Here is a 57,671-nt window from a genome sequence, read left to right as displayed (position 1 = left end):
GACACTTTCAAGATTCTTCATCAAGTATGTGTATATCCCGCTTGGTGGAAGCAGAAAAGGAAAAGTAAGAACAGTAGTAAACGTTTTGATAGTATTCGTGCTCAGCGGACTCTGGCATGGAGCCGGTTGGACCTATATCTGCTGGGGACTTATGCAGGGACTTTTAGTTGTTTGGGATGACCTTGGAATTATGAGCGTAGCTCCGGAAAAAGGGAAAGAATCAAAAGCAAGATACCTGTTTTTTGAGAAGCCTCTTTTAGTTATTCCAAGAGCTCTTGGAAATGTACTTACTTTTTTGATGTTTGTTATATCCCTTGTATTTTTCAGATCAGAGGATATGGCCCATGCCATAGGAATGTTTAAGAGACTGTTTTTCTGGACATATCCGGGATTCTTATACAGAACAGCATCAAAACTCGAGATTGCAGAAAATTATATACCAAGACAGCTCTTTTCCCAGCTTGGTATGAACGCTGACAATACCGTATACGTAGTGACTCTTGTAATATATATCGCTATTTCAGCCTATATTATGACAAGGAAAAACACACAGGAAATTGTTGAAAAAGCAAATTATAGTAAAAAGATGATTTTAGGACTGGCACTTCTATTTGTATGGTCATTTATATCACTGTCAAATGTCAGCACCTTCATATACTTCCAGTTCTAAGGAGTTTAATGGATAATACAAAAATGTCATCAAAAAAGTTTATAAAAAGACTGATAATCACAGTTCTTATCCTCATATTTGCAGTCGGGGCAGTAGTCTATGTTTTTGACCCCTTTTACCACTACCACAAGCCCTGGCTTGGACTTAAAGAAGTCCTTAACGATAAAGAATACCAGTGTATAGGTACGCTAAGGCACTTTGATTACGACACACTTTTAGTTGGTTCCTCTGTTATGGAGAACAATGACAATGCCTGGTACGATGAGGCCTATGGAGTAAAATCAATCAAGGCGATCCGCTCATATGGCGCCACCGCAGACCTATGTTACCTTATGGATGAAGCCTATGAAAGTCATGACATAAAGTATGTTTTTTACAACATTGACCCTTCATCACTTTCGGCAGATGCGGAAACTACTTATGAGTCTACAGGCTGCCCAATGTACCTGTACGATCACAATCCTTTTAATGATGTGCAATATCTTTTTAATAAGGATGTGCTCTTTGAAAAGATTCCATATATGATAGCCAATTCCTATCTTGGAGATTACGATGAGGGACTTTCATATAACTGGGCCAAGTGGAAAACTTTTGATATTCAGATGGCTCTGGGGCTTTACTACAGACCTATCGATGTAGTAGAAATGCAGGATGAGACCATATATAATGATAAGCTCAATGCTAACATAGCTCTTTTGACAAAAGAGGTAGCTGATCACCCCGAGACACAGTTTATGTTTTTTTATCCGGCTTATTCAATGCTCTGGTGGGACGGTGTTTACAGAACGGGAGAAAGAGATGCATATATCTATTGCGAAAAAGAAATGACGAAAGCTCTTTTGCAATATGATAATGTCAGGATCTTTTGCTTCCAGAACGAACCGGATGTAATAACAAATCTGTACAACTACATGGATTCAATCCATTTCTCGCCTGAGATCAATAAGCTTATGCTTGATCAGATGGTAAATGGCGAGTATGAGATGACTCTTGATAACTATGAGGAAATTCTGGATGGGGTAAAAGAGTTCTCAGACAAGATCGTAAATGAGCTTATTGTGCCATATGAAGAACAGGATATGCTCACCTACGAAATCAGGTAAATTATGGTATAATGTTGTGCAGAATAATTTTAGAATTGGAAGAAGGAATAAAAAGTGAGCGATAAACCGATCAAAAAAATAGTGCTTACAGGTGGCGGAAGTGCCGGTCATGTAACACCTAATATCGCATTGATCCCAGCACTGAAGAAAGCTGGATATGAAATCTATTATATTGGTTCATATAACGGAATTGAGAAAAAGCTTATTGAGGACTACAACATTCCTTATTTTGGAATAGCTACAGGTAAGCTTCGCAGATATTTTGATCCAAAGAATTTTACAGATCCTTTCAGAGTTTTAAAGGGATTCACAGAGGCAGTTAAACTTCTTAAAAGAATTAAACCTGACGTTGTATTTTCTAAAGGCGGATTTGTAAGCGTTCCTGTTGTGAGAGCTGCAGGAGCACTAAAGATTCCATACCTTGTTCACGAATCAGATATGACACCCGGACTTGCCAATAAACTTAGCATGTCGGGAGCCAAAAAAATTTGTTGTAACTTCCCGGAGACAATGCGTCTTTTGCCTGCTGATAAGGCTGTTCTTACAGGAACTCCAATTAGAGAAGAGCTTGGACTTGGCGATAAAGAAGTTGGAAAAGAGCTTTGCGGATTCGAGGATGATAAGCCTGTACTTATGGTAATCGGCGGAAGCCTTGGCGCACAGTCAGTTAATGAGACTGTAAGATACGCCCTTCCAAGACTCCTTCCATATTTCAACGTTGTCCACATTTGCGGAAAAGAAAAGATGGACAATTTGAAACTTACTGTACCGGGCTACAAGCAGTTTGAATACGTTAAAAATGAGTTAAAAGACATTTTTGCTATGGCTGATATAGTAGTTTCAAGAGCAGGAGCTAACTCAATCTGCGAACTACTTGCACTTAAAAAGCCGAACATTCTGATCCCACTTTCAACTAAGTCAAGCAGAGGAGACCAGATGCTTAATGCAAGGTCTTTCGAGCAGCAGGGATTTTCACTTGTAATTGATAATGATGATCTTGATGAGGATATCCTCGTGGAAACAATCGATGATCTTTACAAAAACCGCGAGAAATTCATTGAGAACATGAATAAGAGTAATCTCCACAGTGCAACAAATACAATTGTCAAACTTATTGACGAACAGATCCAGTAATAGAGAGCTTCTCCATAAAGATGGAGGGGCTTTTTCATTTATCAGAGAATTGGTGTATTATTGAATTAGCGTATATTTATATGAGGGAGAAATGTTATGAAGAAAAGATATGTGGCTTTAGTTATGGCACTGACAATGGTTCTATCTGCCTGTGCTTCAACCCCAGTTGAAAGCCCTGACGCGCAGTCAGCGCAGGAAACAACAGAAGTTTCTGAAGGAAACGAGCAGAATGCGGCCATTGGAGAAAGCAGTGAGCCTGCAAATCTTATTCCTTCAATTGCACCTTACAGCGTAAATGAAGATTTTTCTAATGTAGTATATGCATCTGATTTTGCTTATCTTTTTAGTGATGAATATGAAAGCGAATATAATCATCCTTCAATTCTCAGAAATGCACTTATAAAAAACAATTTTGCCGTTACAGAAGGCACTAGCAGAGAGTTTTTTGACATTTATGAGGACAACAGATATGTTATGTTCCCTAATTTTATAACAGTGGATTCACTGATGCATACATATCATCTGTATTTTGCCCACCTTATGAAAAAGTGCGAGCAGCAGTATCTGTCTGATGAATTAAAAACAGTAAGCGCAAATATGCTTGCAGAATCTGCAAAACAGTATGAGGAGCTGAAGGGAACAGACTGGGAAAACGCAGCTCTTAGAAACCTTGCCTTTTTCTATGTAGGAAGTTTATTACAGGACGAGAGCGCTACAGCGCCTGTAAGTGATCCTGAGTTAGACGCGATCGTTAAGGACGAATATGACAAGGTTATGGCTGCAGAAGGAATTGAGGTATGCGCTCTGACAGATTTGAATGAGGATTATACCCAGTACAAACCAAGAGGCTACTACGACGGAGATGATCAGCTAGAGCACTACTTCCGTGCTATGATGTGGTACGGACGAATTGCATTTGAGCTTGATAACGAGGAGATGGCAAAGAGCGCGATCCTTCAGACAATTGCGCTTTCAGCAGATAATAAAGAGTGGGGTAACATCTACGAAGTCACAAGCTTTTTTGCAGGAAAGTCTGATGATGCAGGCTTTAAGGAAATCTATGATGCTCTGGAAGAGAGCTGTGCAGAGGTGCCGTCACTTCAGGCAGTAACAAATGAAAAGACATTTAAAGATAGCATTTTGCCTGCTTTAAAGAAGATCGATCCACCTGCAGTCAATTCAATTCCTGTCTACGATGGAGAAGACCCAATAATTCCATCCTACAGATTCATGGGACAGAGATTTACTATTGACGCTGCAATAATGCAGAGACTCATATACAGCTCAGTAAAAGAAAATCCGGAGGGCGAGAGAAGATGCCTGCCTGACACCCTTGATACAGCAGCAGTTCTCGGTTCAGAAAAAGCTTACGAGATCCTTGATGAGCAGGGCGATACAAAATATGAGAATTACAACGAGAATATTCAGGCTCTTAAGGCAGTATTTAATAACGATGAGCAGGATTTGTGGAACGCAAGCCTCTATTCAGGATGGCTATATACCTTAAGACCTCTTTTTGAAGAAAAGAGAGATGGCTATCCTTCATATATGCAGAGCGAAGAATGGGATAAAAAGAATCTTGAGACCTTTGCGGGCTCCTATGCTGAGCTTAAACATGACACAATCCTTTATACCAAACAGCCTATGGCTGAGATGGGTGGACCTGATTTTGAGCCACTTGATGACAGAGGATATGTTGATACACAGCCTGTAGTATACAGCAGATTCAAGGCTCTTTCTGAGAAGACAAAAGAAATGCTTAGTAGCTGCAATATGCTGTCAGATGGAGCAAGTGATGACCTTGATAAACTGTCAGAGATAGCAGGAACACTTATTACGATTTCTGAAAAAGAGCTGACAAACGACACGATTACAGAAGATGAGTATGAGTTTATCAGATGTTATGGTGGATATATTGAGCACTTCTGGGAAGAAGTTACTAAAGACTCCTTAGGAGAGGATGCGATTGACAGCACACAGGCTCCTTGCCCTGTTATTGCTGATATTGCAACAGATCCAAACGGAAGTGTCCTTGAAGTTGGTTCAGGTTACGCTGCAACAATTTATGTGGTCTTCCCAATAGATGGAGAGCTTCACGTTGGAAGAGGTAGTGCATATAGTTTTTATCAGTTTACAACTTCGATTACAGACAGAATGACAGACGAAGAATGGAAAAATGCTCTGTCCGGTGGATATTTGGACGATGAATGGAACTGGGTTGAAGTTGAGAGAGCACCTGAGCAGCCTTCATGGACTCAGAGCTACAGGATAAAAAATAATTGATGCAGGATACAAATAATAGGAAAACCAAATTAAGAATATCTATAGGACTGCTGCTGCTCTTTGGAGTGGCAGTAGTTCTTTGTATACTCTTTTTCCTGATAAGGGATAATTACATTCCACGCTGGGTTACATGGAATGAAAAGGCCATGAACGAAGGTCGTTTAGTGCTTAAAGAAAAAATGCTCACTTTATATGATGAGCAGGGAAATAAAATCTTTTCAACAGAGAAAACTGTTAAGGTTCAGGATTTTCTTTTGACTGATATTGATGGAAATGGGCATGAGGATATGATAGCCCTTGTGTGGAAAAGAGGAAAATACGGAAAGTACAGACCTTTCTGGATTGATAAAGATGAAAGATACTATTCCCAGCATATCTTCATATATGAGATCGAGGATGAAAACAAGGTAAGGCCAAAGTGGTTTGCCTCTGAAACAGGGCACCTTATCAGGCGGATGAAGCTTGAGGATGAAAGCGGAAAAATAATCCTCGTAGAAGATGTAGATAAAACCAATTCCCTGTGGAGATGGGATGGATTTGGACTTAAGAATGTGGATAACTCGGTAAGGTTCATAGCGTTTGGCGATAATATCATCCACGAAGAGATTTATAAACACGCCTATGCCAATGAAAATGGAAGCTTTGATTTTTTATATGAACCTTTCAAAAAAGAAATTGAGAATGCTGATATAGCGGTATTTCAAGCTGAGACAGTACTTGTGAATAAAAAATCCATGGTAAGCGGTTATCCCACATTTGGTTCACCCAAAGAAGTGGGACAAGCTCTGGCTGATGCAGGGTTTGATATAGCAGTGTGCGCAAATAACCATACTCTGGATAAAGGCATAGGTGCTGTTGATTTTACAAAGGATTTCTACGAGGATTGTGGATTAAAAACTGTTGGAATTCAGAAAAGTACTGACAAAACTTACAGGCCCTATGTATTGATATCAAGAAATGGCATAAAATTCGCGCTTTTTTCATATACCTACGATACAAATGTGGAAAAAGCTACTGAGAAATATCCAAATCTTATCCATTACCTGCCGCAGGATGAGGATGGTGAAAAAGAGTTTGTAAAAAATCTGACAGAAAGCCGAAAAGAAGCTGATATTGTTGTTGTATTTGTGCATTGGGGAAATGAGTACGAGACAAAAGTAAGCAGTGAGCAGGAGCATTTTGCAGAAGTCTTTTCCAAAGGAAATGCAGATGTGGTTATAGGTACTCACCCTCATGTGATTCAGGAGACAAAAGAAATCACAAGACCTGATGGTAATAAAACAGTAGTCTTTTTCTCTCTTGGTAATTTCAGGGCAGATCAGGGCTTTTCAGAAGAAACCAGGAAAGGTGAAGAAGCTCTTTTTACTGCTGAGCATACCTATGACGGAATCAGGATAACGGGCTTTGAAACCAAAGAAATAAATGCATATTGGAAAGATGATATGAAATAAAAAGGCTTCGCTGATCACCTCAGAGAAGCCTTTTGCATACTATTCAATTATTTGAAATATCTATCAAGAAGTCCCTGGAAGCCTTTTCCATGTCTAGCTTCATCGCGGCCAATCTCATGAACTGCATCATGGATTGCATCAAGATTGAGCTCTTTTGCCTTCTTAGCAAGATCTGCACGGCCCTGAGTAGCGCCATATTCTGCTTCTGCACGAAGTTCAAGATTCTTCTTTGTAGAATCAGTTAATACTTCACCAAGCATTTCTGCAAACTTAGCAGCGTGTTCAGCCTCTTCCCAGGCAGCCTTCTCATAGAAAGCACCGATTTCAGGGTAGCCCTCTCTGATGGCAACTCTTGACATAGCAAGATACATACCAACTTCTGAGCACTCACCGTTGAACATCTCACGGAGACCATTCTTGATCTCTTCCGGAGCTTCACTAGCTACACCAACAACATGCTCACATGCCCAAACCTTCTCACCTTCCTGTTTCTGGAACTTGGAAGCCGGAGCATTACATACAGGACACTTCTCTGGTGGCTGATCACCTTCATGAATGTATCCACAAACCTGACATACCCATTTCATAAACTAAAATCTCCTTTCGTGTGAAACAAAAAAACTAGCTACCCACAATTAAATTGCCTACATCGAGCATATCATAATAGTCAGAAAATTAAATGGTTTTCACAAATATTTTATAATTACTTATGAAATTTTATTTCAAAATGGTTTACAATTAGAAATATAGTATTGAAATGGTTTGGAGGCCAATTTTTATGAATGTTGTAAGTGAAAGAATTAAAAGTTGCTATAACTCTCTCCCTGCTTCAGAAAAACTGGTTGCTGATTATGTTTTGCAGAATAAGGACGATCTGTTTCTTTTCCCTATAAAAGAGCTTGCTCAAAAATCAGGCACAACACAGGCGTCATGGACCCGCTTTGCCCAGGCAATAGGATATGATGGTCTTAAGGACCTGAAAAACGCTTATTATGCTGAGGCTAATACATCATTAAAACAGGCAGACAAAGGACCAAAGATTGCATTTAAGGATGTAAATGAATACACATCACTGCAGTCAATTGCTGATAATATCTGTGCAACAAGTGTACAGGCTGTTCAGACAACCTATAGACTTTTCGATGTGGGAACCTTTAATGATGTGGTAACCAAGATTGTTGGGGCGAAACAGATACAGCTCTTTGGAATAGGAACAGCAAGCGTCGCAGCATATGACCTTTATTGCAAACTTCTCAGAATCCATTATAATGTTGTTTTTAATCAGGACTTCCACATGAGCATGATGACGGTGTCTCAGGCGGGACCTGAAGACGTATGTCTTTTCTTTAGCGACAATGCCAAGAATAAAGAAATCATGCAGCTTTATGGTATTGCCAAGAACAAAGGTGCTACAACGATCGCAATCACAAAGCTTGGAAATAATACCTTAACAACCGGCTGTGACCATGTCCTTTTTGCAACTTCTCCTGAAATTGACAAAAAGAGTGGTATCACAAGCTCACGTTTTGCACAACTTTTCCTGGTTGATACACTTTATACTGCCATTGCCAATAGAGATTATGATAATATTAGAGAGTATCTCAGAGATTCTTATGAGGTATTCAATGATGTGCCAAAGGATTGAAAAAATGGAAAAAATAGCAAGTTTTACAGTTAATCACCTGGATCTTGAACCGGGAATCTATGTTTCAAGAAAAGATAAAGTAGGACAGGAGACAATCACCACATTTGACCTTAGAATGACTGCCCCAAACAAAGAGCCTGTAATGAACACTGCAGAAGTGCATACTATGGAGCATCTTGGAGCAACGTTCTTAAGAAATGATCCGGAATATAAAGACAAAACTATATATTTTGGACCTATGGGATGCAGAACTGGATTCTATGTGGTACTTGCCGGAGATCTCAGCTCAAAGGATATAGTTTCTCTTATCACCAGAATGTATGAGTTTATAAGAGATTTTGAAGGTGAAGTCCCGGGAGCAAGCCCAAGAGATTGTGGGAATTATCTTGATATGAACCTTGGAATGGCCAAATATCTTGCCAAAAAATATCTTGATAACACTCTTTACGGTATTGATGAAAAGCACCTTGTATACCCTGAATAATGTAATTGATTGGAGAGAGTCTAATGAAAATAGGAATAATTGGAGCTATGGAAGTCGAAGTTGAGACACTCAAAGGCGCCATGAACGTTAAAAACGTGGTAAAAAAAGCTTCCATGGAATTTTATGAAGGAACAATTGAAAATACTGAGGTTGTTGTAGTAAGAAGCGGCATCGGTAAAGTAAATGCCGGAATCTGCGCCCAGATCCTTGCAGATATCTTTGGAGTTGAAAGAATCATCAACACAGGAATAGCAGGTTCACTTAACAACGATATAAACATTGGTGACGTAGTTCTTTCCACAGATGCTATCTACCACGATATGGACGTAAGGGTATTTGGCTATAAGATGGGCGTAGTTCCTCAGCTTGGAGTAGAGTCATTTGTAGCTGATGCTGACATGAGAGAAAAAGCAAAAGCAGCTATAAAGAAGGTTGCTCCTGATATCGGAGTTTTTGAAGGCAGAGTTGCCAGCGGCGATCAATTCATCAGTGGAAAAGAAACAAAAGAAAGAATAATCGCTGATGTTGGCGGCATGTGCGCAGAGATGGAAGGTGCAGCTATAGCTCAGGCCTGCTATCTTAACAATATTCCATACCTTATCATCAGAGCAATTTCTGATAAGGCCGATGGAACTGCAGATGTAGACTATCCTACATTCGAAGCAAAAGCAGCAAAGGATTGCGCTGCCCTCACAATGGAACTTATAAAGAATCTTTGAAAAAAGTCAAAGACTTCTCTGAGATGATCAGGGAAGTCTTTTTTATATAATGATTTAACCTATTTTTTATAGTTATGCGCTTGATATGCAAAAAGTTCTTTGATACACTTTTAGCTGATGGCGGAATACGTTTTCCGAGCATCACTATAGGAGGATTTTATAATGGCCAATTGGAAAAATCTTGACACACTTAAATCTTTTGAAGATTTAAAAACTGTAAAACATGTAGATCTTGTATCAGCTATGTCTGGTGAAAGCGGAGCAAACAGAGTAAAGAACTATTCTGTAAAGATGGCTGCCGGTCTTTCATACAACTATGCTGCAAAAGAAGTTGATGATGATGTATTAAAGGCTCTTGAAGCTCTTGCAAAAGAAGCTGAGCTCTCAGAGAAATTTGAAGCACTCTACAACGGAGAAGTAATAAATACAGGTGAAAAGAGAATGGTCCTTCACCAGTTAACAAGAGGTCAGCTTGGTGAGAACGTTATGGCTGACGGAGTTAACAAGCGCGATTTCTATTTAAATGAACAGAAGAGAATCGCAGAGTTTGCAAACAAAGTTCACTCAGGTGAGATTGCAAACGCTAAGGGCGAGAAGTTTACAACAGTAGTACAGATTGGTATCGGCGGTTCAGACCTTGGCCCAAGAGCTATGTATCTTGCTCTTGAGAACTGGGCTCGCAGAACAGGCAACTTCAAGATGGAAGCTAAGTTCATCAGCAACGTAGATCCTGATGATGCATCAGCTGTCCTTAACGGAATTGATGTTGCTCATTCAATCTTTATCCTTGTGTCTAAGTCAGGTACAACACTTGAGACACTTACAAACGAGTCATTTGTTATCGATGCTCTTAAGAAGGCAGGTCTTGATTCTTCAAAGCACATGATCGCCGTAACTTCAGAGACATCACCACTTGCTAAGAGTGACAATTATCTTGAAGCTTTCTTCATGGATGATTACATCGGTGGAAGATATTCTTCAACATCAGGCGTAGGCGGTGCAGTTCTTTCTCTCGCATTCGGACCTGACGTATTTGCTCAGTTCCTTGATGGAGCTGCAGAAGAGGATAAGCTTGCAGCAAACAAGAACATCTTCGAAAACCCTGCTATGCTCGATGCTATGATCGGTGTTTATGAGAGAAATATCCTTGGATATGGCAGCACAGCTGTACTTCCATACTCACAGGGACTTAGCCGTTTCCCTGCACACCTTCAGCAGCTTGACATGGAGTCTAATGGTAAGAGCGTTAACCGTTTCGGCGAGCCTATAAACTATGTAACAGGACCTATCATCTTTGGCGAGCCTGGTACAAATGGACAGCATTCATTCTACCAGCTTCTTCACCAGGGAACTGATATCATTCCTCTTCAGTTCATTGGCTTCAAGAACAGCCAGCTTCAGAATGATGTTAACATTCAGGACAGCACAAGCCAGCAGAAACTCTGCGCTAACGTCGCTGCTCAGATCGTTGCTTTTGCATGTGGTAAAAAAGATGAGAATCTTAACAAGAACTTCAAGGGTGGCCGTCCATCAAGCATCATCATCGGTGAAGAGCTTAACCCTAAGTCACTTGGAGCTCTTTTATCACACTTCGAAAATAAGGTTATGTTCCAGGGCTTTGTATGGAATATCAACAGCTTTGACCAGGAAGGCGTTCAGCTTGGTAAGGTTCTAGCCAAGAAAGTTCTCGCACACGAGACAGATGGCGCACTTGCTGAGTACAGCAAACTTTTAAATATCTGATAAAGAAATATATACTATAAAGGCTTCTCCGTTGAAGGAGAAGTCTTTATTATTGTATAATTATGAAATACATTATGATCAGGCTTGGGAGGGTTACATGAGCGCATATTTATTTGCACACTTTAAAGAAAAAGTTACACCGGATGGGGAACAGGTTTATTTCGGTATTTCTAAAGATGGCTTTAACTGGGAACAGGTAAATAACGGGAAACCTGTTCTGGAGAGCACTTTAGGTGAGAAGGGAGTAAGAGATTTTACCATCACCAGAAAAAAGGACAACACCTTTGTTATTCTGGCTACAGATCTTTCTCTTGCTTACAATTTCAAAGAAAAATATGAAAGCAATTGGAATAAAGTAAACAGAGAGGGCAGTAAATACCTCTCAAAATGGGAATCTGGCGACCTTGTTCACTGGTCAGAGCAGGAGCTTATAAAAATTGTTGATGACAATTATGGATGTGCATGGGCTCCAGATATCATCTATGATGAGGAAAATCAGGACTACATGGTTCACTGGTCATCAAGATATCCTGCAGATTCTACTAACGAAATGGCTATTTATTATGCCAAGACTAAAGATTTTAAGACCTATACTCAGCCAAAAGAGCTTTGTCATAAGTCAGATACAGGAATAATCGACTCCAACATCGTATATGAAAATGGTTATTACTACAGATTTACAAAGAGTGATTTCAATCCTGCTCACATCATTTTGGAGAGAGGAACTTCTCTTACAGGTGAATATGAGAGAATGCCTCTTTTTGATGAAGAGATGAACAAACTTGAGGATGGTCAGTACGAAGCTCCTACATGTTATAAACTTCCTGATGGAAGCTGGTGTCTGATGCTCGATTTTTACGGATGTGAAAAAGAAAAACAGGGTTATGTTCCATTCGTAGCAAAGGACATTTCTACAGGAAAATTCGTACGTTCAGACAAAGTATTCAGTTTTCCGTATGGATTCAAACATGGAACAGTTATGGAAATTACTGATGAAGAGTATAAAAGGTTAAAAGAGAACTATCCAAACAATTAACAAAATATGGTATACTAAAAGAGCATAGGAGGAATTATGCGATTCCGTACAAAACTCTTAATTACCTCACTGGCGATAGTAATCATACCGATAATACTTGCAATGGCGACATATTTTGCTGTTGGAAGGTATCTGATATATGATCAGCAGATTGATCAGTATTCCAAAGTGGTAGATTATGGAATGATCTCAGACCCCGGAGGAACTTTCTCCGAGATGACAGAACAGCTGGTAAAAGAAATTCTGGTTACTATGCTGGCAGATCCATTCATTTTGGAGAATGAGAGCTATCTACAGCAATTGGATGAAGAAGTTGCGCCAAGCTACTCATTTATAATTGTAAAAAAAGGCTTTACGGTCTACTACGTAGCAGATAAGAACAAGGCAAAAGAAGTTATTTATGAACTTCCGGGATTTGGAACGGATATTAAGGGTATTTATTATACCACCTCGAAGCATCTTGTAAGACAGCTTGATTTCTACTTCTCAGATGGTGATGAGGGTAGTCTTTATATCGTATCCGGCATCAGAACTGGCCTTACTACGTCACTTGTAGTTTATATGACCATTGCGATAGTTCTTATTCTGCTGGTTACGAGTGTTCTTTTAACTACCTGGATCGGAAGAAGTATTTTTAAACCAATCAGCGAACTTAATGTGGCGATGCAGCACATCAAAGATGGAAACTTTGATTACATGCTTCCTACCGACGTTATGGAAAAAGGGGAGCTTGGAGCCATGTATCGCAACTACGAAGACATGAGACTTCGGTTAAAAGAATCTGCTGATGAAAAGATTGAGAGAGAAAAGCAAAACAAAGAGCTTATCAGTAATATATCTCACGATTTAAAGACTCCTATTACTGCTATCAAAGGATATTCACAGGGCCTTTTGGAAGGCGTTGCGGACAACCCTGAGAAGCAGATGAAGTACATAAGGATCATTAATAGTAAGGCTAACGATATGAACAACCTTATTAATGAACTTACCTTGTACTCAAGTATTGATAACAACAGAATTCCTTATAATTTTGTTAAACTTAATGTGGCAGAGTATTTTGGAGACTGTATTGAGGAGATTGGAGCTGATCTTGAGAGTAAGCAGATCAAACTAAATTACTCAAATCTCACAGGCCCTGATACACAGATAGTTGCAGATCCTGAGCAGATCAAGCGTGTAGTTAATAACATTGTCAGCAATAGCGTCAAGTACATGCAGAGAAGTGACGGAAAAGAGCAGATTGATATAAGGATTTTGGATGAGGTTGATTCCATAAGGATAGAGCTTGAAGATAATGGTAAAGGAATAGCACAAAAAGATATTCCAAATATTTTTGACAGGTTCTACAGAACAGATGCTTCCCGTAATTCCAAGCAGGGCGGAAGCGGAATCGGCTTATCTATAGTTAAAAAGATAATAGAAGATCATGGCGGTTACATATGGGCAACCAGTCATGAGGGAGAAGGAACCTGTATGCACTTTGTACTTAGAAAGTACATAGAGTTTGCAAATGGTTCGGAAGCAGTTACAGTCGATAACGAAACATAAAAATCCAAAGAAAGGCGAGATGCGTGTATGAGTAGAATTCTTATTGTTGAGGATGAAGAGGCCATTGCCGACCTTGAGAAAGACTATCTGGAACTTAGTGATTTTGAGGTAGCAATCGAGAACACAGGAGATGCAGGTCTTCAGACTGCCCTTGCGGAGGATTTTGATCTTATTATATTGGATCTGATGCTTCCGGGCATGGACGGATTCGAGGTTTGCAAACATATCAGAGAAAAGAAAGATGTGCCGATCCTTATGGTATCAGCTAAAAAAGATGATATCGATAAGATCCGAGGTCTTGGTCTTGGTGCTGATGACTATATTACAAAGCCATTTAGCCCATCTGAGCTGGTAGCCCGCGTTAAGGCACATATGGCAAGATACTCAAGGCTTGTTGGATCAGGTCATGAGTCCAATGACTATGTAGAGATCCGAGGTCTTAGAATTGATAAGACAGCCAGAAGAGTATATGTTGATGGTGAAGAGAAGAGCTTTACAACCAAGGAGTTTGATCTTCTTACTTTCCTTGCAGAAAACCCTAATCACGTGTTTACTAAGGAAGAACTTTTCCGTAAGATCTGGAACATGGATTCAATCGGAGATATTGCGACTGTAACTGTTCACATCAAAAAAATCCGTGAGAAAATCGAATATGATACCTCAAACCCTCAGTATATTGAGACAATTTGGGGCGTCGGTTACAGATTTAAAGTTTGATAACCATTGATTTTGTGGCGGCAGGTAAAACTGCCGCTATTTTCATATAATAGAAAAATTGTTAAAAATGAAAAAAATAGAGTATATATACGAAGACGAAGATATAATTGTATGCCATAAACCTGCTGGGATTGCCACAGAAGGAGCGGGGCCCGGGAAAATGGACCTTGTTAGCCAGGTAAGAAACTACCTCACAAGAAAAAGCAGACAGGAAGGCAAAAAAGGCCCTGCTTATGTGGGGACTGTATATAGACTTGATCAGCCTGTTGAGGGTGTGGTTGTAATGGGCAAAAATAAAAAAGCAACATCAAGTCTTGCAGAGCAGATTAAAAAGCACACTACAGATAAGTACTACTACGCTCTTTGCTATGGGGATGTGGAGCCAAAGGAAGGACATGTGGAAAACTATCTTGGGAGAAGAGAAGATAGTGGATTGGCAATTATTGTATCTGAAGAGGAAAAAGTAAGGCTCATAGGTGGCGATGTCAAAAAAGCCGAGCTCGATTATGAAGTTGTATCTTCAGAGGAAAAGACATCTCTTATGAGAATAAAACTCCTGACCGGAAGATTCCATCAGATAAGGGTTCAGATGGCAGGACTTGGCTATCCGATCATTGGTGATACCAAATATGGGACCAAAGAGTCGCTGCAATATTCAGAGGAAAAAGGCATAAAGACAGTATGTCTTGCCTGCTATAAATTTGGCTTTAAGCATCCGACAACAGGGAAAAGAGTCTTTTTTGAAATTAAACCGGAATTCATAGACCATGAGAACTAAGATTCTAAAAATATTTTCAACTATACATGTGATAATGCTGTGCTCCATTCTGCCTTTGTATATGGAGCAGGGCTATTATGAACTTGGTGAGGCAAAAGGGATAATGTACATGCTGATCGGCGGAGCATTTATCCTTGCCTCTTCTTTTCTTGTGGGACTAAATAAAAAAAGCGAAGGTGTTCATGACATTCTTTTAAGAGCTCTTCTGTTAACAAATCTTGTAACCCTGCTTTTTTCCTGCGATATCAAAACTTCTTTTCTTGGACTTGAAGGGTGGAGAGTAGGTTTTTTGACCACTGCCATAATGATCCTTGATTGCTACTTTCTTGCAAAAGGCCTGTATGTTGATGAGTATGTTCTTGCGGCAGTATTCATAACTCCATTTCTTATATTTGTCATTGGGGTTCTTGGAAGATTCGGGATTTATCCAATCGAAATTTATGGGAGCGATACTTCTTTTCTTGCAACTATAGGAAATATCAACTGGTATGTGGGATTTTTATCTATATTTGTCCCTGCCGGTGTGGGCTTAACTTACCTTCAAAAGCCGGGAAGCAAAAGCTTTTTTGCGTGCAGCGCCTATACAGTAGTTGGGCTCATGGCTCTTTTACTACAGGGAGCTGACAGCGGCTTGCTGGTGCTACTTGGAACCTATGGCCTTCTTCTTTATCTGTCATTTTCTGACAGGAATTATTTTCACAGATTTTTGGTGCAGCTTTCTGTTTTGGGGCTGGCAATAGAAATAGTGAACCTTATTATGCTCTTTTGTCCAGCTGCATATAATTATGAAAAGAACTATCTCATTACTCTGTGCAGCAATCACACAGGTCTTGTATTTATCGCGTTTTCATTTTTTATATACAGACTATCAGCTTTTTTGGATGAGATCAGTATTTTGTGGAACAGGGATCTGTATAAAAAGATATATTGTGGATTGATCCTGGCCTTAGTGGCAATAATCCCTGTGATTATCGCTGTCGTAAAAATTCCCTACAACTTTGGAAACGGCAGACTTTTTATCTGGCAGATTTCTTTAGACATGTTCCGTAATCTGTCATCCTGGCAAAAGATATTTGGAGTAGGTCAGGATTGCTACTTTTCATATGCCTATCACAATCCGATGTGGGCAGATTCCCTCTTAAATGTCCTTGAGGGCAACAGGCTTACAAACGCTCATTGCGAATTTTTGACAATTTTGATAGAAAGAGGAATCGTGGGCGCTATTCTCTACTATGGATTTATCGTATACTCACTAAAAAGAATAATAAAAAAGGAGCCAGCAGCTATTATCTGCTCGCTCCCTATAATCGCATATTTATTTAACAGCGTTGTGTCTTTTTCCACAACCGTATCAACAACATTTCTTTTTATGGCTATCGGAATTGGCCTTTCTCTTAAGTCAGCTCAGGAATAGGAATGGAATCATCAAGCTCATGGAAAAAGGTCCTGGTTTCAATTATTCCAAAAAGAGCTTCATTATATTCAAAAAGAAATCTCTCATTGATATTTTCTTTTCCGTACATCATAACTCTGCCCATATAGGCATTCAGGATTGAAACGTAGCGTTTATCCTGATCAAACATCTTAATGATCTCGTCTTTTCTTCTGCGAGGATGCTTGGAAGCAAATTTGCGGATATCAAGCTGAAGATCAACAGGCATTTCTTTTTCTCTTTCGTGTACGGAGTGAAGGATCTCATCATAAGTGTCTTCATCGATCTTCTCAAATCGATCTGTAAACTCAAGACAGCATGCATTGTCAGGCAGATGAAGTCTTACTCTGTCTTCTCCGTAAACATCTTCAATTTCTGCAACAACCTTTGGAATTGCGGGTTTTCCATTGTAATCGAGAATGATTACCTTGTCTCCCTTTTTGTACATAGACACCTCCCCCTTTAGTGAATAGATAACAATTGATGTAATTAGGTGTTACTTAATGTCATTATATCATACATGTCGTACCCGAAAAAGCTCGAAAATATGGGCTTTTGTCAATAATTTATTAATAAATTATAAACTCTGATTCGTTTTAAGTTATTTTTAGGTTTCAAATTTAGAATGGCATCATAAGATAAAACAACACGCAAAGAAATGGAGAAAAATCATGGCAGGTTTCAAAGATGTATTTCAGAGAATCGAAGTTAAATATTTGCTGGATGACATTCAGTACAACGAGCTTATGAAAAGGCTTGAGGGCATGGCTGCTATCGACAGTTATGGAGAGACCTCCATTTTAAATATATATTTCGACACTCCTGATTTTAAGCTTATTGAAAGATCCCTTGAAAAACCAAAGTACAAAGAAAAGCTAAGGCTTCGTACATACGGCGTTGCAAGTGATGATACAAACGCTTTTATAGAGATCAAGAAAAAATATGCAGGAGTTGTCTATAAAAGAAGAATCTCAATGCCTTACGCCAAAGCAATTGATTACCTTGTAAATGGAAAGGAAATTGAAAACAGATCACAGATTTCAAATGAGATCGATTATTTCCTTCAGTACTACAAGGGAATCAGACCGGCAATGGCTATCTCTTACGACAGAATAGCAATGGCAGGCATTTCAGATCCTGACTTAAGGATCACATTTGATAGAAATATCAGATGGAGAACAGAGAACTTAAGCCTTTCACAGGGAAATGTGGGAAAAGATATCCTGCTCCCAGGACAGCACCTTATGGAGCTTAAGATTGCAGGAGCTATGTCAATGGAACTTGCAAGAATTCTCGATGAACTTAATATCAGAAAGATTTCTTTTTCCAAATATGGAAGAGGGTATCTCGAATATATGTATGGCCAGACCAATGAGATGATCATGAAGGGCATTGTACCTGATCAGAAAGAAGAGGAATCAAAGGTGGCCGTGTTTCGCAAAGCAGTCTAAACAAAAGGATAATTGGAAGGAGATTATATAAAATGACAACGCAGACAGATTTAATTTTTGGATCAATTTTTTCAAATGGAACAATAACAGGAGCAACATTCCTGATAGCAACTCTTTGCTCACTTGCAATCGGTATTTTCATCGCATTTATGTATTCAATCAAGAACAGCTATTCAAAGAGCTTTATCATAACACTTTCATTGCTTCCGGCAATTGTTGGCGTAGTTATCATGATGGTTAACGGAAATGTTGGCGCAGGTGTTGCAGTGGCAGGAGCCTTCTCACTTGTAAGATTCCGTTCTGCACCTGGTTCAGGAAAAGAAATAGCTATCATCTTCCTTGCTATGGCAGTTGGTCTTGCAACAGGTATGGGATATATCGGAATTGCAGCGATCTTTGCAGTTATCATTTCAGTAGCAAACCTGATTCTTTCAAACTGCAGCTTTGGCGAAGGCGCCAATGAGGAAAAGACAGTTAAGATCACAGTACCTGAAAGCCTTGATTTTGAAGGAATCTTTGATGACATCTTTGAGAGATACACAACAAGAGCAGAGCTTCAGGAAGTGAAGACATCAGGAATGGGAAGTCTCTACAAGCTCAACTATAAGGTAGCAATGAGAGCAAAGGCTTCAACAAAGGGAATGATCGACGAGATACGTCAGAGAAATGGAAACCTTGAGATCACATGCTCAAGACCAGTAGCAGTAAAGAGCGACGAGCTTTAAGGTGTGGCTACGCGATAAGTGGTGCGAGACGGACACCATATAGAAATAGCAAGTGCCGTGGGAACTCGGAATTTTTCGCAGTGATACATAAGTCAAAATAAAAAAGCATTTCAGATTATATCATGTTATTCAAAACATAATCTGAAATGCTTTTTTATTTTGTCATGTATCATCTGCTCAAAATAAATCGTTCCCACAGCACTTGCTATTTTTATATGGTTGGCCTTTAGCAATAATTATAATTGTTATGAACACGATTATTTGTATTGGATATTTATCGTACTACTATGTTATTTACAAAGTGGTATAATTAGGGACGTTGTCGCCCTCATTCTGGCAACAGAAAGGAGGTGCTAAGCCGTGGAATTGCTAATTAGTTTCTTAATCTCTGTTCTGGCAGGAGTAGCCGCCAACTACATCTGTAAGTGGCTCGACAGAGATAAACGCGGCAACGATCTATAATAGAGCCGAAAAAGAAAGCCCTAGAGACCGCCATCTCTAGGGCTTTCGCCATGTTTTTAAGCTAATTAGTTCCTTGCCTGATTTTATTATAACAATAAATCGAATTTCGTCAAATTTTTTTTAAGTTTAGTATTACTCTAACCTTTTCCTTTACTTCAGCGTCAGCATTGCTATACGCGGTTATAACACTGTATTCATCATCAGTGACTCTTAAACTTCTTTTCAGTCCGTTTTCACGCACTTTAGCATCAATTTCAAAAACCGTCATTGAAGGATTGATATCAGCCTTTAGAAGCTCTGGTTTGCTCCACCTTGCCATTTTTTCAAGCTGCGAAGCTGTATATCCTTCAAAATTCTTATCAAGTTCAAATTCTTTTGTATGAGAATTGAAGACAAAGAAATGCCTTGCAATCTTCCGCATTAGCTGCACATATCCGTGCTTGTATCCCAAAATTCCGTCCACAAGTTCATCAATATTACTGTACTCATTTAAAAAACCCACTTCATATTCTTTTAAAAGGTCTATCATAATAAAATCCGGAATAAAGTCCAGCAGTTGATGAAAACCATCGTTTAAATCAATCAATCTTGCTTTTCTGGCCTCATAATCCTGATATGTTGCCTCTATTCCATGGCGCTTTAGCTCGGCCATCATATCTTTTGCTAATTCTCTTTCGTTACTCATATATGCTCCTCAAAGCAGACATTATCATCATTCATTATAACCTGATTGTTTGAATTTTCATTGCAGTTGAAGCATTATTGTTTCATACTCGTATTTCCCACCTAATTCCACTAGCTCTTGTTTATTATAATTGTCTACTATTTTCTTAATATCATCCTCTGACATGTTTTCATCGAAAACACAATGGTACTCAATTTTCCCAACATCCCCAAATGTAGTATTTAGCTCCTCATACGAAGGCATTCCATCTTCATCGATATCTTGAAAATAATTTGTTTGAACCCAGTAATCTGTTTGAATCTCACCATTTTCATGTTTTGACATATAAGATTCAGTATATATTGCACCTGCATAATCTGCATTGTTATTATAATAGATGCCTGTGCCAGGGAAATAGCTATATCCATGATTTCCCATAGCACCATATCCCCATTTATCCATCAAACATCTTGCTTTACTGTTCTCATAAGTAAATAGATATACATAATATCCAAGTTTATTTATAACTAGCTCTGGAATCTCATCTTCATCAGCATAGATAAGGTCATACATATATTCACTATTTGAAATATGATAAGCTCTTGCAAGTTGTGTATACAATTCACGATAGCTGTTGTATATACATTCAGTATTATCTCCAAGAAGTGCACGCTTGATGCCATCCTCAGTAATATCACAGCCCATTTCATTAAGTTGAGCTTTACTTAGATTCCCGAAATATCCAAATGTATCCTCTTTTATTCCAGATTCATTTTCCAGCAGCATTCCGTTATATAGTAAAACATACTCGCCATGAATCGATTCTCCTAAAACAGCTATATCTGTAATATCATCAGCTGTGTAATCGAAAAACAGCACTTGTAATACTTTTGACAGATTAAATTGTTCATCAGCCAAATTAATATATGTCGGTAAAGTTTCGATGATTTTTCCATTCTTAGATAATACTAATTCATCATTAGAAAGTTCTATATTAATCTCATTCTTTGCGACATCATCAGTTTTGGTAGTTACTGAAACTTGACTAGTAGATATATCAGCGCTTTCATTACTGCTGACATTCGAAGAAAAACCATCTGCCTTATTACCACAAGAAGCTAAAAATGCCAAACACAGCATCCAGAATAATAGCCTTATCACGTTCATGCTAATACATTTTTCTTTCCGCTTTGTGAACCCCACTTTTCCTGCTCCCTTTCATATCTTTGGCATGTTAAGAAATGTCCTTTTCTGCAGATAACACTACTTATTCTTAGTGATATAGAAATAATTACACATGAAAAGGGACAATAGTTCCAGCTTTGAATCTTTTAAGAGTGACACCACACCTTTCTTGTCCATTTTCAAATCTTACTGTTATATTGTTACAATTTTCATATTTTACTATTGTAGCAATCATTCCACACTTCATTTCTTTACTCATACCAACATACTTGATTCTATGTCGTTCTCTTTTTTCCTGAATAGTTTCCCTGTCCAGACTCATTGATGCAGAATCAGAATCTACTTTGCCCCTGATCCATTTTCTCATGCTGGTATGATCTACCCTCATTCCACTTTCAAACATAACATCAATGTCATTTTCATCTCTATAATCGACAAGTGTTGCCATTTCTCCGGTATTTTGCAAAATAGCTTTTCCCATTAACTCAGAAGCAGCATCCGAGTCAATTTTTAAACCATTGGAGAAATAATCAACATCAATAACATTACTTGTCTTTATATCTAAAAGAGCCTTTTTGTCCTTTAGTATATCGTCATACCACACTTGAATAAGATTTTTGTCATAAATCTGTTGCAACGCTTTTAGCTTGTTTGACACAGAGTACATGCTGAAATCATATACTTTTACAGTTTCAGTACTTATTTCATCATTTATGCTAACGAGCTGATATACCTGTGCATCTGATGCCATAACAGCTGTATCTTCTTTCATGGCAATTTCTTTAAGGGACTCTAGCATCTCTGGCCTTTGAGCTGATATTAGGCTTAAAGTGTTTCTATACACATCCTTGTCATACATAGAAACTGCAAAATAAGGAACAATAGTCCCGTCAAAAGGATTTATATAAATATGATTTAAATAGTCTATATCTACTATGCAGCCATGTACTTTTCCTGAAAGGCATATGTTTTTGCCTCTCTCGTTATACCATTTCTTAAATGATAAGGGTTTAATTCCTAGACTTTTTTGAGTGTCTATGTATTTTGAATAATGATTTCTTTTTAAAGGTTCTGTACTAGGAGCCAACTTTCGTAAACTCTCAGATATTGCATATAAAGTGTCCCAGTAGCTCGAAAAAAGTGAGACTACCCTATTTGCATAATTCCCCATGTTTTCGTAGAAATATTCAACTGAATAATTTGTAGTTTCTTTTTTGGCTCCATGCAAGATGCTCAATTGGCCTGTAGGAGAAACAGAAAGAAACATAATATATCCACTGTTTTTTACAAAATTGATATATTCAATGTTTTTAAATCTTGGTCTTAGCACACGTTTATATCTATCATCTACTGTCTTTAAATAAGACCAATAATCTTCGATGGATATCTTATGTATCCCATTAGGATACTCATTAACATCAAAACCATTTCTTTCATTTTCAAGAATTAGCTGGTTATAAATAAGTTCATCAGAGCCATCAACATCCCTCCATGATGAATAGTCATAATATGTGTCATGATTTATGTTGTCATATTTCAACGCCTCGTACTTCATTTTATATCCGAGTATTTCATGAGACACTATATATTTTGTTTCATCAGTTATTCTGTCAACTCTAACTACATAACTCTTATTTTCAAAGGGGTTATAAATGCATAATGACTCTATATCCATGAAATGTTCATTAGTTGAATGTATTCCCAGTAAGTAATACATTAGAAGCTGCAGAGACCATTTGGGTAATAATGCTGACTTTGATACTTTGAGCTCAATAAGCGTATCTTTAGTCATATAATCGCCATCACCGCTACTAACCAGCTTTGTATATCCATAAGGAAAAGTGACTTCGCTTTCTACTATCGGGCCTATATCGTTTAAAAAGAAAATGCATCTTTCAACCATAATGCGAATATTACTTATAAGAAGGTCCGTAGGTTTTATAAAATCTACACTTTTAAAAGTCTCTACTCCTCTTCTTAAAGCAGAATCATACCCAACAATTTTGCATGCATTATAAATTGAATCATAATCTAGCCCATTTATTCCTTTGAGCAATTTTAACGCATTTTTGTATTCATTATCTCCTCCCAGCGAATAATCAACTTTTTTAGCTCCACGAATTGATATATCAAAAGATGCAAGCTTATCATCAGTTATCATATAGCGAGTAAGGTAGTCAACAACCATACCTTGAGTAGGCGCAAATTCTGCACCAATTTCGGGTACATAAATACCATCATCATACTGTTTTTCCACAAAAAGTTTTTTGGGAACATATCCGCCAAACGGTTGTGATACTGATTCCAATCGTTGAGTAACAGACAACATCTATATTATCCTCTCCCCAATAGCATCAATAAGATGCTTTGAATGATTATTTATCGAAAAATAGAATACTTAATATAGAAGATAATAGAAAAATAGAGATGTCCGATAATAGAACATCCCCTCAGATAGCCTATCATCTTTATTCTTCTGCCTCATTTTCCTCAACATAAGGTACAATTTTATGTTTTTCTTCATTTGATGGGAATGCAGACGAAAACCAAAAAACAAAGATATATCCAAATAAAACGCCAAAAACAACCGACATAAACATTGCCAATGAGAACATGTGAACATCTCTTGGGTCTATCCCTTTAGCAGATACTATCATATTCCCACGCTTAGCAATATAATATGACATAACGATTCTGAAGATTAGTACTAAAGCAATTGTAAATATAATTACTGCCATTGAAAATAAATAATTATTCTGTGCCGTATATACTGCTGGATTCATAGTTTGTCAACTCCATTTAAAAACTCAAATAATATAAAAAAGTATAAGTATCCGTGATTTTTAAAAACATTGAATACTCGGAGAATTACAGTTCTTTGCGATGTTTATTTTACGGATACTTATTCTTGCTAAAGAGTTTATAGTGCTATTAATTCATTTTCTGTAAGTTTTTTGGTAGTTCCTTTGGTAGCGTTACTACGAAGCGGATAATCTTGTCGCCGTCGCGGAGAGCCTCGATTGAGCCGCCATGTGATGTGGCGATTGCTCTGGCGACTGAAAGGCCAATGCCGTAGCCTCCGGTTTCACGTGCTCTTGATGAATCAGCCCTGTAGAAACGATCAAATAGGCGATCCAGATTACCGCTTGGAATTGCATCACAGGTATTAGAAACTTCAAAAGTAATGTATTTATTGCCTTTGGTTAAGAGTACATGAATGCTTCCTTTTTCTGAGGAATACTTCATGGCATTATCTAACAGAAGTGATGCAAGCTGGTTGATTGCATTTTTATCTCCGGTAATATGTATGCCATCTTCAATATCCATCTGATATTTTTTGCCTTTTGAGGTTGCAAGAGCTTCAAAAGAAACAGCGGTATCTTTTACGGTTTTACTCATATCAAAGTCCGAAAAGACAACATGCATTCGTTCTTCATCCATTCGTGAAAGAGTCAGGAGATTTTTAACAAGACCATTCATTCTTGTAACCTGATTCTTTATACTTGTTGTCCACTCACTTTTCCCCGATTCAAGTTCAAGTACATCTACATTAGCTGATATTACCGCCAAAGGAGTTTTTAGTTCATGCCCCGCGTCTGTGATGAATCTTTTTTGCTTTTCAAGAGATTCTACAACGGGAGCAACAGCCTGGCTTGAAAATATGAAAACCAGAATAAACATTGCGATGAGGGCGCAAAGGCCAACTAAAACAGATTGAAGAAGTAAAGTCAACATATTGAGTATAGCAGCGCTCTGGTCAGAAAAAATCACAAGTTTTGTTCCATCATTTTTTTCGGATAAGACATATCTGTATGTGTGGTAGAATCCTTTGCTTTGAGCGTTATTGGCTACATCAATTGCATATTCGGAAGCAACATTTTCTGTCACGGATGCTATATGTCCAAGATTTATTTCTGTAACATTATTGGAAGCATCAAGTCTCACCCAAAAATATCTCGATTGATAAGGCATTTCAGCATCTCTGTTGCTGTTTAGCTTGTCAAACTGAAAAGGGTTTGTTGGATTCATAGGCCGTGGATTTGGTTCGTTACCAACTGAACTTTCAGCTGTAGGCTGTATTTCTTCTTCAGAAGAAAATTGAGAGGAATCTTCAGGTCGGTCATCAAATTTCATTCCGGGGAAATAACCGTCATTATTTTCAAGCATAGTTAATAAGCGATCTGCCTCGGAAATAACATGCCTGACATTTATGATATTAATTACACCAATCATGATGACCAGTATCAAAAGAAGTGACAGCATGGCTGTTACTACAAATTTTTTTCTGAGTTTTTTTACCATTTATGACACCTGCCATTTTATAGAGAAATTAGTTTGTTTCGTTGATTGAGTAACCAACACCTCGCGAAGCTTTGATCTCGCAGGTGGCCTCAAGTGCTGTCAGCTTTTTTCTAAGGTTTGAAATATATACCCAAACCACGTTGATATCGGCGTCCCCGTCGGCCCAGATCCTATCCATGAAAGTATCCACGGAGATGATTCTGCCGGGACTGGTCATGAGCATTTCCATCATCTGAAATTCTCTGCTTGCCAAATGGATCTTTTCGTGATCAGGAGTGATCAGCTCATAGCCGGCGCGGTCCAGAGTCAGGTTTCCACAGGTGAGGTTTGTAGGAGCAAAATCGGTTTTCCTTCTGAGCATGGCTCTGACTCTTGCAAGCAGCTCTCCCATATCAAAAGGCTTGGGCAGATAGTCGTCGGCTCCAAGATCAAGTCCTCGTATGCGGTCATCAACTTCTGTTTTTGCTGTGAGGAAAAGAACCGGAGTAGAAATACCTTTTTCACGGAGTTTTTTTAATACTTCCATGCCATCAAGCCCGGGCATCATGATATCCAAAATAATGCCGTCATACTCACCGCTAAGAGCGTAATCCAGGGCGTCAGTTCCATTGTAAACTGCATCAACAGTGTAGTTGCTATGCTTAAGGATTGCTACTAAAGCGTTAGTCAGTTCTTTTTCATCATCTGCTAATAATAGTCTCATAAAATACCTCTTAATATAGTAGAAATGTTTCATTAATTTTAACACAAGAACTTTTGGACAAATCACAAAGATATGTATAAATTATGAACATTTTAGATTTTTTTTAGACATCATGAGTACATATTTATTTATTAGAATTAATACATAATACTCGGGGGAGCGTTACATGAAGGAAAGAAAATCTATAATTCCAGTTCCGGTTTTATTCATTATCTTAATCTGTGTTTTGCTTAACTTTGTCGCATGGAAAAGTGCGGCTTTTTCTGACTTTTATGTCAAAAATATTTTTCCGGTAATAACATTATTATATGGAAGACTGACAAGTGTATTTCCATTTTCCGTAGGCGAGATCATGCTTGTTTTTATAGTTCTTTTTGTGCTGTTCTCAGTAATCTTTGTTTTGGCTCACTCTTGTTTCCTAATTTATGGTAAAAGAGCTGCATCCTTTGGCAAAAGATATTTCAAAGCCCAGAAGGATTTCGAGCGAATTTCTAATGCGCTTTATAAGATTTCCCCCGTGCTAATGGCTATTATATGCACGGTTATGACGCTTAACTGCTTTATTCTTTATCATACATCTAAGATTCAGCTCTTTTCCGGGGCAGACTCAACAGAATGTGACATTCAGCAGCTGGCAGAATTAAGAGATTATGTGGTAAAAAAGTGCAATGAACTTGCCAAAGAAGTTCCACATGACGAGAAGGGAAATGTAATTTATGAAGGTGATATGCAAAAGACAGCTATTGCGGCTATGTCAAATATCTCGGACAGATTTCCGCGTTTAGGTGGCTATTATGTGACTCCCAAGGCATTGTATTTTTCTGACTTCATGAGCCAGCAATATATGCAAGGCTACTATTTCCCGTTTTCAATGGAAGCAAATTACAACGACACAATGTCTATAATGAACAAGCCTTTTACCATGTGTCATGAACTTGCCCACACTCATGGGTACATATATGAGGACGAGGCAAATTTCCTTGGATTTATTGCCTGCATTAGTTCTGACGATCCGGTATTTCAGTACAGCGGTTATCTTGGGGTTTTGAATTATATAAACAATGATTTTTACAAGGCAGTGAGCAAGGAAGAGTACAATTCCCATGTAAAAATCTCAGCCAGAGTAAAATATGATAATCAGTTTATGACAGATGAAGCCTGGGTTAAGGTGGAAGAAAAAGCTGTTGTAAAAACAGAAACAGTGAAGAAGGCAGCTGAAACATTTATAGATACCAATTTAAAAGTAAACGGAGTCTCTTCCGGTAAATGCAGTTACTCACACGTGGTTGCACTAATCATGGATTACTATTACAATTTCCCAGAGGGGGTGTGATAAAATATCCCCTAAAGGGAGAAATATAATGAAGAAAAAGTTTGGAATAATAGCAACGATACTAATCATGTCATCAGCTCTTTTATCAGCCTGTGGACCTACAGATGAAAAGATCATGGAGCTCGAGACCGCAGTTGGCCTTATGATGGAGGCGAAAGAGAGCGCTGAAGAGACGTACCTCGATATTACAGATTCATCTATGGAGGAAAAACTCCAGGAGCTCGATGAAAAGACAAAAGAGTACGAGAACATCGACCATAAGAAATATAATGATACAAAGATAGATGAAGCGATAGCTGAGATAAATGAAATAACAGCAGAGTATCAGAGCCTTCAGAGTGGATTTAAGGATGTTCTTGCAAAAGAAACTGAAGAAAAAAAAGAAGCTGAAAAGCACAGAGATGTTCAGTGCTATCTTGTCAATAAAACAGGAATGAATCTTGTGAGTGTTGTCCTGCATGATAAAACAACGGACACATATTCAGATAACCTTTTAGGTGATAATGTAACACTTAATTCTGGATACACACTTATGGGCGTTGTGCTTGATCTTACAAAGGCCAGCACTGAATATGAGTTTGTAGTTACCAATGACAATAACACTGATTTTTCGCTGCCTTGTGACGATCTTGGAAGTTTGAAAATAAATGAGACTTCGATAACCCTCAGATATGATTCTGAAACCAAAACCGGATCGGTATCATTATTTGTAAGTGATTCCGGAGATACAGCTTCAGAAGATACAGAAACCGAAAATGAGGCTCCATCTGAAGCTTCAAGTGCCTCTTCTGAGGGTTAAATGTGACAGTTTTTGTAAAAAATGCACAATATCTTAAGAAAATCTTAAGATATTATGCACAGTTATGTCCGTGACAATATTCTTTTTGGAGTATATAATCTTCTTTTGTACTGAAGCAATTGCACACTATTATGTATAGCAATTGTTGCTATGCAGACTAGAATAATTAGTACGAAAAGAGGAGAAAATATTATGAAGAAGAATATCGTAACATTACTTTCAGTTTTAACACTTTCAGCAGCAGTTCTTGCTGGTTGCGGCGAAGCAGCTACAACAGAGACAGCAGTAGAAGAGACATCAGTTGAGGCTGTTGAAGAAGTATCAGTAGAAGAGGCTGTAGAGGCTGTATCTGAGGACGCTTCAGTTGAGGCTTCATCAGAAGACGCAGCAGCAGACGCTTCATCAGTTGAGGAAGCTGCTACAGAAGCTACTTCAGAAGACGCTGCAGCAGACGCTTCATCTGTAGAAGAAGCTGCTACAGAAGCTACATCAGCTAACAACTAATTCAATTAGATTTTTTTAATAATCAATTGCTTTAGCCAGTACAATAAAAAAAGACCTTTCAATCATTTGATTGAAAGGCTTTTTTATTATCTTTTTTTCTGACATTCGCTACATATTCCTAATATCTCAAGCTGGTGTCCGGTAATCTCAAATCCAGGAAGCGAACCTTGGACTACCTTTGAGATATCATGTAAAGGACAGGTCTTTATCGGAATCTTTTTGTGGCAGACAGTGCATATTGCATAGTGCTTGTGACTGCTTTTCTTAAGCTCATAAACCGCCTCAGCTTCTGTTGAGAGAATGGTCTTTGTGACAATTCCGGCTTTTTCAAAAGCAAGAAGATTCCTATATACAGTAGAGAATGCATATTTTTCTTTTGAATCTCCGGAGTTTAGCTGATCATAGATCTCAGCGGCGGAAATGGGTTCGTCACTACAAAATAAGAGAATGAATATGTCTTTTCTTTGGTGAGTTTTCTTAAAGCCTTCAGGCCAGTTTCTGTCTATTATTGAATCATAGCTTTCAGCATGTATCTTACAATTCATAACCGCTCCATTAAAGTGTTATTCCCAAAACATCGATCAAGAGACCGCATACAGTACCAATCACGAAAAGCAAAAGAGCTATATTGATGTTTTCTTTTTTCTCAGGATTAACTCTAAATAAAACTAAAAGACCAATTCCGGCTCCAACCAAAAGACCTGACATCATTGTTCCAAGTGTGATCATCTGATCGAGATAGAGCTCAGTAATAATAACTGAAGCTGCGCAGTTTGGAATAAGTCCGATAAGTCCGGCAAGGATATGGCTGATAACAGGACTTGTCTTAAGCAGCATTGAGAGCTTGTCCTCTCCGATCACTTCAATTACAAGATTGAGGGCCAGTGTCAACACAAGTACAAAGATAAAAATGTGGATTGTGTGAACAAATGCTGATTTTACGATGCCCCATAACCCTGAAGACTCTTCGTCGTCGCAGTGGCAGTGCTCTTTTTCACAGAGCTCGTCAATTCTTACAGGATCATCAGCTCTTTTGTTGTGGATTCGGTGATAATAATGAACTACAGCGTCAATTATGAATCCTGCGATGATTCCTATAACAGCCTTGAGCGCCAGAACGGGTATCATGGTGCTAAGTGGAACCTGATTGGATATAAATAAAGGAATCATCTCATCTGAAGTTGAGAGGTAGATAGCTATCAAAGTTCCTAATGTTATTACTCTGCCGGCATAGAGGTTTGAAGCAGCAGCAGAGAATCCGCACTGTGGAAATACACCAATAAGACCACCCCACAAAGGGCCAAAATGCTCAGTTTTCTGAACCACATCTGAAGTGAATTCCTCTGTCTTGTGCTCTAAAAATTCCATTACCAGATATGTGATAAAAAGAAATGGCAATATCTTAACCGAATCAATTACGGCGTCAATTACAACATCAATGATTAAATCCATTTTGACCTCCTGTCTCGTTAAATGCAAATGCAAACCATTAGCATTTAGAAAAAATGCAAAAAAAAATCAGTAAAGCGGGTGATGGGAATCGAACCCACGTATCTAGCTTGGAAGGCTAGTGTTCTACCATTGAACTACACCCGCACGGTGCTGACAAGTATGTATTTTACTTAAGTTTATGTGGTATGTCAAGGGCTTTTATGATAAACTTTATGTGTTTGTCGATTGACAGACAATTTTAGCGGTGTTATTATGATTCCTACTAACTTACTAGGAATTACATTAGTTTAAGATTTTTCATAAATAGAAAGGGTTTTTATCATGTCAGATCAGTCTCTTTTAACCGTAAAGGATTTATCAGTTTCAATTGATAATGAGCTTCCTATATTAAATAAGATAAACCTGGACATCAAACCGGGAGAAACCCATGTACTTATGGGACCAAACGGCGCAGGTAAGTCTACTCTTGGTTTTACTCTCATGGGTAATCCTCATTATCAGGTAACTGAAGGAAACATCATGTTTGATGGAGAGGATATCACAAATATTACTGCTGATAAAAGAGCTAAAGCAGGAATGTTCTTATCTTTCCAGAATCCATATGAAGTGCCTGGCATTTCTCTTAGCAGCTTTATCAGAAACGCCTATCATGCGCAGACAGGAGCACCTGTTAAGCTTATGGCTTTCCAGAAGTCACTTAAAGCTGCAATGGAGCTTCTTTCAATGGATGAGTCATACGCTGACAGAGATCTTAATGTAGGATTTTCTGGCGGCGAAAAAAAGAAAGCTGAGATCTTACAGCTTCTTATGCTTAATCCAAAATTTGCAATTCTTGATGAAACAGATTCAGGACTTGATGTTGACGCAGTTCGTACAGTTTCAAAGGGAATAGAGGAGTACCAGAAAAAGAAGGATGGAGCACTCCTTATTATTACACACAGTACCAAGATCTTAGAGTCACTGCATGTTGACTATACTCACGTTCTTGTAAAGGGAAGCATAGTTCACACCGGTGACGGAACACTTGTAGATGAGATTAACGAGCACGGATTTGAGAGGTTTGTATGAGCGATAACAAGCAGGTTGTGGCAGATATAGACCACAGTATGTATGATTTCAAAGACGTAGAGAATGACAAAGATTTCTACCGTCTTCAGGAAGGTCTTACAGAAGAAACTGTTTTAAAGGTATCAGAAGAGAAAAATGATCCTGAATGGATGAGGGATTTTAGACTTAAATGCCTGAAATTATACAACGATATCAAAATTCCTGATTGGGGCCCAAGCATAGAGGGACTCGATATGGATAAGATTTCTTCTTATGTAAGACATAAGTCTGATATGAAGGGTAGCTGGGAAGAGGTTCCGGAGGATATCAAGAACACTTTTGAAAGACTCGGAATCCCTCAGGCAGAGAGAGAATCACTGGCGGGTGTTGGAGCACAGTACGACTCAGAGCTTGTTTACCACAACGTAAAAGATGAAGTGGCAGCTCAGGGCGTTATTTATACAGACTTAGAGTCAGCACTTCGCGGTGAGTACGCAGATATGATAAAGGAACACTTTATGAAGCTTGTTCCTCCGACTGATCATAAGTTTGCAGCTCTTCATGGAGCAGTATGGTCTGGTGGATCTTTTGTTTACGTTCCAAAGGGAGTAAAGGTTGAGATTCCTCTTCAGTCATACTTTAGATTAAATGCTGCCGGCGCAGGCCAGTTTGAACATACTCTTATCATAGTAGATGAGGGTGCAGATCTTCACTTCATCGAAGGATGCTCAGCTCCTAAGTATAATGTTGCCAATCTTCATGCAGGTTGCGTTGAGCTTTATGTAGGCAAGAATGCAAGACTTCGTTACTCAACAATTGAGAACTGGTCCAAAAATATGTATAACCTCAACACCAAGAGAGCAATCGTTGAGGAAAACGGAAGAATGGAATGGGTATCAGGTTCTTTTGGATCCCATACATCATATCTTTATCCTATGACAATCCTTAAGGGTGATAATTCTCAGATGGAATTCACAGGAATCACATTTGCCGGAAAGGGTCAGAACCTTGATACCGGAGCAAAGGTTGTCCATCAGGGTAAACATACTTCATCAGTAATATCAACAAAGTCTATTTCAAAGGATGGCGGAATCGGAACATACCGAAGCAGCGTAGTAATACAGAAGAGCGCTAAAAAAGCTAAAGCTTCAGTATCATGTGATTCCTTGATGCTTGATAGTATTTCAAGAGCAGATACTATTCCTGGAATGGATATCAGAACTAACGATGCTGATGTAGGACATGAGGCTAAGATCGGAAGAATTAGCGATGAAGCTGTATTCTACCTGATGTCACGCGGAATTTCAGAAGAAGATGCTAAAGCGATGATCGTCAGCGGTTTTGCAAATCCTGTTTCAAAGGAACTTCCTTTGGAATATGCCGTTGAGATGAACAATCTTATCAAGCTTGAGATGAGTGGAAACATGTGAGGATAGCTATGAATAAAGACATAAATATGAAGGTTAATGTACTGCCTGTTCTTACATACAATTTTTTGCATGTTAATGACAGTACTTTAAATGCCGGAGATATTACAATAGATAGCCTTAGTACTCCTGTAGAATCAGTTATCTCTGATGAAATTGAAGTAAAAAGAGATGCGACTTTTGAGGAAGCCGGAGAAATATTTAGGGCCAATAAGGAAAAGATCCTTAAGACAACAGGAGTTCCGGGAACTCCCAATGGCGATATGTCCTACAGAGATGAAAAGCAGGCGATTCGCACGGGAATGGGAATAGATATAGATGAGCTTATGATATCTACTGGTGTAAAAGCTGTAGTCTACACAGTTCCTGAGAATGTAAAAGCGGATAGACCTATCGTGATCAGATATGATCTTGCAAATGGCCAGGGAAGTCTTTCTTCACAGGTTATACATGCTAGAAAGGATTCAGAAGTAACTGTCATCATGGAGTATTCATCTGAAAAAGATGCTACAGGATTCCATGGTGTTAGTACAAGGCTTCTCGCAGAAGAGGGAGCCAGGATAACACTCGTTAAAGTTCAGCTTCTTGGAAATGGATTTATTCATTTTGATGATATAGGCGGAGCTTGTTTTGAGAAGGGCCAGATAGATCTGGTTTCTCTTGAACTTGGAGCTAAAAAGAGTTGGACAGGATGCTACACAAATCTTGTGGAAAAAGAGTCTGTATTTAACAGCAATATGGGATATCTTTGCAGAGATGACCATTCACTTGATATAAACTATGTATCTGACCACAGAGGTAAAAAGACTGAAGCGCTCATGCAGTTTAAGGGTGTTCTCATGGACAATGCTTCCAAAACTTTCAGAGGAACTATTGATTTTAAGAATGGAAGTTCTGGCTCTGTAGGTGATGAGCAGGAAGATGCTCTGCTTCTTAGCGAGGATGTAGTAAATAAGACGATGCCTGTAATTCTTTGTCAGGAAGAGGATGTTGATGGAAGACATGGCGCTACCATTGGACAGCTTGGCGAGGATATTCTGTTTTACATGCAGACAAGAGGCATTGATGAGGAAGAGGCAAAGAGAATCATTGTTAAGGCAAGGCTTGAGAGTGTTGCACGTATGATTCCGGATCCTGAGATCATGCAGAAAGTTCTGTATTATATTCAGGGAATTGTTTAATGGCAAAATAATTCGTTATTATAGGAGAAACAATGGCTAGTTTGGGAGACTTTCGTAAGGATTTCGATATTTTGAATTCTGGCGACTATGTATATTTTGACAATGCTGCAACTTCTCAGAGACCAAGGCAGGTTCTGGATGCAGTATCAGATTTTTATAAAACTTCTAATGCAAACCCGCTTCGCGGCTTATATGACCTTAGCATGGCTGCAACAGAGCAGTATGAAAACGCCAGGGCTGTTGTTGCGGATTTTATTGGAGCAAGCAGACCGGAAGAGATTATTTTTACCCGCAATACAACGGAGTCTCTTAATCTTGTTGCATACAGCTATGGGCTTGAGAATGTTCATGAGGGTGATGATATCGTAATAACTGTAATGGAACATCACAGCAATATGCTTCCATGGCAGATGGTTGCCAAAAAGTGCAAGGCCAACCTTGTATATATGGAACCTACAGAAGATGGAACAATCACCAGAGAAGAATACGAAAGCAAGATAACTGACAAAGCCAAAATAGTTGCAGTTGGCCATGTTTCAAATGTTATGGGTGTGACTAACCCAATAAAGGAAATTGCAGCTTACGCTCATTCAAAGGGTGCTATCATGGTTGTTGATGGTGCTCAGTCTGCACCACACATGCATGTTGATGTTAAGGATCTCGGAGCAGATTTCTTTGCTCTGTCAGGACACAAAATGCTTGCACCGATGGGAATAGGAGCACTCTACGGAAGATATGAGCTTCTCGAGAAGATGCAGCCATTTTTAACAGGCGGTGAGATGATCGAATATGTAACAAGAGAGGATGCTACATATGCAGAGATTCCACACAAGTTTGAAGCTGGAACAGTTAATGCCGGTGATGCGGTAGGACTTGCTGAAGCAATTAAGTATCTTAAAAACGTAGGATTTGATACAATAAAAGAGCAGGAAGAAAAACTTACAACTCTTTTGATGGAAGGTCTCAAAAAGATGCCTTATATCAAGGTGTTTGGTTCAGAAGACCCTGCTAAGCACTGCGGAATTATTACTTTCACAATGGAAGGAGTTCATCCACATGATATGGCATCAGTACTTAATGATGACCATGTTTGCATAAGAGCTGGACATCATTGCGCACAGCCTCTCATGCAGTTTATTGGAGCAGGCTCAACAGCAAGAGCAAGTGTTTATTTCTACAATACGGAAGAGGAAGTGGAGATCTTCCTCGATAAGCTTTCAAAGGTAAGAGAGGTCATGGGCTATGGAGCTTAAGCAGTTATATCGTGAGATAGTTAATGAACACAATCTTCATCCGGTTCACAAAGGCAAAATGGAAAATCCGGATCTTGTACTTCGTGGTGTAAACCCAAGCTGTGGAGATGATATTACACTGCAGCTCAAGGTAAAAGACGGAGTTATTGAAGATGGTATGTATGATGGCAGTGGCTGTGCGATTTCGCAGGCATCTGTCGATATGATGGTAGATCAGATCATTGGGAAGAAAAAAGAAGAAGCTATTAAACTTGCCGGATTATTTATGGGTATGATCAAAGGTGATATCACTGATGAGGCGAGTCTTGAAGAGCTTGATGAGGCAGCAGCCCTTCAGGATGTTGCACACATGCCTGCAAGGGTTAAATGTGCAGTTCTTGGATGGCATACCATGCAGGAGATGTTGGAAAACCCGGACAAGGCGCAAACCAGCTAAGTAGTAGGTGGAATATGGCAGATTCAAATATCACTAAAAATGCACTGGCTACATCACTAAAAAAGCTAATGCGGGAAAAGCCTTTTGAAAAGATAAGTGTATCTGATATATGCGATGACTGTGGAATGAACAGAAAGAGCTTTTATTACCATTTCAAGGACAAGTATGATCTGGTTAATTGGATATTCTATGTTGGTTGTATAGGGAAGCTCAACTTTTCGGCATATGAGAGAGGCTGGGACGTTATGTATGACCTTTGCAAGAGCTTTTATGCTGATAGAGAATTTTATAGTACAGCATTTCAAATTGATGGACAGAACTCGTTAAGGGAGTATGCTCTAGAGACTTTTGAACCAATAACACGATACTTTTTACAAGGTAGTAAGGTTATTGGTGATGATGAAGAGTTTTTTGTAACTTTTTTTGGCGATGCTTTTTTATCAGCAATTATGCGTTGGGTAAAAGAGGGAATGAACCTTACTCCGGATCAGCTTATGGAAAAGATTCATAAACTCACATTAGGGCTGGCTGAAAAAGTAATAGAAGATGAGAACATAAATTAACCCGTATAGACTAAAAGAGCCTATACGGGTTGTATTTATTTACAGATGATTGAACTTATAAGATTGTTGTCATAAGGAAAATCCCAAATAAAATATAGTAGATAAATGAAATTTATAAGGACACGGACAAATCGAGTGATTTGTCCCAAAATGTCACATGACCATTTTTTTGTCCAATGTAATAACAAAATTCCGATTATATAATCCAAATAAGAGGGAGAGATTGACCAATACGTGTGTAAAAAGGACGGAGGTATATTATGACAACATTTGTGGAAAAAGTTTCACACAAAGCTCAAAGGCAAGCGTTTAGTATTCTTATAGACAGATTTTTAAAACATCTGGATAAATCAGAGGACAGGACGGCAACTTATCTTAAACTTGTAGATGAAGCGGGGAAATTCTGGGGTGAGGGAGCAGACAAGGAGAAACTTGAACTCGTTAAAAAAGCATTTCAGGATCCGAATAACAGATGGGTTAAGTTTCTTAATCGAGTGGTAGATGAGACAGATCCACATGTAGCAAAAATGATGATGCTCAATCTTGGATATGAAGCATTTTTCAGGGGAACCAAGATGATAAGAGCTAACAGAGAAAAATATAATTGTAATATTCCATGGCTTATTCTTTTCGATCCTACCAGCGCCTGCAATATGCATTGTGAAGGCTGTTGGTCTGGAACATATGGCCCGAAGCACAATCTCTCCTTTGAGGATATGGACAAGATAGTTACTCAGGGAAAAGAACTTGGAGTTTACTTATATATGATGACAGGTGGCGAACCACTTGTACGTAAAAAAGATGTCCTAAGACTTGCTGAGAAACATAACGATGTGGAATTTTCAATTTTTGATAATTCTACGCTCATTGATGAAGATTTCTGTAAAGAAGTAGTAAGACTTGGAAATATCACATTCCAGCTTTCTATTGAAGGAACACCTGAAACCAATGATGCAAGACGAGGAATAGGTCATTACGATGCAGTAATGAAAGCAATGGATCTTTTTAAGAAATATGGAATAGTCTATGGAACTTCAATTTGTTATACAAGGAACAATATTGAAGCAGTAACGGATCCAAAATTTATAGAGTTCATCGCTGAAAAAGGAGCAAGATTTGGCTTCTTCTTCCATTACATGCCGGTTGGAAATAACGCTGTTCCTGAACTTATGCCGACAGTTGAGCAGAGGCGTAAGATGGTAGATCAGATAAGGTTCTTAAGAAGTGATAGATGTGATATAGGATTCTTCCCAATGGACTTCCAAAATGACGGAGAGTCAGTTGGAGGATGTATTGCCGGCGGAAGAAACTATTTCCACATCAATTCAAGCGGAGATGCAGAACCTTGCGTATTTATTCATTTTTCTAATACAAACATTCATACGCATTCAATACTTGAGATGCTTCAGAGCCCGTTATTCATGGAGTATCACAAAGGCCAGCCATTTAATCGCAATCACTTAAGACCTTGTCCAATGCTTGAGAATCCACAGCTCCTTAGGAAAATGGTTGAAAGATCGGGAGCGCATGGAACAAATGAAGAATCTGAAGAGGATGTAGAGCATCTTTGCGGAAAATGTGATGAGTATGCAAAAGAGTGGGCTCCGGTAGCTGATAAAATCTGGGCACATCAGAAGCATACCAGGAAAAAGTATGAGAATTACATCAAAGAAAAGAGAGAGAATGGAACATTGGCAGCGTTTGAAGCCAAGCCGAAAACAGAAAGTGAAGAAGGCAAAAAGGGCGCATGATGCGCGGTTGACCCAAAAATAAGCCATGCCGACATAGAGCCACGCAAGATTCGAAATCAGCTGTGCTGATTTCTCATTTACGCGGCGTTCGCCGCATAAATAAATGAGCCATGCCGACATACTCGAAATGCTTTGCATTTCGAGTTGTCGCGGCATTCGCCGTATGAATATAAAAATAGAACTGACCTTATGTAAGCTAAAATGCAGTTTACAACGGTCAGTTCTATTTTTACATTCGCATGGCTCATTTTACGCGCAAAAAAAGTACCATCCCCACAGGATATACCTGCGAAAACAGTACTCGGCGTGCGCTGCCAGGGTCTCGAACCCTGGACAACCTGATTAAGAGTCAGGTGCTCTACCAACTGAGCTAGCAGCGCATTTATTTGTGTGCCGTTCTTAACGACAAGTGATATATTACTACGTCATAAACATTAATGCAAGTACTTTTTTTAATTTTTTTTAAATTTTTTTAAAAAGTGCGTATTTACGCGGTTTTCAGAGTGCTTTTTTTGTGGTATTGTATTTATGGTAACCTCAAAGATGAAGTATTTTATGGAGAAATAATGATTTTTGATACACATGCTCATTACGATGATGAGCAATTTGATATAGATAGAGACGAGCTTATTGAGGCTGTTAAGGCAGCGGGTGTTGATCATGTGGTTGATGTGGGGGCAAGTATAGATTCTACAGCAAGGGCTTTAGAGCTTGCTCATAAATATGATTTTATATATGCAGCAGTTGGAGTTCATCCCAGTGAAGTTGAAGAGCTTAATGAAGATAATATTGAACTTTTAAGAGAATGGAGCACAGATGCCAAGTGTGTTGCAATAGGAGAGATAGGGCTTGATTATCACTGGCCAGATCCATCACCTGAGCTTCAGATAAAGTGGTTTAGAAGGCAGTTACAGCTTGCAAGGCAGGAAAGACTTCCGGTTATCATCCATTCAAGGGACGCTGCTGCAGATACTATCGAGATAATGAAGAGTGAGCACGCTGAGGAGATTGGCGGCGTTGTACACTGTTTTTCATATTCCAAAGAAGTTGCTAAGATCTGTGTGGATATGGGCTTTTATATAGGAGTCGGCGGTGTAATAACATTTAAAAATGGCAAGAAATTAAAAGAGGTCGTTGAGCAGACTCCTATGGAGAAGATTTTACTTGAAACGGATTGTCCATATCTTTCACCTGAACCTTTCAGGGGAAAGAGGAACAGCTCTTTGAATCTGCCTTATGTTATAGATGCAATAGCAGCTATTAAGGGAATAGAAAGAGAAGAAGTGATCAGGCAGACAACCGATAATGCCAAGCGCATGTATGGCATTTTTGCGGAGGTGTAAATGGCATATTTAGGAAATAGTGCAAAGACCAAAGAGGTATTGGCCAAATACAATATGAGTGCCAAAAAGAAATTTGGTCAGAATTTTTTGATAAATGAAAATGTCCTGGATGGAATAGTTGAGGCAGCAGGCGTTACAAAAGACGACTGTGTTCTCGAGATAGGGCCCGGAATCGGAACACTTACTCAGTATCTTGCAGAGTCAGCAGGAAGAGTTGTTGCTGTGGAGATAGATAAGACACTGATGCCTGTTTTGGCAGATACCCTTTCAGAGTACGATAACGTCACTGTTATAAATGAGGATGTACTAAAGGTTGATATAGAGTCCATTGTCAAGGAATACAATGGAGGCAGACCTATTAAGGTAGTTGCCAATCTACCATATTACATTACAACTCCGATCATAATGAAACTTTTTGAAAGCGGAGTTCCTATAGAGAGCGTTACGGTAATGGTTCAAAAAGAGGTTGCTGACAGGATGGTTATGGGGCCCGGAAGTAAAGACTATGGTTCTTTGTCCCTTGCAGTTGCTTATTACGCCGAGGCACAGAGCGTTATGGATGTTCCTCCGAGTTGCTTTATACCACAGCCGGGAGTTGGATCAGCAGCTGTCTATCTCAAAAGACATGACAAAAGACCTGTGCAGGTAAAAGATGAAAAGTATATGTTTGAGATAATTAGAACAGCCTTCAATCAGCGAAGAAAGACGTTGTCTAATTCTCTTTCAAATAACCCTTCTTTGAGAGTCACAAGGGATCAGGTTCAGGATGCTCTTGTTAAAATGGGGATTGACGAAAAAGCAAGGGGCGAAGTTCTTGCATTATCACAGTTTGCGGAGCTTTCAGACATTTTACAAAGCAGTGGTGCTATGATAAACTAACACTATATATAGTATTTTAGGCACCAAAGAGGTGGATATTTTGGATAAAGTTGAGTACAAGATCAGAGCGGACGAAATAAAAGCTCTGGTGGGGGAAGGCAGATTTGCCGAAGCAGTTAGGATCGCGGACACAATCGACTGGAAAAAAGTCAGAAGCGTGCAGATGCTTTGTATGATAAGCGATCTGTATAAGATAAACAGGCGCTATGAAGAGAGCAGAGATGTTCTCCTTATGGCTTATGATAGACACCCTACAGGTAGGGCTATAGTTTACTCTTTGTGCGAACTTGCTATTAAAATGGGCGAGTTTGTTCAGGCAGTGGAGTATTACAAAGAATTCGTAAGAATAGCACCAAGAGATACTGGAAGGTATATTCTTCAGTACAAGCTCTATGAGGCACAGGACGTCAGCCTTGAGGAGAGAATAGCTGTTCTTGAAGAGTATAAAAAACACGATTATAAAGAAAAATGGGTATATGAGCTGGCATATTTATATCATCGCGTAGGCCTCACAACAGAGTGTATCGAGACCTGTGATGAGATGTTTTTGTGGCTTGGTGACGGCAATTATGTTATGAAGGCCCTTGAACTTAAAGCGCTTCATGAGCCTCTTTCCAAGGAACAGCAGGACAGATATGTTAGATATAAACAGGCACACGGCGGATATGTTGATAAGAGCGTTGTTATAGACAAGGCTCTTGATCAGGTCGGCAATGATGACCCACGCACTGTTGAGATTAAACAGCCAACCAAAGAAATGCCACCTGTAACAGACGCAGATATTGCAGCATATAACGCTTCAGAGCACGAGGATTCTTTTGCAGATAAGAACCAGCCTGCAGAGGAAAATTATACATCAGATCTTTCTTCAGACAGTCCTACCAGAGAAATGGATAGGATTGTTTATCCTCATATCAGCGAAATAAAGGAGCCATCAGTTGATGTAAGTGCGTATAACACTATGAATCTTCAGGAGGCACTTGCTGAGAATCTAAAGGCAGTAATGAACGACAGCGATTCTGATCAGGAGCTGAATTATACTCCAGTAACAGATCAGGAAACCAGTCCTGTCAGCCCTGTTCAGCCTATAACATCAGAGATTTTTGAAGTAGAAAAAGAATCTGACATGGGAATGCAGGAGATCTTTGCCCAGGCAACAGCAGAAAAAGATCTTGAAAAGCAGGAAGACAGTACTATTCCGGAAGAGCCTTCAATGAATATTGAGATAAAGTATGGTGGAAACGGCCCTATTTTGGGGGAGGAAAAGGTAAGCCATACTCCTGTATATGATGAGAAGCCACTTGAGGATGAAGTTCCGGGAGCGGTAATCCATCCTAACGCTGCATACCAGGCGCCAAGCCATTTTGATAGTTTCCTTTCACAGGAATACGACGGTCAGATTTCGATGGCCGTTGAGCCTGAACCTGAAGTTGAAAAGCAGATAACAGGCCAGATCAGTATTGACGAATACATGCTCAACTGGGAGTCTTATAAAAAGAGCCAGCAGGAGAAGCAGCTGGAGAGAGTTAAAAAACTTGTAGCTGAGGAGACTGGAGATCTTTTTGCTGATTTCGATGAAAAGACAAAAGTCGGCCTTCAGGAGAAGATGGAGAGGGCAATTGCTGATGCTTTGAAGAGAGAGCGTCATGAAAAAGCGTCAGGAAGAGGCGACTGGTCCAAGAATAAAGAAGATATTATCGACAATGCAGTTGACGATGTTATCAAGTCTGAGGAACTTGATGAGGGGTCAGAAACCAAGGAAGAGGTATTCCTTGATGAGACAGCAGAGCTTGAGAAGATCGTAGAAGAGGATCTTTTAGAGGAAAATGAAGCTAAAAAGCCTGAAGAAGAAAAGAAGCTTGATAGCGAGGAAGCTGAGAACGTAGAAGAGCCTAAGGAAGAGGAAAAGGAAACCTCAAATGAATCTTCAGAAGAGGAAGATGAAGAAGAGGAGGAAGCTCCTGTAGAAGAGAAAGATACAGAAGAAAAAGAAGATTCTGAAGACGAAGAAGATCAGGATGATGAGGAAGAAGAAAAATCACCTGAAAAGTCCAAGGAGTCTGAAGAGCCCCAAAAGAACAAAAAGGCAGATAAGAAGAAAGACAAAAAGAATAAAAAAGCTGAGAACGGCGCAGCTAAGAGACATATTGGAAACAGGGAGATTGAAGAGCGCGTAAGGACGATGACTCCTGAAGAAAAGCAGCTCTTTGGACCATATATCCATCATAAAAAGTCAAGACGCCAGATCATCAATGCAATTGACAATATGAGCATGGATGCATTTAGCGGAAATGCTATCGTGACCGGTGAAGAAGGCGCAGGAACAGTTAACCTTGCAAAGGGTCTTATAAAGGCAGTGCAGGCATCTGATTCCAACTTCAGTGGTAAGGTTGCCAAGATAACAGCTAACACTCTCAATAAAAAGAGTGTTGAAAGCATCTTTGATAAACTTGCAAACGGAGCACTTATCATACAAAGAGCAGCGGACCTTGAGCCTGAAACAGTAAACGAACTTCTAAAAGTACTTCAGGAAGAGAATAAGGGCCTTATCATCGTAATGGAAGATACCAAAGAGGATATGAACAGATTCCTCGATAAGAATCCGTCTCTTAAGCAGAGCTTTAACGTAAGAGTTGACATAGAAGCTCTCGACGATGATTCACTTGTAGCGTACGCAAGACAGTATGCTCTTGAAAAAGAGTATTCTATTGATAACCTCGGAATTCTGGCTCTTCACACAAGAATTTCAGAGAGACAGACACTTGACCATGAGGTGACTGTTTCTGAGGTAAAAGATATTATTGATGACGCAATTTACTACGCAGAGAAGAGATCAATATCTCATTTTGTAGATGTTATCGTCAACAAGCGCTATGACGAGAACGACATGGTAATTTTAAGAGAAAAAGACTTTATGCATTAAATACTTTAAAAATTTGAGGGGGCTGTTTATGGCAGAAAAAGTATTTATTTCCGAAGCAGATGAGTATCTGTTTGGTCAGGGAACGCATTACGAAATATATGAAAAGCTTGGAGCGCATCCTTCAACGGAAAAGGGGAAAAAGGGATACTTCTTTGCCGTATGGGCGCCCAATGCCGCAGATGTTCATGTGGTTGGCTCTTTTAACAACTGGGATGAGAATGCAAACCGTCTTGAGAGGACAAAGACAGGAAACATATGGACAGGATTTATTCCGGGGGTAGGAATAGGAGAACTGTACAAGTACCTTATAACTACTCAGGATGGAAGAAAGCTTTACAAGGCAGATCCTTATGCCAACTTTGCAGAGCTTCGTCCGGGCAACGCATCAAGAACTACAGATCTTTCCGGTTTTAAGTGGACTGATTCCAAATGGTTTGACAACAGTAAGGGAAAAGACATAAATCGTCAGCCTTTATCAATTTATGAGTGCCACATTGGATCATGGATGAAGCATCCCGATGGCACAGAAGACGGATTTTATACATACAGACAGTTTGCTGACAGAATTGTCGAGTATTTAAAAGAGATGCAGTACACCCACATTGAGCTCATAGGAATTGCAGAACATCCTTTTGATGGCTCATGGGGATATCAGGTTACAGGTTATTATGCACCAACATCAAGATATGGTGAGCCTAAAGACTTCATGTATCTTGTGAACAAGCTTCACAAGAATAACATTGGAGTAATTCTTGACTGGGTACCTGCGCATTTTGCAACAGACGAGTTTGGTCTTGCCTGCTTTGATGGCCAGTGTATCTATGAGCATCCGGACCCAAGGAAGGGAGAGCATCCTGATTGGGGGACCAAGATATTCAATCTTGAAAAGCCTGAAGTTAAAAACTTCCTTATTGCAAATGCTCTTTTCTGGATAAGGAAATTCCATGTGGATGGACTTAGAGTGGATGCGGTTGCTTCCATGCTTTATCTTGACTATGGTAAAAAAGATGGTCAGTGGGTTCCAAACAAATATGGCGATAACAAGAATCTTGAGGCGATTGAGTTCTTTAAACACTTTAACAGCGTAGTCAGAGGAACTTATCCACAGGTTCTTACAATAGCAGAAGAATCAACAGCATGGCCGAAGGTTACAGCTGCGCCTGAAGAGGACGGTCTGGGCTTTGCCTTTAAATGGAACATGGGATGGATGCATGATTTCTGCGAATATATGAAGCTTGACCCATATTTCAGGCAGGGTGCACATTATATGATGACCTTCGCCATGAGCTACAACAGCTCTGAGAAATATATTTTACCTCTATCTCACGATGAGGTTGTTCATTTGAAGTGCTCTATGGTTGAGAAGATGCCGGGCTATCAGGTTGATAAGTACGCCAATCTTCGTGCCGGATACACATTCATGTTTGGACATTCCGGTAAAAAGCTCTTGTTCATGGGACAGGAATTTGGACAGGAGAGAGAATGGAGCGAAAAGAGAGAGCTTGACTGGTTCCTCCTTGAAAACGATCTCAACAGAGGAATGAAGGACTATGTTGGCGAGCTCCTTAAAATGTACAGAAAATACCCTGCATTATATGAAGTTGATGATGACTGGGGCGGATTTGAGTGGATAAATGCCGATGATAAGGAGCGCAGTACTTACAGCTTCTACAGAAGAGCAATAAATGGCAAGGATAACGTTCTGTTTGTTCTTAACATGACTCCCGTTGAGAGAAAGGGCTTCATGGTTGGAGTTCCTTTTGCAGGTACTTACACTCATATATTGGACAGTGCGGAAAAGAAGTATGGCGGATTTGGAAGTAACATTCCAAAGAAGATAGAAGCGGTTGAAGGACTTTGCGATTACAAGGACTACAGCATAACCTTTGATCTGCCGCCCTATGGAGCGGAGGTCTTTGTTTTCCAGACTAAGAAAACACAAAAGAAATCTTAAGATTTTTTTCCTAAGAGCCGAAATAGAAGGTGATGGATGATGTATCCATCACCTTTTTTAGTACAAACAAGTTTCCGTAGAAAGGCATATATGAGTTTAACTTTTCAGACTATTAGCGACAAGAGGTCAGCTAATGAACAGATTATCAAAAGCACGGAAGCAGATAATAGGATTTATACAGGATCAAACAGAACAGAGCAGACAAAGGCAAATTCTTTTCTGGTTGATCTGAATTCAAGCTTTTTTAGCAGCGATGCATATGCGCAGAGCACAAAAAGCCTTGATGATGTAAAGAATCTGGCACAGAACACGGATGTTCAAAATAAGCATAATTACATGGCTCTTTTATCAAATACCATGTCTGATGAGGACTACGCAGCTGTCCTTGAAGGTGGATTTGATTTTGGAAATCTAAATAGCGCAGAGACTGTAACCATAATGGATAAGATAAAAAGTGCCCTCTTAGAAGCAGGGACAGTTATCGCAGGTTACAACGATGATCTTAGCCTTGATAAGCTTGAAAAGATCACCGGAAACAGGTCTTTTGCAGCAGCTCTTCAGAAGAGTTTTTCAGAAAACGATATTCCAGTTACAACTAAAAATGTTAGTGAAGCAAAGCAGGCATTTGAGCAGATATCTGATATTGAAAAAATAGACGACTCTGCAGTCAAATACCTTGTTCTTAATGGGAAAGAGCCCACGATAAACAATATTTACCTGGCGCAGCACAGTACCAATGGACAAAATGCGAGTGGAAGGGGCTTTTATGCCCAGGACTGCAATGGGTATTATGCCAAAAAAGCTGATAACCTTGACTTTGAGCAGGTACGCCCTCAGATAGAGAACATAGTTAGGGAAAGTGGCCTTGATGAGAGTGATGATAATAATATTGAACAGGCTAAATGGACTATTGAGCAGGGAATTCCTCTTACAAAAGAAAATTTAGAAGCAGTAATTGATATAAAAGAAATAGAGTTTCCTGTGACAACAGAGCTTGGAGCAAAGGCTATAGCAGCAGCACTTGCCGATGGGAAAGCTGCCAAAGAAGCAAATCTTCATGATCCTGAAAGCACATCAAAAAAGCTTCTGACTCAGAGATTACAGCTTGAAGAAAGCAGAATAAAAATGAGCGCTGAGGCTAATTCTAAAATGGCTGATAAGAATTTTGAAATCGACTTAAAGCCGATGGAGAAATATGTGGAGCTTATAAAGGAAGAGCTAAAGAACCTGTCAGGTGAGTTGGCAGGAAGGATAATAGACGAAAAAACTCAGGTTAATGCTGAGAATAAAGCATACATTTTCAGTATGACCATGACCAGAGTAGATATTATAAAGCAGGGACCGGTAGATGTGACCGGCGCATTACTTGATCATATTGAGACTGCAAGTCTCTTAGATATCAGCAGTGTTTCTTTTGATCTTACTCAGAAATTCAGGGCAGCAAGAGAGGACTATGAAAAGATGGAGACTGCTCCGAGGGCAGATCTTGGAGACAGCATCGAGAAAGCCTTTAGGAATGTTGATGAAATACTTTTGAATCTGGGAAAAGAGATTACTGATGAAAACCGAAGGGCAATAAGGATCCTTGGTTATAATTCACTTGAAATAAATGAAGAGAATTTTGAAAAAGTAAGAGCATATGACCTCAGACTTAAAGAGACTATGGACAGACTTAAGCCCGGAGCTGTGCTTGATCTGATCCGTAACGGGAAAAATCCGCTTGGAATGACCATAGAAGAACTGTCAAAAGGTCTTGATCAAAACGAGTTCGGAAAAAACAAGAATGACTCAGGTAAAAAATCCGACGAGAAATATTCAAAGTTTTTATATAAGCTTGAAAAGAACAACGGAATAACTAAAGAAGAAAGAAAAACTTTTATAGGAATCTACAGACTCTTTCACACCCTGAAGGCAAACGATCACAAGGCAATAGGTGATCTTTTAAAGATGGGAAAAGAGATGACTTTAGGAAATCTTCTTGATGCGACAAGAACTCAGAAGAAGGCGGATCGTGGAATTGATTATACAGTAGATGATGAGTTTGGAGGCCTTGAGATTAAAAATAACGCCGCAGGAGAAAGAATTGATGAACAGATTAATTCGGCATTTATATTTTATAAGGCTCATGCCGATATAGTATACGAGAATCTTGAACCTGAAAAACTCAAGGCAGCAGATCCTAAAAAGAATACTCTTTTGACACAGCTCTCCAAAATACTAAGTGAAAGCGACACCGATGAGGAACTTGAGAAGGCGTATACAAAAGAAAATCTAAGGCATATCAGAGAGGTCGGCGAATCCAAAGAAGCCGGGGCAGCTATAGATGAAATGGAAACTGAGCAGGTTGAGCTAAACTTCAACAACCTGGAAGCCATGATCGAAAATAAAAGAGAGCGAAAAAGAGGAAAGCTTTGGGATAAGGCCTCGGAAATTGATGGCTCTATCAAGAAGGACGAGGAAGATCTTTTGACACTTCTTGATGAAGATAATTATGAAGGTTCTTACAGAAAAAAGCTGGATCAGATTTCAGAAAAACTGACAGAGGCTTTGATGAGCACGGAAGATAGCTACATCGATGTGAAAGCTATCACGCTCATGCAGAAACAGATTTCAGTTATGAAAAAAGCATCGGGCAATGCTGATTTCGATGTTCCTGTGGAAATAGAAGGAACCAGCGTTTCGATGCATGTCACCTTAAAAAGCGATGACACTTCAAAAACAAGGATGGACGCAAGTATTCAGACCTATGAGTATGGCCTATTAACAGCCAGTCTCTACGAAGAAGGCGGATCTATAAAAGGAATGATCACCACTTCCATGTCGGAAAGCCGCGAAGAGTCTGAATATCTTGTAGGTGTAAAAGAAAAGCTGTGCAGGAAACTTTCAGAAAAGATAAAGGATCTGGGTGTAGACCAAAATCAGATAGGAATCCTTTATGGAGTGAAGGTGCCTCAAATTAGCAGCACGATCGATGCAAAGGCCATGGACGGCGAAAGAAAAATTACAAATACAGGTACATTACTTAGAATGGCAAAAGCATTTATTGAAGCTCTTTGATAAGAGCCAGGTACGCGCAGAAATGAGGTAAAAAATGAAAGTTAACTACAACGTATCAGCTATGATCGCGAATAATTCACTTCAGAAAAACGACAAACTTCTCTCCGAATCTTTAGAGAGATTATCAAGTGGTCTTAAGATTGCGAATGCCAAAGATAATCCATCAGGCCTTGCAATGTCCAGAAGAATGAATTCCCAGATAGAAGGACTTGGAGTAGCAAACGCTTCTTCAAATGATGCGATCTCAATTGTTCAGGTTGCAGATGGAACGCTATCTGAGATCCATGAAGTTCTTCAGAGAATGAATCAGCTTGCTGTTCAGGCAAGTAATGGAACCCTTACTGATACTGATCGTCAGACTATCCAGGCAGAGGTAACTCTTTTGAAAGAAGAAATAGAAAGAATGGCCGACACAACTCAGTTCAATGGCCAGAGCATTCTCGATGGCTCTTTTGACCTGAAAGGATACGTAACCGATCAGAATGGAAAGACCAATCCAAACATCAAAGTGAGTACATATTCTGACAACATGGACCAGGGTACTTATAAGATAACCGGCTTAAATGTCAGCTATATCAACCTTGTTGGTACAACCGGAGTTGATAAAAAAGGAATCTTCTGCGAAGAAGCGGTTTTAAAAGATATTAAGATCTATAAAGATGGCGAAGAGTATATGACAAACAATATGCTTGTATCAATCCAGGAGGATGTTCTTACTCTGTCAGACAGTACAGGTAAAAAGCTCTCGATCCAGATTGACGAGCCATATGTTGGAGACCTTAATGTTGAACTTACAACAAAGGGAGCCATGACAATGCAGGTCGGCGCAAATGAGGGTCAGACCCTTGATATCAGAATAAATAAGATTTCCCTCACGACCCTTGGACTTTATAACCTTGATCTTGCCAATGAGGCTGGTGCAAGAGAGGGAATTGACAGCATTAAGAACGCTATTTCAGAGATCAGTGCAATTCGAAGCAGACTCGGTGCTTATCAGAACAGGCTTGAACACACAGTAAGCGGACTCGACATAACAGTTGAGAATATGACAGCAGCTTATTCGAGGATTATGGACGTGGATATGGCAGAGGAAATGACTGTTTACTCAACTCAGCAGGTACTTTCACAGGCAGGAACATCTATGATGGCACAGGCCAATGAAAGACCTTCACAGGTGTTGCAGCTTCTGCAGTAACCCGTAAACGCTGACTTGTAACGAATCGAGGTGCCACATGACTCAGGAGAAAAAACAGGAATTCACATTAAAAATAACTCAGGCCAACAAAACCCAGATGATAACCATACTTTACGAGATGATCATTGATTATCTTGACGATGCGCTGGATGAGATAAGCGTCGGACAGAAATCTGATGGTGAAAAGAGCTTACTAAAAGCTCAGAACTGTTTGGATGAATTAATCCGTTCAGTAAATCTGTACACAGATTTGGGAAAAATGCTCCATAAAATTTACATTTTTTCGAAAAAAGAATTAATTGTTTCCGGAGCAAATCATAGTCTTCATAGAATTTGGAGAGTGAAGAAAAATATCAAAGCTCTTCACGAAGCCTACAGGGAGCTGGAAAAAAATGATAACAGCGAACCTATGATGAACAACACTCAGAAAGTCTATGCAGGTCTCACATACGGAAAACACAGCTTAAACGAAGACGTTACAGCACTTTCCATGAACAGAGGCTATGTAGTTTGAATTAATTTATGCAAAGTGACGATTCAGAAAAAGGGGGTTTACAACAAAACTCAAATTTGATAAATTCTATACTCGCGAGCTCGAAGAAAAACAGAAAGGAGTGAGCTTATATAGATACGGTTTTGTTGACCCTCTTGTCTGGAGCGGTTTTTACCGATCTTTACAAAGACAGGATTTATAATTTCTGGTTGATTCCGGGATTACTTGTTGGAATCATCACAGCAGCCTTGGGTGGGCTGGAATCTCTACTGGCTGCAATGACAGCAATCGCTTTTTCGTTTGTTATCTTGCTTCCTGTATATCTTTTTAAAGGCATTGCCGCGGGAGACGTGAAGTTATTCATGACGGCAGCATCCTTTATGTCAGTGCAGGACATATTTTCCTGCATCATTCTATCATTCTTGATAGCTGGTATTATTTCACTTTTTATTTTGATCTTTAAAAGAAACAAAAAAAGAACGGAACAAAAAAATAATCTACTTTATTAGTTTCCGACATAAACCGCATAAAACATGGTTGTATCGAATATAGTTGATTACGCAATAAATCGACTTTATAATAATAATAGACTATTTTTTATCATGGGTTATGGGGTGTTATGGTGAAAAAGAAGATTATCTTATTTGAGTCGTATCACAATAATAGAGAAAAAGTTAAGTTTATTTGTCGAAATACTATATATAGAGATAAAGATAATAATAAGTGTGAATATCCGGTTAAGGATAAAGGTGTTTTTTGCAAGTGCAGAGCATTAGGCTATAGTTGTGAGCGGCCTCGGGTAAAATCTTGTATTGCGGCAATGTGTGATCACTGTATTTTTACTACGGATGGATTACCTTCATTACTCAGAGTTTTAGTTGAATACTATGATAAGTTTAAAACGACAGGTAACAAAAAATACTTTTATGCCTTAAACGATCATCTTATCCCTTATTATGCAGATATGATAGAAGAGTTAAAAGCAGATATGAGTGATGAAGAAAAAAAAGTAATAGATAATATTATGGGGGATTACCTAGAATGCCAAAAAGCTTGAGATTAGACGAGTATGAAGAATACCTGATGTATAATGATGTGGCATATAACAGTGAAACAATAGTGATATGAATTAAAAATAAAACTTCTTCGTAATGAGGAGGTTTTATTTTTTGGCGAGAATTCATTTTGCCAATAAAGTAGAATATTAAAAAATCTACTTTATTGGCATGAAAATTTTTTTTGTTCCTAATGATCTTATTGATCTTGGATCAACAAATGGCTCTTTTGTTAACGGCCTTAAAATTGCAGCACAGAAAAAGATCTATATTGATGAAGGGGACGAAGTTAAATTGGGCAGAATATGTTTTGACCTTCGATAAATGTGATATACTATCTTTAACTGGTTGGAGGGGTATTCATGAAGATTAATATCTATTACGGTGGACGAGGAATCATCGATGATCCCACCTTATGCGTTATCTCGCAGATCACAGCAGTTTTACAGGAATTAAATGTTAAGGTACAGCAGTACAATCTCTATGAGCAGAGAAACGGCATTACTGCTTTGCCCAACACTTTGAAGGATGCAGATGGAGTTATTCTTGCTTCTACAGTTGAATGGTTCGGTGTTGGCGGATACATGATGCAGTTTTTGGATGCCTGCTGGCTCTATGGCGACAAAGAGAAGATAAAGCAGATATACATGGCACCGGTTGTCATGTCTACAACCCATGGAGAACGCGAAGGCATGATGAGTCTTGCGGCTGCCTGGGAGATGCTTGGGGGACTTCCATGTGAGGGAATATGTGGATACATCGCTGATACAACAAAGCTGGAGAACAGCCCTGAGTATACCAAGATAATAGATAAAAAAGCTGAAAACATTTACAGGACAATAAATCAAAAGATGCCTGTTTTCCCTGCCAGCAATCAGGCGGTTATAAATAAAGTTGCAATTGCCAACAGCATTGATCTCACACCTCAGGAATCTGAGCAGCTTTCGGAATATGCATCAGATGATAAATATGTAAAGAAACAAAAAGAAGATCTTCAGGAACTTGCAAGCATCTTCAGGGATAAGATGGGGCAGGACGGCGCAGCATCAGGTAATCCCGAGGAATATGCAAAAGTTCTTTTAAAGAAGTTTACTCCTGTGGCAGGCATAAATGCCAAGTACAGAATAAACTTCATTGATGGAGGAAAACTTAAACCCATCATTATCGATATAAACAATTCAAAGTGCAGTTGCCGTGTGGCTGAAGAGGAAGGCTGTGACGTGGTTATCTCTACGGATCAGAAAATCTTCGAAGAAATCCTTGATGGTCATATGACATTCCAGAGAGCCTTTATGGCCGGAAGCATAAAGATGAAGGGAGATTTTAAACTCCTCAGAAGTATGGACCAACTCTTTGAACTAATGGAAACAAAAGGCTGATCATTATTGGTGACATATATGCAGGAAGAAGAATTTTGGGAAAGACAGAAACAAATCTATAAACATGCTTACGTTAGTATTGCCATATTTCTTTTGAATGTGATCATATTTATTATGAGTCAGCACTTTGCCAAATGGATGTATGCTGACGGTGCCATGGTAACTGAGAGAATATTGGGCGAAGGAGAGTTTTACAGGATTTTCACGGCCATGTTTCTCCATGCAGATATCGACCATATCTGCAACAATATGGCTATTTTAATTCTTGTTGGAGCTGTTGTTGAGAATTACACAGGGCATTTATATTATGTAGTTCTTTATTTGCTATCGGGATTTTTTGGTAATATCCTATCAATGGCATACGAGGTCAGAAATAACCTTACATGGTTTTCTATTGGAGCAAGCGGTGCTATCATGGGAATCGTAGGTTTTTTATCTGCCTGGATCATAGCCAACAGAAAGACCTTTCTCAAGAATAGAGGAACTGCTGTAAGAATGCTGTTTTTATTGGTGTTTGTAGTTGAAGCATGCTTTTTTCAAAAAGGAGCAAATACACCGGCGCATCTTGGAGGATTCCTGACAGGGTTTGTGCTGGGAGTTATTAATATAGTAGTATTTAGCAATAATAAAGTTATGGAGGGCTTAGCGTAATGGACGGATGTATTTTTTGTAAAATTGCAAATGGAGAGATTCCATCAAACACAATATATGAGGATAACGATTTCAGAGTGATTTTGGACAACGGCCCTGCGACAAAGGGACACGCATTGGTTCTTCCTAAGGAGCACTACGCAGATCTTTTTGAGATTCCTGAAGAAAAGGCAGCTGGAGCAATTAAGGTTGCCAAAAAAGTAGCTGGTCTTATGAAAGAGAAACTTGCATGCGATGGACTCAATCTTGTGCAGAATAACGGACCTGTAGCAGGTCAGACTGTTATGCATTTTCATCTTCATGTAATTCCTAGATATGAAAATGACGGACAAAAGATTCTTTGGAATCCTACAAGCCCTTCAGCAGAAGAACTTGTTCAGATAAAAGATACAATTATTGGCTGATATTATATTAAGTAGATTCACACATTGTGGGTCTACTTATTTTTTGTATAAATAAAGAATAAAAAACGACATAGAAGGGTTTTATATGCGCGAGATCAACGTTTCAGAAATAACACAGACAGTAAAAAATATGTGCATCAGCGCCAATTACAGGCTTTCTCCTGATATGCAGAGAGCTCTTGATAAGGCAGAAAAGGAAGAAGACTCTGAACTTGGGAAGAAAATTATTACTCAGCTTCAGGAAAATTTGAAGATAGCAGAAAGTGATCAGATTCCCATATGCCAGGACACCGGAATGGCAGTGTTCTTTTTTAAGATAGGACAGGATGTACACTTTGTAGGTGGAGACTTAAATGACGCAATAAATGAAGGCGTTCGCCAGGGATATACAGAAGGTTATCTTAGAAAGTCAGTTGTAGGAGATCCGCTGATAAGAGAGAACACAAAGGATAATACACCTGCTGTCGTTCATTATGACATAGTTCCTGGTGATAAGGTTACAATCACCTGTGCACCTAAGGGCTTTGGTTCAGAGAATATGAGCCGTGTATTCATGCTAAAACCAGCTGACGGAGAAGAAGGCGTCAAAGCAGCAGTTGTCAGGGCTGTAAGAGATGCGGGGCCGAATGCCTGTCCACCTATGGTAGTTGGAGTTGGAATTGGTGGAACCTTTGAGAAGTGCGCTGAAATGGCAAAAGAGGCACTGACAAGACCTGTGGGTGAGCATTCTGAGATAGAATACGTTTGTGAAATGGAAAAAGAGATCCTCGAAATGATAAATTTAACAGGTATTGGGCCTGCTGGTCTTGGCGGTAAGATAACAGCCCTTGCAGTAAACATCAATACTTATGCAACGCATATTGCAGGACTTCCTGTGGCAGTAAATATATGCTGCCATGTGAACAGGCATGTGACTAAGACACTGTAATAATTAAAAACACATAATTTAAAGAATATGGAAGATAACAATATGGATATAGAAATTCAGGCTCCCGTAGATAAGAATAAAATGAAGGAACTTAAGGCAGGTGATATGGTTTATATTACAGGAACTATATACACAGCAAGAGATGCAGCCCATAAGCGAATGTCTGAAGCGCTTGCCAAAGGAGAAAAGCTCCCTATTGATATGGAGGGAAACCTCATATACTATATGGGGCCATCACCTGCAAGAGAAGGTCGACCAATAGGTTCAGCAGGCCCAACAACAGCAAGCCGTATGGACAAGTATGCACCGGCACTTCTTGATCTTGGCCTTAGTGGGATGATAGGTAAAGGAAAAAGGTCAAAAGAAGTAATAGATGCCATGGTCAAAAATGATGCAGTTTACTTTGCAGCCATAGGTGGAGCAGGAGCTCTTTTGTCTAAAGCAATCATACAGTCAGAAGTAATCGCTTACGATGACCTTGGAACTGAAGCCATCAGAAAGCTCAAAGTCGAGAGATTCCCGGCAATAGTAGTCATTGACTCCATGGGAAACAACCTCTATGAGACAGCAGGGGAGAAATATAATTTAGATTAAAATCGTGCGATTAGGGAATTGAAAATGAAGACTAGAGAAGAAGCTATACAGTATGGTTTGTCCTTTCCTGATACATATAAGGAAGCGCCATTTAGAGAGCAAAACTGGCAGCTTGTCAGAGTAAAGGGGAATAAGAAAGCCTTTTTATGGACATATGAAAAAGATGGATATATAAATATCAACGTGAAGGTTGACCCTGACTGGCGGGACTTATGGCGCAAGGCATATGATTCTGTAATTCCTGCGTACCATCAGAATAAAGAGCATTGGAATACTGTAATACTTGATGGAACTATCCCTGATGAAGAAATAAAGAGAATGATAGGACACAGCTATGACCTTGTCACAGATTCTCCGACCAAAAGAATATATGAAGCTGTGAAAAGAATCCCTAAGGGGCACGTTGCTACATATGGGCAGGTTGCAGAAATGGCGGGGAACAAGAGAATGTGCAGGGCGGTAGGTAATGCGCTGCATAACAACCCAGATCCTGATAACATACCATGCTTTAGAGTAGTTAATTCACAGGGAAAGCTCGCGGGCAATTTTGCTTTTGGAGAAGGTGTGCAGGAGAGTCTTCTTTTAAAAGAGGGGGTTGAAGTTATAAATGGAAAAGTTGATTTAAAGAAATATGGTATATAATAAATAGTGAGAAAACAATTGACAAAGCCTTTGGGTCTTTGTATAATTACATTTGCGTCTTGGTTATTAGACATAGGCGCATGAATTCAAAACCACATATTGGTAGAGGGATTCAGGCATGGAGAAATACTCAAGTGGCTGAAGAGGCGCCCCTGCTAAGGGTGTAGACCGTTCGCGCGGTGCGCGGGTTCAAATCCCGCTTTCTCCGTTAAAAAAAGCTCGCAGTTTTGCGAGCTTTTTGTTTTTTCTTTTAATCCTTTTTTCCCCATTTGATACGGTAGTATATAAGTTCTGTCAGGCAGCAGGTAACCCAGCCTACAGGATATCCGAGGCCAACAAGAAGAGGTGTATTGTCGATATACCTGGTTACTACAAAAAGGTATATCTGCCTGATAACAACAAAGCAGCCGATCATTATGAACATTGGCCCTTTGGAATCGCCGCGTCCTCTCAGGGCACCGGCAAGTGTGTGATTCACGCAGTTTGCGATCAGGAAAAATACATTGGCGTGAATAAAGAGAGCTCCGAAGTCTATAACCGATTGATCTTTTGAAAACCAGCCAATTGCGGGTTCGGCAAAAACAAATAAAAGAGCAGCGATAACAACGGTAACACCGACTGCTAAAAAGAGGGTTACTCTGGTTCCTCTGGAAGCCCTCTCATTTTTTCCGGCACCTATATTTTGACTTACAAAGGTAGTTGCTGCCATTGCCATACTTGACATAGGCAGCATTATAAAAGTATCCAGCTTGTTGTAACTGCTCCATCCTGCCATGCAACTGGAACCGAAGTGATTTATATAGGACTGGACAAAGACGTTTGAAAATGCTGTAATGACAGATTGTATTCCGGCGGGAAGTCCAACTATGAAAATACTCTTAAGGATATCCTTATCAAATCTCATATCTTTCCAAACGAACTTATAAATTTCATTTGAAGTAGTCAGAAGAACCAGGACCATAACAGCAGATAAAAGCTGGGAAATAATTGTGGCATAAGCTGCTCCGCTGATGCCGAGTCTGAAATACTTAACAAACAGGATATCTAAAATGATATTCATTATACTCGTAAACATAAGGAAAAGGAGAGGGCGGGTAGTGTCTCCAACAGCCCTGAGTATAGCGCTTCCCATATTATATATAAGTAGCCCGGAAAACCCCAGGAAATAGATCTGTAAATAAATCTGAGCCTGCCCGAAGACATCTTCAGGAGTCTTCATGAATCTTAACATTGGATCAACACCATAGTACCCTATTGCAGTAAATAGAATGCAGAACAGGAAAGTTGTGGTGATGGTGGTCTCAATAGCAGAATGCAGTCTGTCTGAATTCCTGGCTCCAAAGAATCTTGAGATGACAACTCCTGCACCTATTGAAAAGCCATTAAAGAAAAATACCAGCATGTTGACGATCATGGATGTGGAACCAACAGCAGCCAATGCTTCTTTTCCTACATAATTTCCAACAACTATGGAGTCAACGGTGTTGTAAAGCATCTGGAAAATGTTTCCAAACATCAGTGGTATAGAGAATAGAAGGATTTGCTTTATAATGGATCCCTCTGTCATATTTTTTGTTTTAGTTTTTGTGTTTTGCATAAATCACCTTATTGATTCTTTTGATTTTCTTCATTATACAATTTATGCCTATGTGTTGCACAAGGATTATGCGACCACAAAGAATAGTAGTATTATCAGAAAACGCTACTAGATAATGTATAAAAAACATTTATAAAAATTTCTCAAAAAAGTTGTTGCATTTGGTATGGCCCTTTGCTATAATAACTTTTGCCCGCTTGAGAGAGGGGCAAGAAAGCCGAGAGTTAAGCGGTTTTCGAAATGGGTTTGAAAAAACTCAAAAAAATAAATCAAAAAAGTTGTTGACAAACATCTGAAGCTGCGATATACTGAATGAGTTGCTGCTGAAGAGCGCAACAACAAAGTACCTTGACAAATAAACAGTAATGCAACCCTGAAAAATTCCAAGAGAATTTATTCAGAACAAAGATTTAGTAAATAACGGACAGAACAAAAGCCAAGCTTAAGTTCTAGCCTGATCAAACTTTTAAACGTGAGAGTTCGATCCTGGCTCAGGATGAACGCTGGCGGCGTGCCTAACACATGCAAGTCGAACGGAGAATATACGCTTCAGAAGCTTCGGCAGATGATTGTATATTCTTAGTGGCGGACGGGTG

The 57,671-nt window shown here is 39.3% G+C and carries 53 protein-coding genes, 3 tRNA genes and 1 rRNA gene (1 of these 57 running past the window's edge); 44 read left to right on the top strand and 13 right to left on the bottom strand.

The features are described 5' to 3' along the window. The 5 genes from G585_RS0100285 to G585_RS18600 form a co-directional block, all read left to right on the top strand. On the top strand, positions 1-670 hold the end of the coding sequence (locus G585_RS0100285) for an MBOAT family O-acyltransferase (RefSeq protein WP_242829975.1). Its footprint begins 758 nt before the window's first position; 670 of the gene's 1,428 nt are visible here — the last part of the coding sequence; its start codon lies beyond the left edge, outside the window; it ends in the stop codon at positions 668-670. A gap of 8 nt (positions 671-678) precedes the next feature. Continuing rightward, positions 679-1,773, top strand: coding sequence for a hypothetical protein (locus G585_RS0100280; RefSeq protein WP_022772157.1), 1,095 nt, complete (start codon positions 679-681; stop codon positions 1,771-1,773). A gap of 69 nt (positions 1,774-1,842) precedes the next feature. Next, a complete protein-coding gene (locus G585_RS0100275; RefSeq protein ID WP_026663689.1) occupies positions 1,843-2,907 on the top strand; it encodes an undecaprenyldiphospho-muramoylpentapeptide beta-N-acetylglucosaminyltransferase in 1,065 nt (354 codons plus the stop codon). A 96-nt stretch (positions 2,908-3,003) separates the two neighbouring features. Next, the gene (locus tag G585_RS16585; RefSeq protein ID WP_022772155.1) at positions 3,004-5,190 is read left to right on the top strand and encodes a DUF3160 domain-containing protein; all 2,187 of its coding nucleotides are present in this window, start codon (positions 3,004-3,006) and stop codon (positions 5,188-5,190) included. Beyond that, complete coding sequence (locus tag G585_RS18600; protein WP_022772153.1) at positions 5,190-6,641, top strand: CapA family protein; 1,452 nt, start codon at positions 5,190-5,192, stop codon at positions 6,639-6,641. Before G585_RS16585 ends, G585_RS18600 begins: the two co-directional genes overlap by 1 nt. Positions 6,642-6,688: 47 nt before the next feature. On the opposite strand, the gene G585_RS0100260 is transcribed toward G585_RS18600, so the two are convergent. Beyond that, complete coding sequence (locus G585_RS0100260; RefSeq protein WP_022772152.1) at positions 6,689-7,228, bottom strand: NADH peroxidase; 540 nt, start codon at positions 7,226-7,228, stop codon at positions 6,689-6,691. Positions 7,229-7,419: 191 nt separating this feature from the next. Between G585_RS0100260 and G585_RS0100255 the strand changes: the two genes are divergently transcribed. The 9 genes from G585_RS0100255 (at position 7,420) to G585_RS0100215 (ending at position 16,725) form a co-directional block, all read left to right on the top strand. Beyond that, positions 7,420-8,286, top strand: coding sequence for a MurR/RpiR family transcriptional regulator (locus G585_RS0100255; RefSeq protein WP_022772150.1), 867 nt, complete (start codon positions 7,420-7,422; stop codon positions 8,284-8,286). A gap of 4 nt (positions 8,287-8,290) precedes the next feature. After that, on the top strand, positions 8,291-8,770 hold the full coding sequence (locus G585_RS0100250) for an S-ribosylhomocysteine lyase (protein ID WP_026663688.1): 480 nt from the start codon (positions 8,291-8,293) through the stop codon (positions 8,768-8,770). A 23-nt stretch (positions 8,771-8,793) separates the two neighbouring features. Next, entirely contained in the window at positions 8,794-9,489 is a 696-nt protein-coding gene (locus tag G585_RS0100245) for a 5'-methylthioadenosine/adenosylhomocysteine nucleosidase (RefSeq protein ID WP_022772147.1), read from the top strand. A gap of 162 nt (positions 9,490-9,651) precedes the next feature. After that, a complete protein-coding gene (locus G585_RS0100240; protein WP_022772146.1) occupies positions 9,652-11,232 on the top strand; it encodes a glucose-6-phosphate isomerase in 1,581 nt (526 codons plus the stop codon). Positions 11,233-11,329: 97 nt separating this feature from the next. After that, entirely contained in the window at positions 11,330-12,268 is a 939-nt protein-coding gene (locus G585_RS0100235; RefSeq protein WP_022772145.1) for a glycoside hydrolase family 43 protein, read from the top strand. A gap of 36 nt (positions 12,269-12,304) precedes the next feature. Then, positions 12,305-13,816 (top strand): sensor histidine kinase, encoded by a 1,512-nt coding sequence (locus G585_RS0100230; RefSeq protein WP_022772143.1) that lies wholly within the window; start codon positions 12,305-12,307, stop codon positions 13,814-13,816. A gap of 27 nt (positions 13,817-13,843) precedes the next feature. Next, positions 13,844-14,533 carry a response regulator transcription factor gene (locus tag G585_RS0100225; RefSeq protein WP_022772142.1) on the top strand — a complete coding sequence of 230 codons (690 nt, stop codon included), beginning with the start codon at positions 13,844-13,846 and terminating at the stop codon, positions 14,531-14,533. Positions 14,534-14,600: 67 nt separating this feature from the next. After that, the gene (locus G585_RS0100220; RefSeq protein WP_022772140.1) at positions 14,601-15,311 is read left to right on the top strand and encodes an RluA family pseudouridine synthase; all 711 of its coding nucleotides are present in this window, start codon (positions 14,601-14,603) and stop codon (positions 15,309-15,311) included. Then, entirely contained in the window at positions 15,301-16,725 is a 1,425-nt protein-coding gene (locus tag G585_RS0100215; RefSeq protein WP_022772139.1) for an O-antigen ligase family protein, read from the top strand. Before G585_RS0100220 ends, G585_RS0100215 begins: the two co-directional genes overlap by 11 nt. Here G585_RS0100215 and G585_RS0100210 read toward each other — a convergent pair. Beyond that, positions 16,706-17,191, bottom strand: a complete 486-nt coding sequence (locus tag G585_RS0100210; RefSeq protein ID WP_022772138.1) for a hypothetical protein — start codon at positions 17,189-17,191, stop codon at positions 16,706-16,708. The genes G585_RS0100215 and G585_RS0100210 overlap by 20 nt on opposite strands. Positions 17,192-17,414: 223 nt before the next feature. On the opposite strand from G585_RS0100210, the gene G585_RS0100205 reads away from it, so the two are divergent. Continuing rightward, positions 17,415-18,194 (top strand): polyphosphate polymerase domain-containing protein, encoded by a 780-nt coding sequence (locus G585_RS0100205; RefSeq protein ID WP_022772136.1) that lies wholly within the window; start codon positions 17,415-17,417, stop codon positions 18,192-18,194. Between the two features lie 32 nt (positions 18,195-18,226). Then, positions 18,227-18,919, top strand: coding sequence for a DUF4956 domain-containing protein (locus tag G585_RS0100200; RefSeq protein ID WP_022772135.1), 693 nt, complete (start codon positions 18,227-18,229; stop codon positions 18,917-18,919). A 571-nt stretch (positions 18,920-19,490) separates the two neighbouring features. On the opposite strand, the gene G585_RS0100195 is transcribed toward G585_RS0100200, so the two are convergent. The 6 genes from G585_RS0100195 to G585_RS0100170 all read right to left on the bottom strand — a co-directional run bounded on the left by G585_RS0100195 (position 19,491) and on the right by G585_RS0100170 (position 26,235). Next, positions 19,491-20,066 carry a hypothetical protein gene (locus G585_RS0100195; RefSeq protein ID WP_022772134.1) on the bottom strand — a complete coding sequence of 192 codons (576 nt, stop codon included), beginning with the start codon at positions 20,064-20,066 and terminating at the stop codon, positions 19,491-19,493. Between the two features lie 57 nt (positions 20,067-20,123). Further along, positions 20,124-21,176 (bottom strand): hypothetical protein, encoded by a 1,053-nt coding sequence (locus G585_RS0100190; protein ID WP_155827683.1) that lies wholly within the window; start codon positions 21,174-21,176, stop codon positions 20,124-20,126. Between the two features lie 160 nt (positions 21,177-21,336). Then, positions 21,337-23,559, bottom strand: coding sequence for a hypothetical protein (locus G585_RS18595; protein WP_022772131.1), 2,223 nt, complete (start codon positions 23,557-23,559; stop codon positions 21,337-21,339). A gap of 139 nt (positions 23,560-23,698) precedes the next feature. Next, positions 23,699-24,013, bottom strand: coding sequence for a hypothetical protein (locus G585_RS0100180; protein ID WP_022772130.1), 315 nt, complete (start codon positions 24,011-24,013; stop codon positions 23,699-23,701). A 148-nt stretch (positions 24,014-24,161) separates the two neighbouring features. After that, positions 24,162-25,532 (bottom strand): sensor histidine kinase, encoded by a 1,371-nt coding sequence (locus G585_RS16570; protein WP_022772128.1) that lies wholly within the window; start codon positions 25,530-25,532, stop codon positions 24,162-24,164. A 28-nt stretch (positions 25,533-25,560) separates the two neighbouring features. Next, positions 25,561-26,235: a response regulator transcription factor gene (locus G585_RS0100170; protein WP_022772127.1), complete on the bottom strand. Its 675-nt coding sequence runs from the start codon at positions 26,233-26,235 to the stop codon at positions 25,561-25,563. Positions 26,236-26,401: 166 nt separating this feature from the next. Between G585_RS0100170 and G585_RS0100165 the strand changes: the two genes are divergently transcribed. From G585_RS0100165 to G585_RS0100155, 3 genes are all read left to right on the top strand, one after another. Then, a complete protein-coding gene (locus G585_RS0100165) occupies positions 26,402-27,568 on the top strand; it encodes a DUF3810 domain-containing protein (RefSeq protein WP_022772126.1) in 1,167 nt (388 codons plus the stop codon). Between the two features lie 28 nt (positions 27,569-27,596). Beyond that, positions 27,597-28,367: a hypothetical protein gene (locus G585_RS0100160; protein WP_022772124.1), complete on the top strand. Its 771-nt coding sequence runs from the start codon at positions 27,597-27,599 to the stop codon at positions 28,365-28,367. Between the two features lie 192 nt (positions 28,368-28,559). Beyond that, complete coding sequence (locus tag G585_RS0100155; protein ID WP_022772123.1) at positions 28,560-28,871, top strand: hypothetical protein; 312 nt, start codon at positions 28,560-28,562, stop codon at positions 28,869-28,871. Between the two features lie 86 nt (positions 28,872-28,957). On the opposite strand, the gene G585_RS0100150 is transcribed toward G585_RS0100155, so the two are convergent. The 3 genes from G585_RS0100150 to G585_RS0100140 form a co-directional block, all read right to left on the bottom strand. Continuing rightward, positions 28,958-29,416 (bottom strand): Fur family transcriptional regulator, encoded by a 459-nt coding sequence (locus tag G585_RS0100150; RefSeq protein ID WP_022772122.1) that lies wholly within the window; start codon positions 29,414-29,416, stop codon positions 28,958-28,960. 10 nt (positions 29,417-29,426) lie between these two features. Next, on the bottom strand, positions 29,427-30,323 hold the full coding sequence (locus G585_RS0100145; RefSeq protein WP_022772120.1) for a putative manganese transporter: 897 nt from the start codon (positions 30,321-30,323) through the stop codon (positions 29,427-29,429). 73 nt (positions 30,324-30,396) lie between these two features. Further along, positions 30,397-30,467 (bottom strand) — tRNA-Gly (locus G585_RS0100140). Between the two features lie 177 nt (positions 30,468-30,644). On the opposite strand from G585_RS0100140, the gene sufC reads away from it, so the two are divergent. The 7 genes from sufC (at position 30,645) to G585_RS0100105 (ending at position 37,981) form a co-directional block, all read left to right on the top strand. Continuing rightward, on the top strand, positions 30,645-31,391 hold the full coding sequence (gene sufC, locus G585_RS0100135; RefSeq protein ID WP_022772119.1) for a Fe-S cluster assembly ATPase SufC: 747 nt from the start codon (positions 30,645-30,647) through the stop codon (positions 31,389-31,391). Next, positions 31,388-32,800 carry a Fe-S cluster assembly protein SufB gene (gene sufB / locus G585_RS0100130; RefSeq protein ID WP_022772118.1) on the top strand — a complete coding sequence of 471 codons (1,413 nt, stop codon included), beginning with the start codon at positions 31,388-31,390 and terminating at the stop codon, positions 32,798-32,800. Before sufC ends, sufB begins: the two co-directional genes overlap by 4 nt. An 8-nt stretch (positions 32,801-32,808) precedes the next feature. Further along, positions 32,809-33,978, top strand: a complete 1,170-nt coding sequence (locus G585_RS16565; RefSeq protein ID WP_022772116.1) for a SufB/SufD family protein — start codon at positions 32,809-32,811, stop codon at positions 33,976-33,978. Positions 33,979-34,010: 32 nt separating this feature from the next. Continuing rightward, complete coding sequence (locus tag G585_RS0100120) at positions 34,011-35,231, top strand: aminotransferase class V-fold PLP-dependent enzyme (protein WP_022772115.1); 1,221 nt, start codon at positions 34,011-34,013, stop codon at positions 35,229-35,231. Further along, complete coding sequence (gene sufU, locus G585_RS0100115; protein ID WP_022772114.1) at positions 35,221-35,667, top strand: Fe-S cluster assembly sulfur transfer protein SufU; 447 nt, start codon at positions 35,221-35,223, stop codon at positions 35,665-35,667. Before G585_RS0100120 ends, sufU begins: the two co-directional genes overlap by 11 nt. A 14-nt stretch (positions 35,668-35,681) precedes the next feature. Further along, complete coding sequence (locus G585_RS16560) at positions 35,682-36,230, top strand: TetR/AcrR family transcriptional regulator C-terminal domain-containing protein (RefSeq protein WP_022772112.1); 549 nt, start codon at positions 35,682-35,684, stop codon at positions 36,228-36,230. Positions 36,231-36,490: 260 nt separating this feature from the next. Next, positions 36,491-37,981 carry a radical SAM protein gene (locus G585_RS0100105; protein WP_022772111.1) on the top strand — a complete coding sequence of 497 codons (1,491 nt, stop codon included), beginning with the start codon at positions 36,491-36,493 and terminating at the stop codon, positions 37,979-37,981. Positions 37,982-38,288: 307 nt separating this feature from the next. Here the strand turns inward: G585_RS0100105 and G585_RS0100100 are convergent. Then, positions 38,289-38,361, bottom strand: a tRNA-Lys gene (locus tag G585_RS0100100). Positions 38,362-38,547: 186 nt separating this feature from the next. Here G585_RS0100100 and G585_RS0100095 point away from each other — a divergent pair. The 17 genes from G585_RS0100095 (at position 38,548) to G585_RS0100015 (ending at position 55,686) form a co-directional block, all read left to right on the top strand. Next, positions 38,548-39,324 carry a TatD family hydrolase gene (locus G585_RS0100095; RefSeq protein ID WP_022772110.1) on the top strand — a complete coding sequence of 259 codons (777 nt, stop codon included), beginning with the start codon at positions 38,548-38,550 and terminating at the stop codon, positions 39,322-39,324. Continuing rightward, a complete protein-coding gene (rsmA, locus tag G585_RS0100090; protein WP_022772108.1) occupies positions 39,325-40,203 on the top strand; it encodes a 16S rRNA (adenine(1518)-N(6)/adenine(1519)-N(6))-dimethyltransferase RsmA in 879 nt (292 codons plus the stop codon). Positions 40,204-40,243: 40 nt separating this feature from the next. Continuing rightward, complete coding sequence (locus tag G585_RS0100085; RefSeq protein ID WP_022772107.1) at positions 40,244-43,126, top strand: tetratricopeptide repeat protein; 2,883 nt, start codon at positions 40,244-40,246, stop codon at positions 43,124-43,126. 28 nt (positions 43,127-43,154) lie between these two features. Further along, positions 43,155-45,080: a 1,4-alpha-glucan branching protein GlgB gene (gene glgB / locus G585_RS0100080; protein WP_022772106.1), complete on the top strand. Its 1,926-nt coding sequence runs from the start codon at positions 43,155-43,157 to the stop codon at positions 45,078-45,080. A 90-nt stretch (positions 45,081-45,170) separates the two neighbouring features. Next, positions 45,171-48,137: a DUF6240 domain-containing protein gene (locus G585_RS0100075; protein WP_155827677.1), complete on the top strand. Its 2,967-nt coding sequence runs from the start codon at positions 45,171-45,173 to the stop codon at positions 48,135-48,137. A 34-nt stretch (positions 48,138-48,171) separates the two neighbouring features. Then, positions 48,172-49,332, top strand: a complete 1,161-nt coding sequence (locus tag G585_RS0100070) for a flagellin N-terminal helical domain-containing protein (protein WP_022772103.1) — start codon at positions 48,172-48,174, stop codon at positions 49,330-49,332. A gap of 37 nt (positions 49,333-49,369) precedes the next feature. Then, positions 49,370-49,846, top strand: a complete 477-nt coding sequence (locus G585_RS0100065) for a flagellar protein FliS (RefSeq protein WP_022772102.1) — start codon at positions 49,370-49,372, stop codon at positions 49,844-49,846. A 122-nt stretch (positions 49,847-49,968) separates the two neighbouring features. Beyond that, positions 49,969-50,334: a prepilin peptidase gene (locus G585_RS20140; protein WP_022772100.1), complete on the top strand. Its 366-nt coding sequence runs from the start codon at positions 49,969-49,971 to the stop codon at positions 50,332-50,334. A gap of 110 nt (positions 50,335-50,444) precedes the next feature. Then, a complete protein-coding gene (locus G585_RS0100055; RefSeq protein WP_022772099.1) occupies positions 50,445-50,882 on the top strand; it encodes a hypothetical protein in 438 nt (145 codons plus the stop codon). Between the two features lie 169 nt (positions 50,883-51,051). Beyond that, on the top strand, positions 51,052-51,204 hold the full coding sequence (locus tag G585_RS19260; RefSeq protein ID WP_022772097.1) for an FHA domain-containing protein: 153 nt from the start codon (positions 51,052-51,054) through the stop codon (positions 51,202-51,204). Positions 51,205-51,242: 38 nt separating this feature from the next. Beyond that, positions 51,243-52,259, top strand: coding sequence for an SCP2 sterol-binding domain-containing protein (locus G585_RS0100045; RefSeq protein ID WP_022772096.1), 1,017 nt, complete (start codon positions 51,243-51,245; stop codon positions 52,257-52,259). 18 nt (positions 52,260-52,277) lie between these two features. Beyond that, a complete protein-coding gene (locus tag G585_RS0100040; RefSeq protein WP_022772095.1) occupies positions 52,278-52,910 on the top strand; it encodes a rhomboid family intramembrane serine protease in 633 nt (210 codons plus the stop codon). Further along, positions 52,910-53,314 carry an HIT family protein gene (locus G585_RS0100035; protein WP_022772093.1) on the top strand — a complete coding sequence of 135 codons (405 nt, stop codon included), beginning with the start codon at positions 52,910-52,912 and terminating at the stop codon, positions 53,312-53,314. Before G585_RS0100040 ends, G585_RS0100035 begins: the two co-directional genes overlap by 1 nt. An 85-nt stretch (positions 53,315-53,399) precedes the next feature. Continuing rightward, a complete protein-coding gene (locus G585_RS0100030; protein ID WP_022772092.1) occupies positions 53,400-54,242 on the top strand; it encodes a fumarate hydratase in 843 nt (280 codons plus the stop codon). Between the two features lie 27 nt (positions 54,243-54,269). Further along, a complete protein-coding gene (locus G585_RS0100025) occupies positions 54,270-54,836 on the top strand; it encodes a Fe-S-containing hydro-lyase (protein ID WP_081644715.1) in 567 nt (188 codons plus the stop codon). 24 nt (positions 54,837-54,860) lie between these two features. Next, a complete protein-coding gene (locus G585_RS0100020) occupies positions 54,861-55,478 on the top strand; it encodes a methylated-DNA--[protein]-cysteine S-methyltransferase (RefSeq protein WP_022772089.1) in 618 nt (205 codons plus the stop codon). Between the two features lie 120 nt (positions 55,479-55,598). Beyond that, positions 55,599-55,686 (top strand) — tRNA-Ser (locus tag G585_RS0100015). A gap of 42 nt (positions 55,687-55,728) precedes the next feature. Here G585_RS0100015 and G585_RS0100010 read toward each other — a convergent pair. Then, positions 55,729-57,045, bottom strand: coding sequence for an MATE family efflux transporter (locus G585_RS0100010; protein ID WP_196802872.1), 1,317 nt, complete (start codon positions 57,043-57,045; stop codon positions 55,729-55,731). Between the two features lie 498 nt (positions 57,046-57,543). On the opposite strand from G585_RS0100010, the gene G585_RS0100005 reads away from it, so the two are divergent. Then, positions 57,544-57,671 (top strand): 16S ribosomal RNA (locus G585_RS0100005); the annotation flags it as partial.

This window comes from Butyrivibrio sp. AE2015, from assembly GCF_000420825.1.
Taxonomy (GTDB): Bacteria; Bacillota; Clostridia; order Lachnospirales; family Lachnospiraceae; genus Butyrivibrio.
This window is presented reverse-complemented; position numbering and strand designations above follow the sequence as displayed.

Bases quoted from the DNA above. Each gene is read 5' to 3' on its own strand.
- G585_RS0100220 (WP_022772140.1), top strand. From the start codon at position 14,601: ATGAAAAAAATAGAGTATATATACGAAGACGAAGATATAATTGTATGC.
- G585_RS0100205 (WP_022772136.1), top strand. From the start codon at position 17,415: ATGGCAGGTTTCAAAGATGTATTTCAGAGAATCGAAGTTAAATATTTG.
- G585_RS0100155 (WP_022772123.1), top strand. From the start codon at position 28,560: ATGAAGAAGAATATCGTAACATTACTTTCAGTTTTAACACTTTCAGCA.
- G585_RS0100065 (WP_022772102.1), top strand. From the start codon at position 49,370: ATGACTCAGGAGAAAAAACAGGAATTCACATTAAAAATAACTCAGGCC.
- G585_RS0100250 (WP_026663688.1), top strand. From the start codon at position 8,291: ATGGAAAAAATAGCAAGTTTTACAGTTAATCACCTGGATCTTGAACCG.
- G585_RS16585 (WP_022772155.1), top strand. From the start codon at position 3,004: ATGAAGAAAAGATATGTGGCTTTAGTTATGGCACTGACAATGGTTCTA.
- G585_RS0100120 (WP_022772115.1), top strand. From the start codon at position 34,011: ATGGCTAGTTTGGGAGACTTTCGTAAGGATTTCGATATTTTGAATTCT.
- G585_RS0100035 (WP_022772093.1), top strand. From the start codon at position 52,910: ATGGACGGATGTATTTTTTGTAAAATTGCAAATGGAGAGATTCCATCA.
- G585_RS0100195 (WP_022772134.1), bottom strand. From the start codon at position 20,066: ATGAGTAACGAAAGAGAATTAGCAAAAGATATGATGGCCGAGCTAAAG.
- G585_RS0100170 (WP_022772127.1), bottom strand. From the start codon at position 26,235: ATGAGACTATTATTAGCAGATGATGAAAAAGAACTGACTAACGCTTTA.
- rsmA (WP_022772108.1), top strand. From the start codon at position 39,325: ATGGCATATTTAGGAAATAGTGCAAAGACCAAAGAGGTATTGGCCAAA.
- G585_RS0100165 (WP_022772126.1), top strand. From the start codon at position 26,402: ATGAAGGAAAGAAAATCTATAATTCCAGTTCCGGTTTTATTCATTATC.
- sufB (WP_022772118.1), top strand. From the start codon at position 31,388: ATGAGCGATAACAAGCAGGTTGTGGCAGATATAGACCACAGTATGTAT.
- G585_RS0100200 (WP_022772135.1), top strand. From the start codon at position 18,227: ATGACAACGCAGACAGATTTAATTTTTGGATCAATTTTTTCAAATGGA.
- G585_RS0100025 (WP_081644715.1), top strand. From the start codon at position 54,270: ATGGAAGATAACAATATGGATATAGAAATTCAGGCTCCCGTAGATAAG.
- G585_RS0100010 (WP_196802872.1), bottom strand. From the start codon at position 57,045: ATGACAGAGGGATCCATTATAAAGCAAATCCTTCTATTCTCTATACCA.
- G585_RS0100235 (WP_022772145.1), top strand. From the start codon at position 11,330: ATGAGCGCATATTTATTTGCACACTTTAAAGAAAAAGTTACACCGGAT.
- sufC (WP_022772119.1), top strand. From the start codon at position 30,645: ATGTCAGATCAGTCTCTTTTAACCGTAAAGGATTTATCAGTTTCAATT.
- G585_RS0100245 (WP_022772147.1), top strand. From the start codon at position 8,794: ATGAAAATAGGAATAATTGGAGCTATGGAAGTCGAAGTTGAGACACTC.
- G585_RS0100150 (WP_022772122.1), bottom strand. From the start codon at position 29,416: ATGAATTGTAAGATACATGCTGAAAGCTATGATTCAATAATAGACAGA.
- G585_RS0100230 (WP_022772143.1), top strand. From the start codon at position 12,305: ATGCGATTCCGTACAAAACTCTTAATTACCTCACTGGCGATAGTAATC.
- glgB (WP_022772106.1), top strand. From the start codon at position 43,155: ATGGCAGAAAAAGTATTTATTTCCGAAGCAGATGAGTATCTGTTTGGT.
- G585_RS0100225 (WP_022772142.1), top strand. From the start codon at position 13,844: ATGAGTAGAATTCTTATTGTTGAGGATGAAGAGGCCATTGCCGACCTT.
- sufU (WP_022772114.1), top strand. From the start codon at position 35,221: ATGGAGCTTAAGCAGTTATATCGTGAGATAGTTAATGAACACAATCTT.
- G585_RS19260 (WP_022772097.1), top strand. From the start codon at position 51,052: ATGAAAATTTTTTTTGTTCCTAATGATCTTATTGATCTTGGATCAACA.
- G585_RS0100240 (WP_022772146.1), top strand. From the start codon at position 9,652: ATGGCCAATTGGAAAAATCTTGACACACTTAAATCTTTTGAAGATTTA.
- G585_RS0100160 (WP_022772124.1), top strand. From the start codon at position 27,597: ATGAAGAAAAAGTTTGGAATAATAGCAACGATACTAATCATGTCATCA.
- G585_RS0100055 (WP_022772099.1), top strand. From the start codon at position 50,445: ATGGTGAAAAAGAAGATTATCTTATTTGAGTCGTATCACAATAATAGA.
- G585_RS0100040 (WP_022772095.1), top strand. From the start codon at position 52,278: ATGCAGGAAGAAGAATTTTGGGAAAGACAGAAACAAATCTATAAACAT.
- G585_RS0100105 (WP_022772111.1), top strand. From the start codon at position 36,491: ATGACAACATTTGTGGAAAAAGTTTCACACAAAGCTCAAAGGCAAGCG.
- G585_RS0100280 (WP_022772157.1), top strand. From the start codon at position 679: ATGGATAATACAAAAATGTCATCAAAAAAGTTTATAAAAAGACTGATA.
- G585_RS16560 (WP_022772112.1), top strand. From the start codon at position 35,682: ATGGCAGATTCAAATATCACTAAAAATGCACTGGCTACATCACTAAAA.
- G585_RS0100210 (WP_022772138.1), bottom strand. From the start codon at position 17,191: ATGTACAAAAAGGGAGACAAGGTAATCATTCTCGATTACAATGGAAAA.
- G585_RS0100045 (WP_022772096.1), top strand. From the start codon at position 51,243: ATGAAGATTAATATCTATTACGGTGGACGAGGAATCATCGATGATCCC.
- G585_RS0100070 (WP_022772103.1), top strand. From the start codon at position 48,172: ATGAAAGTTAACTACAACGTATCAGCTATGATCGCGAATAATTCACTT.
- G585_RS0100020 (WP_022772089.1), top strand. From the start codon at position 54,861: ATGAAGACTAGAGAAGAAGCTATACAGTATGGTTTGTCCTTTCCTGAT.
- G585_RS0100095 (WP_022772110.1), top strand. From the start codon at position 38,548: ATGATTTTTGATACACATGCTCATTACGATGATGAGCAATTTGATATA.
- G585_RS0100145 (WP_022772120.1), bottom strand. From the start codon at position 30,323: ATGGATTTAATCATTGATGTTGTAATTGACGCCGTAATTGATTCGGTT.
- G585_RS0100075 (WP_155827677.1), top strand. From the start codon at position 45,171: ATGAGTTTAACTTTTCAGACTATTAGCGACAAGAGGTCAGCTAATGAA.
- G585_RS16570 (WP_022772128.1), bottom strand. From the start codon at position 25,532: ATGGTAAAAAAACTCAGAAAAAAATTTGTAGTAACAGCCATGCTGTCA.
- G585_RS0100215 (WP_022772139.1), top strand. From the start codon at position 15,301: ATGAGAACTAAGATTCTAAAAATATTTTCAACTATACATGTGATAATG.
- G585_RS0100255 (WP_022772150.1), top strand. From the start codon at position 7,420: ATGAATGTTGTAAGTGAAAGAATTAAAAGTTGCTATAACTCTCTCCCT.
- G585_RS0100260 (WP_022772152.1), bottom strand. From the start codon at position 7,228: ATGAAATGGGTATGTCAGGTTTGTGGATACATTCATGAAGGTGATCAG.
- G585_RS0100030 (WP_022772092.1), top strand. From the start codon at position 53,400: ATGCGCGAGATCAACGTTTCAGAAATAACACAGACAGTAAAAAATATG.
- G585_RS18600 (WP_022772153.1), top strand. From the start codon at position 5,190: ATGCAGGATACAAATAATAGGAAAACCAAATTAAGAATATCTATAGGA.
- G585_RS16565 (WP_022772116.1), top strand. From the start codon at position 32,809: ATGAATAAAGACATAAATATGAAGGTTAATGTACTGCCTGTTCTTACA.
- G585_RS18595 (WP_022772131.1), bottom strand. From the start codon at position 23,559: ATGTTGTCTGTTACTCAACGATTGGAATCAGTATCACAACCGTTTGGC.
- G585_RS0100180 (WP_022772130.1), bottom strand. From the start codon at position 24,013: ATGAATCCAGCAGTATATACGGCACAGAATAATTATTTATTTTCAATG.